This window comes from Gordonia sp. NPDC003424 (assembly GCF_053588655.1).
In genome coordinates this window covers 1-56904 of the sequence record NZ_JBSFQJ010000023.1, presented here as the reverse complement: position 1 = coordinate 56904, position 56904 = coordinate 1, and the positions used below count along the sequence as shown (strand labels likewise).

Genomic DNA, 56904 nt, shown 5'->3' with positions numbered 1-56904 from the left:
CATCCTCATCGACTGCGGGACGGTGACCAAGGCCGACAAAGGTCCCGGGCTCGGCGACGTCGCGGAAAAGGTGGCCGAGCACTGTGCCGGCAAACTCGATGTGGTGGTGGCGACCCACCGGCACAAGGACCACATCGGCGGCTTCGCCAATGCACGCGTGCAGAAGGCGCTCGACGCCCTCACTCCGTCCGTGGTGATTCGTCCGTGGACCGATGCACCCGAAGCGAAAAGGGGCTCGACCGGACTCGGGCTCGACGATGCCCACCTGCAGTTCCTGCGGGGTCTGGACACGTTGCCGCAGCAGGCGGCCGCGCTGGCGCGGTTGGCCTTCGACAGCGACGCGGTGGCACGGCGCGCCGCCGAGCTGGCGGACATCGGACTGGCGAACACCGAAGCGGTGGCACTGCTCGAGGAGTGGGGGTCGGCAGGGCGGGCCGAGTACGTCAAGGCCGGCGACACGGTCGATCTGGCGAACGTATTGCCGGGCGTGGGGGTGCAGGTGCTGGGGCCGCCGACGCTCGATCAGGTGCCGTCGCTGACGCGGTATGCCAAGGAATCCGAAGAATACTGGTTGGCGCTCGCCGCGGACGGGAACCTCACCACCCACATCGAGCCTCCCGGCGATCCGGCGCTCGCGCGCGATGCGGCTGCCGCACTGGCATCACCGGGCGGTGTGGGCGCCGCGGAATGGCTGGTGCGTCAGCTCGACAGTAGGCGCGTGACACAGGGTTTGGAAATCGTCGAGGCCATGGACGACGTCCTCAACAACACCAGCGTGATCCTGCTGATCACCGTCGGCGACCGTCGCCTGCTGTTGCCGGGGGACGCGCAGATCGAAAACTGGTCGTTCACGCTCGACCAGTCACTCAAGGAACCGGACCGAACCGCCGCCGGCACCCAACTCGCCACCGAACTGTCCAAGGTCGATCTGTACAAGGTGGGACATCACGGCAGTCGCAATGCAACGCCACGTCGACTCCTCCGTCACTGGACCGCGTCCGATGGTGCCAGACGCCGAGTCGTCTCGGTGCTGACGACCAAGAGTGGGGTGTTCGACAAGAGCGACGAGGGCGCAGTACCCAAACCGCAACTCATCGAAGGGCTCAGCGACTTCGGACCGGTCCACAGCACCGAAGACCTACCGGCCGACGTGTGGTGGATGGATCTCGAGGCCGCCGCGACCGGCGACGAAGGCTTCGATTTCGCAGCGGGGGAACCGATCTCGAAGAAGGCGAAGCGCGGACCCGCCACGTGACGGCGACACACGCGTCAAACGTCAATGCATGCCCAGCCCGCCCAACGAAGCGCAGGCCGCACCTGCCGCGATCCCGCCGACGAGAGCGAGAATCACCGACGTCATCAGGCGCCCCGGGTCATGGTGCGGGCGACGCCGACGTTCGTACCACGCCAGTGCGGTCAACGGCGCGACGACGTAGACGCTGTGTGCCGCAATCATCATGACCATCATCATCGGTGCACAGGAGATTCCGCATTCGTTGCCCAAACCGACCCCGTAGCGCAGACAGGTGATGCGAGCGCGGTGCCGTGCCAACGGTGGCGCCAACACGCGATGACAGCGCGCGAGGCTCAGGCGCTTACGCGGCGTCCACTGCCAGACCACCGCCGCAACCGTGAACACGATCAGCAGCAGCGCCTCGCCGAACGCCACCCGCTCGACAGCGAGACCCAGCACGGCGGTCACCACAGCGGTGGAGGCCAGCAGGGGCACCCAGCCCACTGCCCAACCCGTGAGCACCCATCCCGGCACCCGCCGGCGATAACCCGACGGCGCCCGCAACGCGGTATATCGGGCGTCCGACGCGACCAGCGGCGTCATGACCGCCAGCATGGCGAGCAGTCCCACGACGTGGGTCGACACACCGTGGCCGGGTGACCCGGACTCGGCCATGCCGGCAGACATGTCGTGGCCGGCGTGCACGGCGTGCTCGACATGCACGGGCGCCGTCGACCCGAGGCTTCGCAGCCGCACGATCTCGAGGGCGACAAGGACCGACCAACCCACGGCCGCAACGGCATAGGCAGGCCACTGCGGCTGACGACCCGAGCGCAGTTCACTCATCCACGAGCGCCCGCGAGCCGTCGCGACCGACATCTCGGCGGTGACGGCTCCGGTCATGCGAACTCCGGGGTCATGCGAACTCCAGTGACAACCGCTCGACGGTCAGGCCCATCGCCGCAAGGTCCCGGCCGCTGTCCATGGGAACGAGACGAACCCGAGTGTTCAACGGGCGCAGTGTGTCGGCCTGGGCGAGAACCTGATCGGTTACGTCCAGTATCCGGCGTTGACCGGTGCCGGACGACGTCCCGTCGTCCCGGCTGGCCTCGAATACGCCGAACAGTGTCAGCGGCCCGACGTAGTGTGAGGAGTCCGACGGATCGGCGTCGGCGCCGGGCGGCAGTCCGAGGAATACGTGGTATGACGTCGCCGCCGGCCGGACGGTGCGGATGCCGTCGAAGCGCAGCACCCAGCGGGCCTGGTCGGGAAATGCCGCTACCCGGATGTCGTCGCTGTCGGGTCCGCCGGCAACGACGGGAACGTCGGTCGTGTCGGCCACACCGACCTCGGTGGCTGCCGAAATCGGCTCGGGGACGGCCACGTCCAGACCGAACGGATCGATCTCCGCGCCCGGTGGCGACGGCGGGGCAGGGGGTAACGCGGGCGGAACCGTCCGGTCGTACTCGTACCCCAGGGTGTTGATGTCGATGACTGCGGTCGCGGTCCAGGTCGCGATCTGTCCGCCCGGGCGGAGAAACCGCATCTTGTGGTTGGTCCACGACTGCTGTGCGGCGGAGCCCACGCCGACGCCGTCGGCGAACGGATAACCGTGGCCGAGGTCGTGCGCGTAGGTCTCCCAGAGCCGGTCGATGTTGCAGTGATGGATCCAGAACACGGGGTCTAGCCCGACCGCCTCGAAGATCGACATCGCGGCACCGACGTGCACGTGGACCGACCCGTGCGGGGCGGCGTCGAGCAGTCCCATCTCCCGGGTGGCGCTGTGAAACAGGGCGCTGTTGTCGGGATTCTCCAGGACACCGCCTCCGAACGACACGAGTCCGGAGTCTTCTTGGTTCGCATAGTGTGGTCGGAGCAGCGCTCGGCGCGCATCCGCCCACGCGATGTCGTTGGGTTCCGGATCACCCTGGTTGTCCCGGATGGGGTTGAACAGCGGATTCGGGAAGCTCCCGTCGGCGCGGGGTGCGACGCCTGGGACGGTCACCCCGTCCGGAAGGGTCTCGCCGCGCATGGGCAATGGCAAACCGAGGTTGTGTCGGTCGGCGAACACGTCGTCCGAGTAGTTCCAGTACGGCAGGCCCCAGTCGTCGGCCGGTCCACCGAGATCGGCGATATGTTGTCGCGCAACGGATTCGAACTCCAGAAGGTAGGCACGGTGCCATGGCAGGAAGAACCAGTGGTTGTGGGCGCATTCCTGCCACAACGCACGGTTCCCGCTCACCATGGGCCAGTTCTGTTTCCGGACGAATGTTGCGTGGATCTGTGACTGGTAGCCGAGTCCGCGTGGGTCGTCCCAGTTTCGCGCGATCTGCGCCATGGCGTCGGCGAAGTCGGGTCCGCCGTTGGTCGCCAAGAAGTCCGGGATCTGCGCGAGATAGTCGTCGATGCCGGGGGTGCGGAGTTTCATCTGATGAATTGCCGCGGCATACCACACCAGATCGTCGTGCCAGCCGTTCGTGGCGCCGTCTCGCCACGTGGCATGCCGTATCGCCGTCACGATCCGGGCCCCTCACCGTCGTCGCGCCCGGTGTGTGAATGAATTGCCTTGTCGTGCACTACGACCTCCCGAGGAGGGTGGCGGATACCTGTGAAACCGTCGACGGAGCATGCGAAAATGCCTGCCGAGCAATCATAATCGCTGTGGCAGCGCGGGGTCATCGTTCCGTCGAATTATTCGAGGACTCGCCCGTTGTGCGCTCATCATCCAAGAGCGACAATGGTTTCGCCCGCTCGGCGACCATGACCCACCGACGACGGTCTGCCAGGCGTCAGCTCATCGTCTGTCCGCGGTCGGCGGCGAGCACCTGCTGCATTCGTTGTTCTGCGTCATCGATGAGTGCGATCTGGGAGATGATCTCGCTCGGCGAGGACTCTCCGACGACCTTCTGCAGGAAGGGCGTGTGGTCGAGGAAGAGGTCTCGGGGTGCGCGCAGCGGTGCGGGGCAGTGGTGGAACACCTTCCCGAGCACCCACGCCTGCTGCACCTGGCGTTGGGTGTGCGGTCGACGTGGTTCTTCGAACTCCTGCAACGCTTTCTGCACGGCGGCATGATCTTTGAGGTCGACCCCGGCGAGCTTACGTCCGAGGAAGAAGCCGTCCTCGGTGGCCATCCCCGCGCCGTATGCGGCATACGGTGAGGTGGGATGTGCGGCGTCGCCGACGATGGTGGCCCGGCCCTGCGACCACTGCTTGAGGGGCTTGCGATCCCGCAGCACCCACCGCTGCACGTTCGACGGGTCGGTGGCCGCGATCAATTCGGGCAGCGGGCTGGCGAAACCTCGACCCATCGCGGTTGCCGTGGCGTGCAGGTCGCCGGTGAACTCCGTGTCCGCGTCGTGCGCCCCGAGGACCCACCACTGGAATCCGTCGCGGCCGTTGCTTCGGATCGACGTCCACGAGCCCTGCACGGTGCGGTCATGGGAAACCACGCACAGACCCTTCTCGGCGACGACACTCTCATCGAACGTGAATCCCCCGAAGATGTGCAGGTTGTGTTCCCGTTTGGGCGCATCACCCCACAGCGTTCGCCGCACCAAAGAATCGATGCCGTCGGCGCCGACCACCACGTCGCACTCCAGCATCTCACCGTCGGCCATGTGCAGGCGGACACCCGTCTCATCCTGATCGAGCCGGCTGACCTCACGGTTGGTCTGCAGCACGCCGTCGGGCAGCGCCGCCACCAGGCGGCGGTACAGATCGGGCCGCAGCAGTCCGATGAATCCACCGCCGTAGTCGCGAACGATGTCGTCGGTCAATTCGATCCGCACCCGGGTGCGCCCGGCCGCGGACTTGAACTCCGAGTAGCACGGGGCACCGAGGTCGTCGACATCGACGCCCATCAGCCCGAGCGCCTTGATCGGTGGCGGCCACAAGTTCAGGATGTTGCCCGCCGGCCGGGCCTCCTTATAGCGCTCCAACAAGATGACGTCGTGACCTGCCTGATGGACCGAGAGTGCGGTGGCCATCCCGGCCGGGCCGGCCCCGATGACGACGACCCGCCCGCGAGGGCGTTCCGATGGATGGGTCATGGTGTGTGTCTCCTTCTCTGACAACAAGATCTCGGCCTGACCCGGGGGTCACGGCCGGCGGGTGGATCAGGTGTGGGAATCGACGCCGCCGGGCACCTGATCAGAGGTGTGATGGATGCTCATCACCGGTTCCCCGTCGATCAATTCGGCGACGCGGGTCAGGAATTCCGTGGTGTGTGAATGGTCCATGTGTGCGTCGAGGGCGTCCTGGTTCGCCCACACCTCGACGCTCATCACCAGGTCGGGGTCGGCGATATCGGCGTAGAACCCGTAGGTGTGCACGCCCGGCTCCTGTCGGGTCTCGCGGACGATCGACGCCGCTGCCGCCGCGAACACCGCGCGTTGTTCGGGGCGAATTCTGGCCTGCCCCAATACGATCACCATTCTCGATCTCCATTCACATGATCCGCCGATCGGCGGTGTCGACGATGTCGGTGCCGCACAAACCGGGAATCAAACCGTAGTGTGCGATACGTTTTGGAAGAGTATGTGCGCCGGATCACGCGCTGTCAACCCCCGGGCGTCTGCCGACACCGCGGACGAGTTCTGAGGTGCATGGGGGAGAATGCAGGCAACGCGTCGAGCAGGAGGTGCCAGACGATGGCGGCAGAGTCGGACCTGCCAGCGGATCTCACGATCCGACCCCCGCTGCAGCGACGCAGTCGGGAGGGGTGGGAGCGCATCCTCAATGCCGGCGTGGCACTGCTGGAGGATGAGGGGTACGACGGCTTCACCATCGCCGCCCTGTGCGAGCGGGCCGACGTCCCGCCGCGCGCGCTCTACGCGCGAGCCGACACCAAGGACGCACTGTTTCTTGCGGTCTACGATCACGGCATGGCGCGGCTGCGTGCCGACTACGATCTGCTCACCGGCGCCGCCGACTGGTCATCGATCTCGCCGGAAGATGCTGTGGCACAGATTGTTCAGGGTCTCGTACAGTTCTTCGACCAACATGCTCGGCTACTGCGATCGGTTGTGCTGATCTCGGGAATGCACCCCGAGGTCACCCGCCGGGGCTCGCTCTACAGTCAGGAGCTCAGCGGCATCGTTTGTTCGCTTCTCCGGCAGACGGGTGCCGGATCGAACCAACCCGATCCGGACTTGGCGGTGCGCGCCGCATTCAACGCGATCTTCTCCACCCTGGTCTTCCGCATCGCCTACGGGCCCGACTTCACCACTGTCGGCCTGACCCGTGACGCATTCGTCGACAGCTTGTCAGCGATGGTCGGTGGCTATCTGAAATAGCCGTGGACGCACCCGGCGACACCGGCGAGCGCGCCGCAGAGTCGGTGGCGGCGGACATCCGCTCGGCGGCACACGGTGATGACCGCGTCGGTGTCAGGTGTACTTGACCGTCGTCATCATGCCCACCTCGGCGTGATAGATGTTGTGGCAGTGGAAGGCCCAGTCGCCGGGGTTGTCGGCGTGAAAGTCGGCAACGATTGTCTGCATCGGACGAACCAGAACGGTGTCCTTGCGCAGACCGCCACTCGCGGGCAGCGCCCAGGTGTGCCCGTGGATGTGCATCGGATGCACCATCGCGGTCATGTTGGTCATGCGCATCCGCACCCGCTGGTCGGCGTGAACGGTCATCGGGGTGTCGTCGCCGTACTTCTTGCCGTTGATACCCCACGCGTACGGCGTCATCTGTCCGTTCAGTTGAACGATGAGGGTGCCGTCGGGATTCTTTGCGGGCAGCTGCGCCGCGTCGGCCGCGGCGAGATCAGTCGCCCCCAGCAGCGCCACCGAGTCGAGTTCGGTGGGGTGCATGGTCGCCGAGGGTGCGGTGCCGGCGGCGGTGCGCAGCAGCGCGAGCGCCTGACCGTTCTTGCCCTCGGCGCTGGCGACGAGCGGGAACACCCCGTCGCCGGCGGTGACGATCACGTCGTAGCGTTCGCCCATCGCGATGTAGAGCGATCGGGTCGTGCGCGGCACCACGGGGTAGCCGTCGGAGTGGGTCACCGTCATCTGATGCCCGCCCAGGGCGACCTTGAAGATCGTGTCCGCGCCGGCGTTGATCAGCCGAATCCGGATGCGGCGACCCGGTTTCGACGAGAACGACGTCGGTGCAGTCGGAACGCGACCGTTGATGAGGTAGTACGGGTAGTCGATGTCACCCGCGTCGCCGAGTGCCGAACGCGACGCACCCCCCATCCCGGGCATGGAGCCACCCCCCATGCCATGCATCGAGCCACCTCCCATGCCGCCCATCGAGCCCATACCGCCCATGCCGGAGAGCGTTCCGTTCTGAGCCTTGTAGCCGGTGAGGATGTCGTCGGGGTTCTGTCCGACCCCGTCGGTCCAGTCGTCGAGCACGACAATCCACTCGTCGTCGTAGTCGCCGCGTTCGTTCGGGTCGTCGATGATCAGCGGCGCATACAGACCCCGATCGATCTGCACCCCGACGTGCGGATGGAAGAAATGGGTACCCGCATTCGGTGCGGTGAACTCGTACACGAACGTGTCACCTGAGGCGATCGGATCCTGAGTGACACCGGGAACCCCATCGGCGGCATTGCGCAACTGCACCCCGTGCCAGTGGATCGAGGTGTCGGCCGGCAGCCGGTTGGTCACCGTCGCCCGGATGAAGTCACCCGCATTCGCACGCAGCACCGTACCCGGTACGACATCGCCGTAGGCCCAGGTCCGCGCGGTCACCCCGGAGCCGAGGTCGGCAGTCGTCTCGTGCGCGGTCAGCGATGCCTCGACCACGTGCTGCCCGGCTGCCGGCTTCACCGGGCTCGGCGCCCCAAACGACCCGGATGCGACCGGCGACGTCGAGGAACCACCCGACTTGATCCCGCACGACGCGAGCACCCCCGCTCCGAGCAGCCCGAGCCCACCCACCAGAAAATCCCTGCGGGAAGTCTTGTTCACGTTCACACGCCCTCTCTGCCGAGACGACCGACATATACAGTACCCCCCTAGGGTACTAACCAAACCTGAGCGAAACCCTAAGTGGCAGTGTCGATGACATCACCGATATCTCTCGCCGATCACAACCACCGCGGCGGCGATCCTCCGCCGACGCCACGCGTGTTCACCCCACATACTGCTCAGCGCTCATATGCGTTGACCCGGCTGTCCCATGAAGATCTGATGAAGAAGCCGTCCGGCGACTCGAAACGGACGCGGTTGCGAGACAGGCAGGGGAGCGCATCCGATCTCAGTGCCGGGTGCGGACCGGCTCCGGGGCGGGACGAGTCACCGGTTGCGGTTCGGGTGGCGACGGCAGATGCAGCCGCTTGAGCATCAATGCGTTCACCGCGACGATCAGGCTGGATCCGGACATCGACAGCGCGGCGATTTCGGGGCGCAGCGACAATCCGACGACGGGTGCGAACACGCCGGCGGCGATCGGTAACGCGATGATGTTGTAGCCGACGGCCCACCCGAGATTCTGCCGCACCTTGCGGAGCGTGCCCCGGCCGATGCGCAACGCTATCGGCACGTCGAGAGGATCCGAACGCATCAGCACGAGGTCGGCGGTTTCGATCGCGACGTCGGTGCCGGCACCGATCGCAATGCCCAGATCTGCTTGGGCGAGCGCGGGTGCGTCGTTGACGCCGTCACCGACCATCGCGACCTTCTTCCCGGCACGCTGGAGACCGGCGATCTTGTCGGCCTTCTCACCGGGTTGCACCTCGGCGATGACCGTGTCGATGCCCAACTGCTCGGCGACGCGTCGGGCGGTGGCCTCGTTGTCACCGGACAGCATGACCACCTCCACACCGAGTTCGTGTAGCGTGCGGACCGCGTCGGCGGACGTCTCGCGCACCGCGTCGGCAAGGGCGATGACCCCGACGCCGCGGCCGTCGACTGCCGCCAGGACCGCAGTGCGCCCACTCGAGGCCAACTCGGCGCGGCGATCCATCAACGCACCGAAATCGGCTCCCTCGGTGGTCATCAGCGCCCGATTACCGACGGCGATGTGACGCCCCCGTACCTCCGCGACCGCACCCTGACCCGGGACGGTACGGAAGTTCTTCAGCGGAACCGGGGCGATGTCGCGAACTGCCGAGTAGCGAACGATCGCGGCGGCGAGAGGATGTTCGGATTCAGCTTCGACCGCCGCCACGAGGGTCAGCAACTCGTCCTCTCCGATCCCGTCGAGAACCACATCGGTCACCTCGGGTTCGCCTTTGGTCAGGGTGCCGGTCTTGTCCATCACGACCGTGTCGACGTGGGCGGAGACCTCAAGTGCGTCTGCGTTTTTGAACAGAACCCCCCGTTTCGCGCCCAACCCGGTGCCGACCATGATCGCGGTCGGCGTGGCCAGGCCGAGCGCGTCGGGGCACGTGATGACGACGACGGTGATGGCGTACAACAGAGCCACCTGGACGTCGCCGGTGACCGCCCACCACACGACGAAGGTGCCCAACCCACCGATCAGTGCGACGAGCACCAGCCAGAACGCCGCCCTGTCGGCCAGACGCTGGCCGGGAGCCTTGGAGTTCTGGGCTTCCTGCACGAGCGCGACGATCTGGGCCAACGCGGTATCGGATCCGACCCGGGTCGCGCGCACCCGCAGCGTCCCGGTGGTGTTGATCGACGCCCCGATCACGTCGGACTCCTCGGACTTGGCCACCGGCAGGCTTTCCCCGGTGACCATCGATTCGTCGACCTCGGAGGTGCCGTCCTCGACGATTCCGTCGACCGGGATCTTTGCGCCAGGCCGGATCATCAACAGATCCCCGACCACGACGTCGGCGGTGGGTACCTCTACCGGTTCACCGTCACGTATCACCACCGCCATGGGCGGTGCGAGCTCGAGCAGCGTGCGGATGGCGTCGTTCGCCCCACCCCGGGCGCGCATCTCGAACCAGTGTCCGAGGAGCACGAACGTCGCCAGCATCGAGGCGGCTTCGTAGAACACGTCGCCACCGCCCGTCAGGGTCACCCCGACGCTGTAGAGCCAACCGGTGCCGATCGCCACGGCGACGAGCACCATCATGTCCAGGGTTCGAGCCTTCAGCGCCCGATAGGCACCGTCGAAGAAGATCCACGACGAGTAGAAGACGACCGGAAGACTGAGCAGCAGGGCGAACACGTCGTCGCGGAGCCCGAACGGCGCGGGCACCGTGAACCCCAGCATGTCGCGCCCCATCGGTGACCACAGCATGATCGGGATCGAGAGCGCGAGTGCGACCAGGAATCGGTTGCGCATGTCGCGGACCATCGCATCCATGGACATCCCGGCGTGCCCGCCGTGGCCCATCATCTCTTGCTGGGTGTGCCCGGTGTGCGCATCGGGGCCGGCGTGGTTACCGTGCTGATGGAGCCCATCCTGCTCGCCGTCGCGGGTGGTCGTCGGCACGCCAGTGCCCGGACTCGGTTCGCCCATCGGGTCGCACACATGCTCGGGGACGGAGCGGCCGGCGCAGTGGTAGCCGCACTCGCGCACCCATTCCGCGAGTTGCGATACCGAGGTCCGGTCGGGGTCGTAGGTGATCGTGGCGGTCTGATTCACCGCGTTCGCCGTCACCGCGACCACTCCCGGCCGGCGGCCCAGCACCGATTCGATCGCGGCCGTCGACGTTGCCCAGTGCAGTCCGCCGACCTCCACCACGGTCGTGTTGACCATCTCTGTGTTCCCTTCCTTGTCGACTCCGTGAAGCGCTATCCCCGGCATGGCGGTCACCGCGGCGGGCGAAGTCTCCGACGGCGGGCCCAGAACTCGTCGGCATCGATCTCACCCCGGGCGAAGCGGTCTTCCAGAATCCACAATTGGTCATCGGCCCTGTCCACACGAGAATCTTCGCGGCCGCGCCCCGGACGAAACAACGCTGCGATCCCGAACACCGCCACCACCCAGAACGTGGTCATGGCCAGTAAACATGCCCAGCCAGACACACCTGCCATCAAGCCCGATCCCCACATCGTTTCGGCTCCTCTCATCGATGTCCGTGTCCGAGTCTGGACGTCGGACCCGACGGGAGGGACAGAGTTTTGATGAAGGTTCGCTGAAGAACATGCCGACAGCCACGGTTCTCGCGACGATGGGGACATGCCGTCCGACGCCGATCAGTCCCTTCCCGCCCCGGCCCTTGTCGCCGCGACCGCGCCAACGGGGTTGCGTGCCATGGTGGTCGAAGACGAGGTGCCTCTCGCCACGTTGATGGGCAGCTATCTCGAGCGCAGCGGCTTCGATGTCACGATCGTGCACGACGGAATCGACGCTGTCGACGGCGCACGGCAAGTCGATCCCGACGTGGTCGTGCTGGATCTGGGCCTGCCCCGGCTCGATGGGATAGAGGTGTGTCGACGGCTGCGCACCTTCTCCGACGCCTACGTTGTCATGCTCACCGCCCGCGCGGAGGAGGTCGACACCCTGGTCGGGTTGTCGGTGGGAGCCGACGACTACATGACCAAACCGTTCAGTCCGCGCGAACTCATCGCCCGTATCCAGGCGATGCTGCGTCGACCCCGATCCTCGAGTGACCTCGCCGCATCGGCCGCAGCGCCGAAGCGCCGCGTATTCGGGTCCCTGTCGATCGACCCGGCGGGCCGCGAGGTGTGGGTCGACGAAACCCCGATCGCGTTGACCCGCACCGAATTCGATGTCCTCGCCACGCTGTCCGAGTCTCCGAATGTGGTGTTCAGCAGGGCCCAGTTGATAACGGCGGTGTGGGGACCGAACTGGATCGGCGACGAGCACCTGGTCGATGTGCACGTCGGGCATCTGCGGCGCAAACTCGGCGACGACGCCACTCGCGGAATCTTCGTGCGCACCGTGCGCGGCGTCGGATATCGGATGGGGACGGGGCAGTGACCGCGTCGCCTCCCGCACCGGCACGCATTCGCCGCGGGTCCGGGTTCGGTACCCGCCTGCTGGTGTCGCAGGCAATCGTTGTCGTCGGCGGTGCGGTGAGCGCCTGGCTGGTCGCGGCCGCGGTGGCCCCGAGGTTGTTCCACATGCACCTGCAGCAGGCCGGCATCGCACACACCCAGAGCGAGGCAGCCCACGTCGAGCGGGCGTTCACCTCGGCGATGATCATCTCTCTGGCCATCGCGCTGATCGTTTCGGTGTTGATTGCACTGGCGGTGAGTTGGTACTTCACCCGGCGCGTCCAACGGTCGATCACCGAGGTTGCCGCGTCTGCGTCCGAGATCGCCAGCGGTCAATACGCAGCGCGGCTGACCGGTGTCGGCCTCGGCCGCGAATTCGACCAACTCGCCGAGACCATCAACCAACTCGCCGAGCGACTGGACTCGGTGGAGATCACCCGCCGACGAATGCTTTCCGACCTGGCCCACGAGATGCGCACACCCCTGGCAATACTCGATGCGCACCTCGAAGCCCTCGAGGACGGTCTGCGTCTCCCCGATGCGGAGACCTTCGCGATCCTGCGGTCGAGCACCGCCCGACTCGGTCGGCTCGCCGAGGACATCACGGCCGTCTCACGAGCGCAGGAAGGCCGACTGGCGAACAACCCCGTGCACACCGACACCCGCGCCCTCGTCGAAGCCGCGGTCCGCATCCACGCCGATCGCTATGCGGCGTCTCACGTCGAACTGATCGATGACATCGCCGATGGAGCCCCCGTCACCGTTGACCCGGATCGGATCGGACAGGTCCTGGGGAACCTGCTCGACAATGCTCTTCGCCACACGCCCGCCGGGGGCATCGTCACCGTCGCCTCCACGTGCGGTTCAGATGGATGGGCCGAGATCAGCGTCACCGATACCGGCGAAGGTGTTCCCCCAGAGCATCTGGCGCATCTGTTCGACCGCTTCTACCGCGCCGACACCGCCCGCGGCCGCAGGGAAGGTGGCAGCGGGATCGGGCTGACCATCGCCCGCACGCTCGTCGAAGCCCACGGCGGCACCCTCACCGCGTACAGCGCAGGCCCCGGCGCCGGCGCTCGGTTCACCATGAAGCTGCCAACGACCACTGCGCCGTGAACTCCCGTCCATGCTGGACGACTCGAGTCCCGGCCGGGGTGCGGGATGCCCTGTGCGGCCCCCAACGCTGCGGGCATCATCTCCGAAACATGGGTATTTGACGGCATCCGAGGGCGAGATCCGAAGGCCCTCCTCGGCCGCGCATAGGTTCGATTATTGCTCGAAACCTTCGCGCCGCCAACGCTATTCGGATGCACCCGGCCTAGCGGTATTCCGGATTCTGGAAATCGTAGCGGCACCCCGCATCCCAGCCCGAGCGGATATTGCCGTACGCCGGGACGCCGCCGGCATCTTTCAGCACGCGCGCGAGGTGGATCAGGTTCCACGTCATGAATGTGGTGTTGCGATTGGTGAAATCGTTGTCCGGACCGCCGGAGCCGGGGTCGAGATAGGAGGGGCCGGGGCCGGCCTCACCGATCCAGCCCGCGTCCGCCTGCGGCGGGATCGTGTAGCCGATGTGCTGCAGCGTGTACAGGACGTTCTGCGCGCAGTGCTTGACGCCGTCCTCGTTGCCGGTGATGAGGCACCCACCGACCCGGCCGTAATACAGGTACTGTCCGGCGTCATTGAGTAGATGCGATCCGCCGTAGAGCCGTTCGTGCACCTTCTTCATCACGGAGCTGTTGTCGCCCAACCAGATCGGTCCCGCCAGGACAAGGATTTCCGACGCGAGCACCTTCTCGAAGATCTCCGGCCAGTCGTCGGTCGCTGCGCCGTGTTCGCGCATGTCGGGCCAGACTCCGGTGGCAATGTCGTGGTCGGCGGCCCGCACGACCTCCACGTCGACGCCATTGGCGGCCATGATCCGTGTGCTGATGTCGATCAGACCCTGAGTGTGGCTCAACTCGGGCGACGGCTTCAACGTGCAGTTGATGAACAGGGCCCGCAGATCGCTGTAGTCGGCGGGTGGCTTCGGCTCCGACATACTCCCCATTGTCGCGCTCCGGGGTGCGCGACATGCCGCTTTTGCGGAGACGACCTGCACAAATCGGCCGCCCCCTCGCCAACGGTGCGTCGCAGCGTCGCCGCATAAGCGCCGTCGTGCTCCCGCGCCGGCCAAGAGCCTCGATGGCGGCGGCCGCTTCGACAAATGATGCACTGCGTGAACGGGAACCAAGGTCGCGCTGCCGGTCTGATCGGTACGCTTGGCTGCGCCGCGATCTGCCGACGGCGCGGGGTGAAGGGGTTGTCGTGTCTTCGGAACTCGTCGCGCGCGGGTCGCTCCCATTGATGGCGAGGGTTGCCGGCGGGCTCTTCGTTCTGTACATGGCCGCGTCGGTCCTGGCCAACTGGCTTGCGAATATCGGCCTCGGCGATTCGCAACAGGTGCTCACCGCTTTGACATCCAACCCGTTGGCCTTCCGACTCGGCCTCCTGGTGGCTTTCGTCTCGGGATTCCTCTTCTTGATGACCGCCTGGGCGCTGTACGTGGTGCTCGCTAGGGTGAGCCGCCAGTGGTCGCTGCTGTTCCTGGTGCTCAACGCGGTCGGGGTGGCCGTCCAGTCCGCCAGCCTGCTCGCGCTGGTCGGCGCCCTCGAGTTGGTGGACCCGGTCGGCGGACCACCCGACCTGACCCCCGCGCAGGTGACTGCCCTCGCCCATTGGTCGATCACCGTATACGAGACCGGCTTCGTGGCGGCACAACTCTTCTTCGGTACATGGCTCTTCCCTCTGGGCTACGTGGTCTACCGTTCCGGATTCCTCCCGCGGGTCTTGGGCGTACTGCTGATCCTGGACGGGGTGGCCGAGATGGTGTGGTTCTTTCAGGCCCTTGTGGTCCCGACCCGGCCCGAACTGAGCGTTCCCGGGACCTTCGTCAGCCTGCTCGCCGAGGTCGGCCTCGCGTTGTGGCTCTTGATCATCGGCGCGAAGGTCCCCGACGGGGAAGCGGCCGAAGCCGGAACACCGCCCACCGGGGCGGGCCGCTCGTCGGGATGAACGCCGCCTCCGACTACGACCCGGCCTCCCGCAGACGAGTCCGATGGGCTACGACGGCCGTGCTCACGTTCTCGGGAGCAGCGGCGTTCTGGCTCGCCAACCTGGCGATCTCGCTGACCCCGATCGCCGCTGACTACCGTGCAGCACTGTCGATCTCGTACGTTCCGATGCTGGTGCAAGCCCTCCTGGGTGGCGTGATTCTGGGATCGGCGGTGAGCGTGGCCTTGGTCCGCTTCGCCGGGCGGATACCCGGCCACGGTCGGTTCCAGAAGTCGTTGGTGCTGAGCCTCGCTGCACTTGCCATGGTGACCGTCGTCATCGAGATCCCCGCCAAGTTCCTCGGCGACGTCCCTGACCCGATGCGCTACCTCCTGATCGCCACGGTGTTCAACGCCGTCCGGATCCTCGCTCTGGGGGCCGTCGTCGGCGCCGTGGCGTCCCATCGACCGGCGTGAGCATGGCACGGGGAATGCCGCGACATACGCCTCGACCCGGTCGAACACGGCCGGATGGACCTGCCGCCGAACACCATTCCCGATGTCCCAATCCGTTGGGGACCGTGCACAGCCGGGATCGGCGCGACGATGTCGGACTCCGTCATGGGCTGCGCAGGGCACTCGCCGCTACCGCCCGGAGTCAGCCACACCTCTACGACCGAGGACAGACCGATAGTGGCGTGCGAGGAAGTCGTAGATCACGAACTCTTGCCTGCTGATGGGCATTTGCATGACCCGGTTGATATGCATGTGCATCACGCTCGAGATCCAATCGGCGACGTGGTGGGTGCCCACCGTCCCGGCGAGTTCTTCGCCGACGGCCGTCAGTGCTTCGCCACGCCTGGCCAGAGGGGCCAGAACCGACTCGTCAGGGTCGGTGAGAAGTCCGTCGATGACCTTGCGCTGCTGCCGAAATCGGGTTCCGAGTTCGCGGCGCAGTGCACGGTCGACGCCGAGCAGTGCGGCCATCCGCGTCTGAGCGGCGGCAACGATCTCGTACCGGTGCGCCGTTGCCAATCCCAGATCTGCGAGAAGCCGGTCAACGCCGACGATCGCGAGTTGCCAGCGTGCCATTCCGTGCGACCTCTCCCGGGAGATGAGATCGACAACTGCGTCGCTGTCCGCATAGAACGCGGCCTCGGCAAGGCGCATCCCGGCCGCGCCACGATAGCGTTCGGTCTCACGTTGATACGTGTCGGTCTGAACGCGCCAGATCAACTGATTCTGTTGGTACCGACCGAGTTCGGTGGTCAGCGCGGGCAACACCTCACCGAGTAGGCGAGCACCCTCGCCGTGCATCCGGACTCGCAGATGCCAATCCGGATCGCCATACCTGACATAGAACCACTCATCAACCCGACCGTTCCGCAACTCGTCGGTCACGAATGGTGCAATGGCCTCGCGCAGCACGATGTCAGCGCCTGCCGGCCCGGTATAGAGCTTGAGATAGAGCCACTCGGAGCCGGGGAACATATCTCGCTGAAACGATCGATCCTCGGGTGGCAGATCCGGCTCGCGATGTCGCGGCGTTGCTCGAACCGGCGCCTGAACCGGCGTCCGGTGGAACGGCACGACGATTTCGTGAAGGTAGCGGCCCTCGGGCCCGACGACCGGCGTGCAGGCCGAATCGAGGAACGTCTCGACGAACTGTAGGTGCCCGTGTTTGCGCGCCAGGTGCGCGACGACGTCGATGAAAACGGGGTTGGCCAAGTCAACGGTCAACGCTCTGTCGGCGCCATCGCCCACCGCGACCCAGCGGGGGAGACATCGGGTGCTCCGCAAGGTCTGCATCGCGGAAATCCTTTTCACACCACAGGTTTGATGCACGGCCGCGAGCTCTGCGGCGCTCAGGTTCCACCGGGCGCGGGACAAGATGTAGCGCTCGTAGATCACCCGCGGCACAAACGGCGCGTCATCGAGGGCTCCGAGCGTGAACGACAGATGCGGTCTGACACCACGATATTGGAGTGCACACAGGAACCGGTACATTGCGATATTGCCGGGTCCGTTGAAGTTGTGCGCGGTACTCAGCCGCGGGATGACCTCGCGGCCCAACCGCTCCGAGCGCAGCGTGATCTCGCCCGACCGAACCGACACCCGGAGATCTGACAGCGCGATCTGCCGGTCGGGTGGCGCGCCCGATCGGGCCAGAATCGGTATTTCGTAATCACGCAAGACCGGCCGTGTCAGCACGTTGCCCGTGCGGGGTGTGGGAAGGTGGACGATCTCGGCGAAGATCGCATCGGGCCGGGCACTCTCTTCTTGCCGGAGGTGCTCACGCACCTCCTCGAGAAGGTCGTCGCCGTCGCGGCAGAAGCGCCCCAATAGATTTGCGCCAGAGGGGCCCTCGGCGCCGAACAGACACAGCTGATAGTCACCGCGATTCATTGCCGCGGAGTCCGCGGCCAGCACCGTGATCAACGCGGCACACGAAACGGGGCCGGCAAGGGACTTCGGTGTGGCTCGGTCCAACGCCTCGATCTCGGCGTCGCCGAGTACCATCGTGTGCCGGCCCTCGCGCGCCGCGTCCAGGATCCAGCCCGCCAACAGCCGATCTCGTTGGCCGAAGCCGGTATTGGCGGATTCTCCGGAGGAGCCAAACCGAAGCCCGTTGACGATGGATTCCACGCCGGCGACTTCTCGGGCCAACGGTGAGCCGGGGAATCCGATGCCGCAGTCGGAATCCAGTGCGTCGCAGAGCGGAACCTCACGGTCGCCATAGCGACGAGTGAACTCTGCCGAGAAGAACGCCAATGGGTCATACCTGGCGGCATCACCGACGCGCTCCAGCACGTCGACGCCTCGACGGATGGCTGCGAGAACCTCGCCACTGAGCCGCGCATTCGCCGGTTTGTGAAGGTCACAACGGATCAGCGGATCATCCGAGGTCGGCGTGAACGGCAACGATGACAATTCGTCCGTGATGGCCCTGATGTGATCGGCACAGCGGCCCGGCGGCGCATGATCGAGGTCCAGCAGGTGGCGCTGTACCGAGCGTAGCGGCGACAGGATTTCGGTGGGCGCGCCCGCGTCGGTCAACGTGTCCACAAGCGAATCAACCGGATTCGGTCCGGTGACGGACGGCGCCACCGACCGCACCAGGACCTCCTCCGCAATCAGCTCCGTCACGTACTCCTGTATCTCGGCGTCGTCGTACGTGTTGTCGAGCTCCCGCAGTCGTGAGGCCAAGTCGGACAGGGTGACACCGCCGCGCGAGTATGTCAGAACCTCCGACAGTGCAACATCCGGTACAAGTGTCACCCGGTCGATTGCGCCTCTCCGTGTCCGCAGATACCGCCATCGCCCTCGAGCGAAGTACAACGAATCATTGGGAGCGACAGTCAGCTTCGGCGCGCTGGATGGATCTGATGCCAGAGCAGCACCCAGTTCCCCGAGGTATCCGCAGTCCAGACTCGACCTGCGCCGATAGGACTCCGCCGGTGAGAGCTGTAGGTCGTTGTCGGTCATGATCGAGCCGAGTGACCAACCGGCAAAGAGCCCGAACGGGGTTGCCCGCGTGGTCATCCGCGAGGCATACGACAGCAAGGACACATCCACCCGCTCGGTCGGTGCGCTGAGCCATCTGTCAAACGCGCGGGAAAGCGATGGGGAAGCGAGATGCAGTGCTTCCGCGACGTCGCTGCGACGAAAGAGGGCAGCGAGGAATTGCCGCGTTCGCGCGCGGTCGCGCTCGACCGCGTGCTCGTCGATGTGGTCGTCGTTGCACTCGATTGCGCACCCGAGGGACAGCAGGGTCTGCACCGGCAGCAGGGGCGTGCGCAGGACGAAGAAGTCGTTCATCGTCGACGCGAGAAGTTTTGGACTGCCGTGGCTTTCGCCAATCGCAGCAGATGTGGCCACAAGGCGGCGACGGCGAGTCCGTGCTGCCATGGCCGCTGCCAGAACACGTTGACATTGACCGCCCATCCAGACGCCACGGTCACCTGGTGATACCAACCCGCCGGAATGTAGAGGCACTCTCCGGGCGCCAACGTGCATTCCCATCTCGTGGCCCGACGTGCGCGGGGATAGGCGGCGAAATCTGGTGCGCTCGGGTCGAAATGACAATGTGTACGGCCATCGATCCGGTACAACAGACTCGTTTGGTCGGGCGGGTACAGCGAAAAGTGTTTGCGACCGATGACCTGGAAGTTCCCGTTCGGCGCAAGATCGCAGTGCAGCCCCGACGACGTGCCGATCACCCCGCACCAGAGGTTCACGGACCGAACTGCGGTATGCAGCCACTGAGGAACTCGCACGTCGTCCGCCAGCGCCGGGGAAACCGCGGGCAGCTGGCCGTTGAGGTAATACGACGATTGCAGTGCCAGTTGACGCACGACGTCGTTGACCTGCTTGATGTCGGCGTCGCCGGGTCGGCCGATCTCGGGAAACCGACCGGACACCTCGGCGTCGATCTCCAGGACCCATTGGAGGTACTCGGCGAACGTGATCCAACCACTCGCGCTCGGCCTCTGGAACATGTTGACCGGCGGGCCGGTGGCCTCACGCACCAGCACATCGCGATCGCCGGCCACGTCGGTGAGATATCGCGGATCCCAGCGCGTCGTGGCCGGCCAGTCACGGCCCGCGTCGGTGATCACGCATGGCTCGCCATGCCACGCATGCACTCGAAAGTTGTCCGCGTGCCGACGCGGCACCCCAATCGCGACCGACGGCGGATCAGCCGAGATCGCTTGTGCCATCATGTATGTCGATGTGAACCTGAATGCGCACGTCGTCGATCTCGATGAACGCGGGATCGGGCTCCGACGTGGGCGTTCGATCCCCGGCGCACGTCCACAGGCTTACGTCCTGCAGGTTGAACAGATCGTCGCGAAGGTGGTCGATGGTCTCGCGGCGAAGCTTCAACGTTCTCCGAACGGGCCTCGGGTCCGTCGGATCAGCGGGGTGGTTGCCGTCGCTCATATGATCACTCCTCTTGTCGGTTCATCAGGGCGACGCCGATGTGGAGTCGGTTCTGCGGACGATCCCGACATGTCCGCAGCGCCTTCAGATCGGCCAGGTCTCATGGTGATCCGACGCCGGACCCTGATCACGCGTAGCTCACTACCCGACTCAGCATGATGTTCGCGAAGGTCCCGCAGGTAGGCGACCTCATGTCCGTCGGCTTCGGCGCTGCTGACAGTGATCCGACTCGCCGCCGATCAATACGACGGGTTGGCCAGCATCTCGACCAAATCACGATAGGTGTTCGCGCCGAACACCATTCGCTGCGGTCCGCCGTACAGAGACCGTCGATACTCGAGAAACTCCGGACCTTCCTTGCCCCAATACCCACCCCAGTGGCCGTTTTCGTCGAAGGAGCCGAAGCCGTCGAGGCTCGCGAAGATGTCGAATGTATACGTGGCAGTCACGGTGCCTCTCTCATCGCAGCCATCTCCGTTGCACAGAGACAGACCAAGGACTCCCCGAGAACCGATCGCGTAATCCGGAACGGATGTCCCGGAGGGCACCGACGTCCGACTGAAGACCATGGCAAGGTGGAGTCCGACCCACCGGATGCTCAGACGGGAGACTTCAATGACCCATAGCGACGGATGGCCCGCCGAATGGTCCCCCAGAGCACGCACCATCGCATCGGCAACCGACCGAGGCATCCGGGCCGCGGGTGCTCAAGACCTCGACGGATTCACCGAGTCTGTCGAACAACTCGAGAAGGACAGCGATACTGCTCGTGACGTTCACGCTCACCTGATCCGTGAACTCCTCGAAATGTCGTACCAGGACGGGTTGAGCAGTGACGATGTGTCCGAGGTGCTGACCCGCACCGTTGCCGGCGCACGATTCTGGCAGGCGCCGGTCACTGCCTCGGCTGTGGCGGCGGTACTCACCGGAGCACTGGGTGTTGGTCTCGAAAACCAGGATTCGGTCCAGGGCCCGACTGAGTACGAGATCATCGGTGCCGCAATACTTATCGCCGCTGATCTGACGACCAGCATAAGCGTCGAGCCTGCGCCGCATGTGCTGCACGCCGTCGACGAGATCCGTCGCGCGCAAACAGTGGAGATGCCTTGACGGGTTCTCGCTGCTGCCCACCTCGACCGCGTGATCGACACACAACAGTGAGGTTGTGCCCTGTGGAGGGTGATCACGCCTGCGGCTCGGTTGTTGCGCGGGTCGCCGTCGGCCATCGCGGGTCGTGCGGGTGCGCCATTTCTCTTAACCACGCAAACCTTGCGTGACTTTCTTCCGGAGGCGGAGGAAACTCGTCAACGTCATGGACCGACGCGCGCAGGTCCCATCCGAATGTCGTGCCGCGTATTCCCATCAGTGACATCGAGGCGATTACAGTGACGTTTCGTCAATTCCTGACCGGCGCTTTGATCGGTATCATGTTGCCCGCCATGGTTTTCGCATCGGCGGGTGCCGCCAACGCCGCACCGGTACCCGATCCGCGCAATGACCCGTTCTACGCCCAACCGACATCGTTCGCCGGGCGCACTCATGGGCAGATCTTGAGCAGTCGCGCGGTCGAAATCGGTGTCGCCGGCATCGGATTGCCGATCACGGCCTACCAGATCAAGTACGTCAGCACCGACACCACGGGTAAACCTCAAGCCAACGTTGCCACGGTGTTCAAACCGCTGTCCTCGAACGGGTCGCCGAAACTGGTGTCCTACCAACCGGCGATCGACAGCCTGTCGTATCGGTGTGATCCGTCGTATCAGTTGCGCGCCGGGACCAATCTCGAGCTACCACTGATCGCGGTCCTGCTCAATCGAGGATGGACGGTCGTGGTACCTGACTTCCTCGGGCCCGACCACCAATGGGGCGCAGGGTCCGTCGAGGGCCACGGCGTCCTGGACGGGATCCGCGCAGCAGAGAGTTTCGCCCCGGCCGGACTCGACGGTCCGACAACACCGGTGGCGCTGACCGGTTACTCCGGCGGCGCCCATGGCACCGAGTTTGCCAACGAACTCGCTCCGACCTACACACCGGAGCTCAACATCGTCGGCGCCTCCATCGGCGGGTTGCCCGCCGACATGTACCGTGTCATGCGCGGCGCCGACGGAGGAGTCTTCTCCGGGGTCGTATTCGCCGGCCTGCTCGGACTCAACCGCGCCTACCCGACGATGGGCATCGACAAGATGCTCAACGCCCAAGGCCAAGAGCTCCGCAAGAATATCGCCGATATGTGCATTCTCGAATACACCGCCGCCTACCCTTTCAGGACGATCCGGTCCCAGACCATCAACGGCATCGACCCCCTCACGACGCCGGCCGTTCGAACCGTCCTGGCCGAGAACAGGGCCGGCGCCCTGGGTACCCCCAGAGCTCCGAGTTACTACTACAACGCCGGCTCCGACGAGCTCGCGGTGCCGTCCGACGTCGACAAACTCGTGGCACGATACTGCGCCAAAGGTCTGAAGGTGCAATCATCACCGAACCAGGGGAGCACGCCTCAGTGGCTTTCACTGCCTATCCGGGTGCCGTCAACTGGATCGCCGACCGCTTCGCGGGCGTTCCCGCCCCGAGCACCTGCTAGCGGTGTCCTCGCGGACGACTCGCCCGCGATGAATACTCGAACTGTGCACCGAGCGGACCGTGTGGTCGGCGGACCCGGAAGATCGCCCGGATCGAGGCTCTGATTGCTCGCGCCGATGAGGGACGCGTGGGCACCGCGTTCGTCGTCGGCGTTGCCGGAATCGGCAAGTCGGCGGTGGTGTCGGCCGCGCTGCCGAGGCCGGTCAACTTCGGCAGGGGCATTCCCGAGCCGGTGCCGGGTGTCGGGATTCTGGTGGAGATCGCACGGGACCTGGTGCGCCGGGAAGCGGATCCGCAGCGGCGGTCGCTGCGGCTGCATCGACACGCGCTTGCGGCGCTGCGCAATATACCATGAGTGGTATATTGCCTGCTGTGGATGGCGCCGAGCTCAGCAGACGACGACAACAGGCCGGCATGACGCAGTCGCAGTTGGCTGATGCGTGTGGGATCGCGCAGCCTCATATCTCCGCCTACGAAAGCGGCAAACGCACGATCACCCCAGAAGTTGCCATTCGCGTCGAGGCGGCCACCAGGCTGCAGCCCTCTGTTCTCCTCGACCTGTATCGCGGAGAAATTCGCGAACTGGTAGCCGCCCACCGAGGATCGAACATAAGGGTGTTCGGTAGCGCCGCAACGGGTCTCGACACGGTCGGCAGTGACCTCGATCTGCTGATCACATTCCTCCCGGACACACACCTGGGTGAGGTGGGCGTCTTGATCTCCGAACTCCGGGACCTGCTCGGCATCGAGGTTGATGTCGTCAGCGAGGGGGCGCTCACCGATGATCGCTTCTCCCGGCGCGTGCTCACCACCGCAGTCCCGCTGTGATGTCCGAGGACAGCCGTGCTGCGCTCCGCCGACAGTATGGGGACCGGGTGCTCGATCGCCTCGACGACCTCGTCGAGTACTGCGGTGAGGCCCAGCAATTGGTCGACGACGGAAAGCCGGTTCTGCTCACGCAATGGCGCCAGCAGCGTGCTGCCGAGGCTGTAGTCGGGCGTATCGGCGAAGCGGCCAGCCACCTCCCGGCGGAGTTCCGGACCGCCTACCCCGGACAACCTTGGGATCTCGTCATCGGAATCCGCATAGTCGTCGACGACAGATACCGAAGCCTCGACTACCACCAGGTCTGGACGGCGCTGGAAGCGGCCACCCCTCTGCGCCGCTATATCGAAGTCGACATCCTCGGAACTCGTCACGGGGTTTGAGAGCAGCGAGTGTCATGCTGCCAGGGGATTGGCGAGATCGGGGCGGAAATGTCCAGTGCGTCGGGCGCCTCACTCCTAGGCCTTGTGTGCCGATCACCGTACGTTCGACAAAGCAGGGTGCGAGTGTCCGCGAAGGGCACGAGTGTCTACGCCGCGCGGTGGCCGGTCAACTCCTGCAGACGTTTTCATGAAGGGCATCGAACATGGATCAGCTCGCGACCCTGACCGTACACACCGGAAAGGCGATGCACTGATGACCACAGAAACAACGACACCTCCGCAAGCCCTGGGCGACGTCCTGATCGCCGATTTCGCTCGAGTTCTCGCGGGTCCGTACGCGACGATGCTGTTGGCGGACTTCGGCGCCGACGTCGTCAAGGTCGAGCGTGCCGGCACCGGAGACGACACCCGGCAGTGGGGTCCGCCGTGGTCAGGGGATGAGGCAACGTACTTCCAGGCGGTGAATCGCAACAAGCGCTCCGTCGCATGGGATCTGCGCAACCCTGACCACCTCGAGCAGGCCCGGGACCTGGTCGCGCGCGCGGATATCGTCATCGAAAACTTCGTACCGGGCGCGATGTCGCGACTCGGCCTCGGCCACGACCAAGTGCGCGAACTCAATCCGGACGTCATCTACTGCTCGGTCACCGGATTCTGCGGCGACAGCACCCTGCCCGGCTACGACATGGTCATTCAGGCCGCAGGCGGATTGATGAGCATCACCGGACCGGGCCCGGGCGAACCCGTCAAGGTGGGCGTCGCCCTGGTCGACGTCATCACCGGTCTGCACGCGACCGTCGGCATACTCGCCGCACTGCGACATCGCGATCGAACGGGCGAAGGTCAGCGCGTCGAGGTGAATCTGCTCTCCTCGTTGTTGTCGGCGCTGGCGAACCAGGCGTCGGCATATGTCGGTGCCGGTGTGGTCTCGCAAGCACTCGGCAACCAGCATCCGAGCATCGCGCCGTACGAGGTTCTCGAGACCGGTGATCGTCCACTGGCTCTCGCGGTGGGCAACGATCGGCAGTTCGCGGCGTTGGTCACCGAACTCGGCCTCGCCGAACTCGCGACCGACGAGCGTTTCACGAATAACGCACGGCGAGTAGCCAATCGCACGGAACTCGCCGCACGGCTGACCGGGGCGCTGAAGACCAACAGCGCGGACGTCTGGTTCAAGACCCTGTCCTCGGCCGGGGTGCCGTGCGGGCCCATCAACAACATCGAAGAGGCGATGGACCTGGCGACGAGTCTCGGACTCGAGCCCATCGTCGAGATCGACGATCCGCGGCGGCCGACCCCAAACAGACAGGTGGCCAACCCGATTCGACTGAGTGCGACACCCGCCACGTATCGCACGGCACCGCCGAGACTGGGTGAGCGCTGACCCGCCCCAGCGCGCGCCGTTCCGACGACCGTATGCCTCGCCCCCGAACAGAAAGTCACATCTGACATGAATACCCACCCGGCCTTGCCCAACGACCTCCCGACCGGACTGTGGATCGACGGAGTGTCGACCCCTGCCGCGAACGGCCGCACCTTCGAGGTGCGCGACCCGTCGACCGGTGACGTCCTGACGCAGATCTCCGACGCCGGGCCCGACGATGCGAAACGGGCGCTCGAGTCGGTCACGAAGGCGCAGACCGAATGGGGGAAGACCTCGCCGCGTCAACGCTCGGACATCCTGCGCAACGCCTGGCAGGGCATCCTCGACCGGTCCGACGACTTCGCCGATCTGATGACGCTGGAAATGGGCAAGACCCTCGTCGAGTCGCGCGGGGAGGTCGCCAATGGTGCGGAGTTCTTCCGCTGGTTCAGTGAGGAGGCGGTACGCGTCCAGGGTCGGTACACGACCGCACCCGCTGGGAACGGCCGGATTCTCGTCAGCAAGGCGCCCGTCGGTCCCACCCTGGCGATCACACCGTGGAACTTTCCGCTCGCCATGGGAACCCGCAAGATCGGTCCCGCTCTCGCCGCCGGATGCACCGTCATCTCCAAACCCGCCGAGGACACCCCGCTCACCATGCTGCTGCTCGCCCAGGTCCTTGCCGACGCGGGACTGCCGGCGGGAGTGTTCTCGGTGCTACCCGCGCTGGATGCGGCCGCGGTGACCCGACCGCTCTTCGACGACACCCGGTTGCGCAAGGTCACCTTCACCGGGTCCACCGGCGTGGGCAAGCTGCTGATCGAACAATCCGCCAAGAATGTGCTCCGGACCTCGATGGAACTCGGCGGGAACGCGCCGTTCGTGGTGTTCGACGACGCCGACATCGACCTGGCCGTCGACGGTGCGCTCGCCTCGAAGATGCGCAATGCGGGCCAAACCTGCATCTGCGCCAATCGGATCTACGTGGCCAACTCGATCCGCGACGAGTTCACCACCAAACTCACCGAGCGCATAGCGGCGCTGAAGGTCGGTCCGGCGGATGAGCAGGGCGTCGAGATCGGCCCCCTGGTCAACGAGAAGCAACGTCGACGCGTCGTGGAGCTCGTGGACGATGCGGTCAAGGCGGGCGCGCAGGTCCGTACGGGGGGAGCGGCGATCGACGGGCCCGGTCACTTCTTCCAGCCCACACTGCTTGAAGACGTTCCGACAGACGCGCGAATCACTCGCGAGGAGATCTTCGGTCCGGTCGCCGTCGTCGTCGGATTCGACACCGACGACGAAGCCGTCGACGTTGCCAACAGTACCGAATACGGTCTCGCCGCATACATTTACACGACCAGTGTGGAGCGCGCCTTCGCCGTCTCCGAGCGACTCGAGAGCGGCATGGTCGGCGTGAACCGTGCGATGATCTCCGACGTCGCAGCGCCGTTCGGCGGTGTCAAACAATCCGGACTCGGGCGTGAAGGCGGAGTCGAGGGCATCGAGGAGTACCTCGAGACCAAGTACCTCGCGTTTCCGTGATCACGCTGCCACCACAGCGGTATTCGGATCCGGTCCACTCAGCCGTCGTCGACTGAGCTCAACGCGCCCGGGTCGGAAACGCTACGGCGTCCCGTATTCGCGCGGCGTGACACCCGTTTCCTGCCGAAACACGCGACTGAAATAGGCCGAGTCGGCGAACCCGCAGGAGCCGGCGATGGATGCCACCGACCGGCCGGTGCTCGATCGCCGTGTGAGTTGCTTGCGCGCCTCGGCGATCCGTCGAGATCGGATGATCCCGGACAGTGTTTCGCCGTGGTCGGCGAACACCTTCTGCAGGTACCGCTCCGAGACGCTGACGGCCTGCGCAACCTGATGCGCGTTGAACTCAGGATCGCGAAATCTCTCCTCCACCACCATGATTGCGCGCTGACGATGAGCCGACCGCACGGAGCTGTCGGTGGACGTCAGGTCGGCGTTCGTCATCATCAGGGCCAGCAGATCCAGCAGCTGATCTTGAACCGACTGCGCGACGGCCGGCGCAAACCGATCACCGGTTGTCGACAACGTGCGGGCGAACGCCAGCACCAACCGGGTGATGGGACTCGTGGAGTCGTCGAACCGGACCGCGGACATGCTGTCGGCCGACGAGACACGTTCCCGGACAAGGGCAGCCGGGATCCGCAGGGTTTGCAGGTCGGTGTGCTCGGGCTGATCGTACGAGTAGGGGGTGGCCGTGCCGATGAAGGCGATCGAGTTCGTGTCGGTGTGTGCGTCCCGTCCGTGCTGACTGAGCACGATCGGATTGGCTGACGCGTCGGCGAGCAGCATGAAGGTCATGTACTCGTCGCCGTCGAATCCGGTATGTGTCGCTTCCCGGTGTATGTGCATCGGGTCCGCGCGCAGCGAGCCAACTCGGATGTCTCCCAGTTCGTAAGTCTCCAGCCGAGCGCGCCCGAATCCGTCGGGAATGTCTGCTTGCAAGGCGTAGTAGTGCGTACTGAGAACATCGGTCCACACCGCGGCCCGGCGGTGCGACTCAACGGTCTGAAGGTCGATGTCCACCGCGGTCGCACGCTGGTCCGTGTCGACGTCCATGAGTACCTCCTGTGCTCGCGGGATCGTCGGGGGACGCATGTGCGACGACGCGTTGAATGGCGGCGAGCAGTCATTCCAGTCCTCCAGGATACGACGACGGTGCGCGCGTGCAGGCTGAGTTCTGGTTTTTTACCTCGCCGAAATGCGGCTGCGACCAGCAGTGAACATGTCCGCCGCGGGTGACGGACGGGGCGGATTTGTCCAAGGTTTGGGGCGCCAGGAGCCTACGCCGTGGGCGCTGAGGCTCGTAGCGTTCCATGCACCAGATCACATCGGAGTGTGGCACAGACCACAGGGTCTGTTCTGGATCTCACCGCGGTCGCCGCGCCGGCTACCCCCAGGTAGCACCGGTTCCGGCGGCTGTTCCGACCAATACGCAACATGGAGTAAGGCATGACGTATCGCATCTCAGTAGATACCGGCGGCACATTCACCGACGTCATCGTGCGCGGCGACGATGGCAGCCTGACCATCGGTAAGGCGCTGACCGCGCATCAGCGCACCTTCATCGGCATCAGGGAGGCGATCGAGTCGGCGGCTGTGCAGCTCGGCCTGTCGTTCGACGAGCTTCTGGATGACACGACGATGTTCATCTACGGCACCACCCGCGCCACCAACGCGATCGTGACCAAGCGGATCGCCAAGACGGCGTTCGTCACCACCGCGGGCTTCCCCGACACCCTGCTCCTCCGTGAGGGCGGCAAGTTCGATCCCCACGACTTCACGCAGGACTACCCCGATCCGTACATCCCTCGCCGGGACACCTTCGAGATCGACGAGCGCATCCTCGCCGACGGTTCGGTCAGCGTGGCGTTCGACGAGGCGCAGGCGCGCCGCGTGATCGAGCAGATCGGCGAGCGTGGCTTCGAGGCGGTTTCGGTCTGCTTCCTGTGGTCGGTGGCCAACCCGGACCACGAGGCGCGGTTCGGCGCGCTCCTCGGCGAGCTGCTCCCCGATGTCCCATTCACCCTTTCCCACAAGCTCATCCCGGTGGTACGTGAGTATCGACGCGCTTCTGCGACGTCCATCGACGCATCGCTCAAACCGCTCATGCAGGAACACCTGCTGGGCCTGCAAGAAGACCTGCGGGAGGCCGGATTCACCGGCCGCATTCTCATCAGCACCTCCGAGGGCGGCTGCAACGAGGTCGAGGCGCTCGTCGACAAACCGATCTACACCGTGGGATCGGGGCCGGCGATGGCACCCATCGCCGCCCGTACGTTCTCCAACCTGGAAGGTCTCGGCGACGACGTCATCATCTGCGACACCGGCGGCACCACCTTCGACGTCGGGCTGGTTCGCGGCGGGCGCCTGGTCTACTCCCGCGACACCTGGTTGGGCCAGAAGTATCTCGGTGACCTCCTGGGGATCTCGGCGGTGGACATGCGGTCGATCGGCGCCGGTGGCGGTTCCATCGCGTGGATCGACGACGGCGGGTTGCTCCACGTCGGGCCGCAATCGGCAGGCTCCGAGCCGGGCCCGGCGTGCTACGGCCGGGGCGGAGACCACGCGACCGTGTCCGATGCCGCCGTCGTGCTCGGTTATTTCAATCCGGACAACTTCCTCGGCGGGCGCATGCAGCTCGATGTCGCCGCCGCCCGACGCGTCGTCGGCGCGATCGCCGACCGGATCGGGCTGACGAACGAGGAGACCGCGTTCCGGATCATGAGCCTCGCTTCGGATCTCATGATGCGTGCCGTCGCCGACATCACCATCAAGGAAGGCTTCAACCCGCGCGAGAGCACGCTGGTCGCCGGTGGCGGTGCAGCCGGCATCAACATCATGACCATCGCGAAAGAGCTGGGCTGTGAACGCGTCATCCTGCCGAAGGTCGCCTCCGCACTGTCGGCGGCCGGTATGCAGTACGCGAACATCGTCGCCGAGAAGGCGGCCAGCCTCGTCGTCGACACCAAGTCGTTCGACGCCGCGGGCGTCAATGCGCTGCTGGAACGCCTGGAAACCGAGCTGATGGAGTTCCAGTCTCAACTCCATGGCGAGCACAGTGGTTGGGTCATCGAGCTCGTCGCCGAAGCCCGCTACGAAGGGCAGGTGTGGGAGCTCGACACACCGTTGCCGGTGCGGCGCTTCGACTCCGACAGCGATCGGCTGGCACTCGTCGAGGCCTTCCATCAGGTTCACGACCGCGTGTTCGCGGTTCGGGACGAGGGTGGCACCGTCGAGATCGTCAATTGGAAGGCACGGTTGGTCGTCGATCTCGCCGAGCAGCCCAAGCCGTCCGATCAGACCGTCAAGCCCAAGACCGGAATCGCGAGTGTCGAGCGCGACTGCTACTTCGGCGCGGCGACACCGGTCACGACCGCGGTCTTCCGATCCGACGACATCGAACCCGGACTCATCGTCGCGGGCCCGGCAATCATCGAGGAACCCACGACGACCGTGGTCGTCTATCCCGGCATGTCCGCCGAGGTCAGTGCCGAGGGCAACTACCTCCTCCGCCTCTCCTGACGCACAAAGGAATTCACTCATGACCATCACAACAGAGCCCAAGGCCGACTTCGATCCGTACGTCACCGCGATCATCGCCAACCGCATCGACGGCATCGTCCGCGAGATGACCTACACCCTCCTGCGCGCAGCCCGTTCCGCGGTGATCAGCAGTGCCCGCGACTTCTCCTGCTCGATCGTCACTGCGGACAACGAATTGCTCGCATCCGCTGAGGGTTTGCCGATCCACATCTTCGGCAGCCACATGCAGTCCAAGGCGATGACCGACTTCCACGGCGACGACATCCGGGAAGGTGACGCGTATCTGCACAACGACCCGTATACGGGTGGCACGCACGCCGCCGACCACACCGTCCTCGTGCCGGTGTTCTTCGAGGGCGAGCACCTGTTCACCACCGTCGCCAAGGCGCACCAGGCCGACACCGGGAACTCGGTGCCGAGCACGTACGTGCCCGGTGCGCGCGACCAGTACGAGGAAGGGGCCCTGATCTTTCCGGCCGTGCGCCTACAGCGCGACTACGAGATCTCCGACGACATCGTGCGCATGTGCCGGGCACGAATCCGCGTACCGGGTCAGTTCTACGGCGACCTGCTGGCCGGAATCGGCAGCGCCCGGGTGGGGGAGCGGCGTCTCAAGGAACTGTGCGACAAATACGGCAAGGATCAGATCAAGGCATTCATCCGAGGATGGCTCGACTACTCCGAAGAACGCATGATCCAGACGATCAAGCGACTGCCGAAGGCCACCCTGACCAGCTCGGGTGCGCACGATCCGGTGGAGGGTCTGCCCGACGGCATCCCGGTGACCGCGACCATCCGGATCGATCCCGACGAAGCGATGATCGAACTGGACATGACCGAGAACGTCGACAACGTGCCGTGCGGACTGAACCAGAGCGAATCCACTGCGACCGCATCGAGTTTGGCCGGCGTCTTCAACTCCATCGACGCCTCGGTGCCCTGCAACTCCGGATCGTTCCGGCGGGTGCACGTGAAGTTGCGCGACGGTGCCGTGGTGGGCCGACCGAAGTTCCCGCACAGCTGCTCGGTATCCACGACCAACGTGTCCGACCGCGTCGTCAACGTCGTGCAGTCCGCATTCGCCGGACTCGGTGACGGCTGGGGTCTCGCCGAGGGTGGCCTCGGGATGGGTGCCGGCATGGCGGTCTGTTCCGGCGACGACGAGAACAACTCCGAGGGCGCCTACGTCAACCAGCTCATCATCGGCACGGCCGGTGGACCCGGAGGTCCGGTCGCCGACGGATGGCCGACCTACGCCCTGCCGGTGGTCGCCGGACTCATGTATCGGGATTCGGTGGAGATCGACGAACTCAAGCACCCGATGGAATTCCGTTATCTCCGAATGGTTCCCGGAACGGCCGGGGCAGGCGAGTACCGAAGTGCGCCCGCGATGGAACTGTCCTACGGCCCGCTGGGCTCGCCAATGGAGGTTCTCTGGCCGTGCGACGGAACCATCAACGCCCCCAAGGGGGTTCGCGGCGGGCACGACGGGTCGCTCGCGAATCACCACAAGGTGGCCGCCGACGGTTCGACATCCCCGCTTCCGGGTATCGCCGCGGTGACCCTCACCAAGGGTGAGTTCGTACATGGTGTTTCGGCGACCGGTGGCGGTTACGGCGACCCGCTCGAGCGGGATCCGCGGCGGACGCTGAACGACGTGGTCGAGGGCTACGAAACACTCGAACGTGCTCGTGATGTGTACGGCGTCATCCTGACCGGAAACGCCGTCGACGGCACCCTGGCAGTCGACGTCGACGCAACGGCCACACAGCGTGTCACATTGCGTGCCAACACAGTTCAATAACGCAGCAGAGCAACCCATTCCACAGAAAGCATCACTCATGTCGCAACATGATGGGGTCGACGTCTCGATCGACCCGACGGGAAAGACCCACCCTGGTGGACACATTCGAGTCGGCCGACTGTCGCTGACGATGGCGTTCTGGGCCCTGACATCCGCAATGTTCTGGTTGTACATCGCGGTCGCCTCGAACGCCGCGGTCGGCACGGTGAACACTCTCATCGGTATGGTGCTGAGCATCGCCACGTACGGCGCGTTGAGTACGGTGTTGTCCCGCCACGCAATTCGGACCGGACACACCATAAGCTTCTTCTCCGGGCGCATCTTCGGCTCGGCCGGCGCCGGTCTGGCCACCCTCCTGCTGGCGGCGACCGCGATCTACTATGCAGTCTTCGAAGGATCGATCATCGCGGTTGCGTTGCAGCAGTACTTCGGCGGCACCATCAAACTCTGGTATCTCGCAGTGGCGCTGTACATCCTGCCGCTGGTGATCGGTGGAGTGCAGAACTGGATGGATCGCCTCAACGGATTCCTGCTCCCGCTCTACGTGGTCGGCCTCGTCGCGCTCGTCGCGGCGGCCACCGTCAAGCAGGGATACCCGACCGACTGGCTCGCGCACAGCGTTCCCTCCGCCACATTGCCGGGCTGGGTCAGTTCGTATCTGATCTACATGGGCGTGTGGGTGATGATGATGTACGTGTTCGAGTTCGCACGGCTCGGCAAGGTCCGCGACGCAAAGTTCCTCTCGAACACCACCTTCGGTTGGCCGTTCTTCGCCATCACGATCGGCATCAACGGCCTGGTCGGGATCTACCTCGTGTCCGCCTGGGGCCTGGGTGAGGCGACCGAGACCGGGGTGGTCTCCGCCGTCATCAAGTCGTTGGGATTCGTCGGCGTTCTCCTGGTCATCATCTCGCAAACCCGCATCAACAGCGCGAATTACTATGTGGCGTCGATGAATATCCAAGACCTGGCGACGACGGTGCTTCGGCGTCCCACGCCGCGACTGATCTGGGTGCTGGTCACCGGTGCGATCATCTACCTCCTGATGCTGACCAACGTGCTGAGCTACCTGCTCACCGCACTCGCGTGGCAGGGTGTGTTCATCTGCTCGTGGGTGACCATCGCCGTGCTCTATGTTCTCCTCTCCGCGAGGAGGGACTTGGCTGCGGCCGGTGGTGCGGGAAGCAAGGTGCAGGCGCGCGGCCTGGCAATCCTGGCATGGGCGATCTCGTCGGGTGTCGGCATCCTGCTCACCGAACAGAGTTGGTCGCCGACGGTGGCGGCGCTCGCACCCGCCATCACGGTCGCGCTCGCGGCGGCGCTCTACATTCCCTCGCAACTGATGTCGGCGAAATCGACATCCGACGACGTCCGAGAGGCGGCGCAGCCCGCCTGACGTCCACTGGGACAGAGAGTCATCGCCGAGGATAGGAGTAAGAAATGTCGACCACTGCCTCGCAGGACACCGCGTCCTCGCCCGCTGTCGCGTCCGACGCAGAGCGGCCCGACGCAGGGCAGACGGTGCTGGTGACGGATGTCGGCGACGGAGTTCGTCTCATCACCATCAATCGTCCAAGCCGGCTGAATGCACTCAGCCATCCGACGTATCTGGTCCTGGCGGAATGGATCCGGGCGTCCGAGGCGGACTCCGAGGTCACGGTCACGGTCATCACCGGCGCCGGCGGCAATTTCACCAGCGGTAACGACATCGAGAATCTGCGGCGAGTGCCGCAGATCAAGCCACGGGGCGGTCGACTCCTGTATGGCGCACTGGTGGAGTCGACCAAACCCGTCGTCGCCGCGATTGAGGGATATGCGGTCGGAATCGGCGCGGCGATGCTGTTGCACTGCGACCTCGCCTTCGCGGGGGAGGGGGCACAGTTCAGATTCCCGTTCGCCACACTCGGCCTCACGCCGGAGGGCTCGCTGTCCTACCTCTTGCCGCGGCTCGCCGGCGACAAGAGGGCTGCGGAACTCCTCATGCTCGCCGAGATGTTCGGGGCCGAGCAAGCCGAGTCGATCGGTCTGGTGAATCGTGTGGTGCCCGAGGGTGCGGCGCTGGAAGTCGCGCTCAATCGGGCACGCGCACTGTCCCGGTTCGACCAGTCGTCGATTCGTGCGACGAAGGCCGCGCTGCGGCGACGTGAAGTGGCCGAAACGCTCGCGACGATCGATGCCGAATACCGGGTGTTCGACGAACACCTTTCCGGTACCTACACCCAGAACGCCTTGGCGGAGTTCGCGAACCGGCGGCGATGAGCGAGATCGCCACCACACACGAGTCCTACTGTCTGACAACACAACGAGGAGAGATCATGAGTGACATGACGAGCGGGAGTGCCCTGTGGCATCCGTTCAGTGACATGGCCGTGGTGAATGGACACGAGTTCATCGTCGACCGCGCCGAGGGTGTCTGGGTATACGACAGCGCCGGCCGACAGTATCTGGACGCGACGGCGAGCCTGTGGTGTGTCAATGTCGGGCACGGTCGTGACGAGATCCGGTCGGCCATCGGCGCGCAGATGCAGAAGCTGGACAGCTTCTCCATCTTCGGTGACTACTCCAACGGTCCCGCAATGGAACTCGCCGACCGGATTGCCGCCATGGCGCCGTTGGACAACCCGAAGGTGCTGTTCGGCAGCGGCGGCGGCGATGGCATCGACACCGCCGCCCGGCTGGCGCGGCAGTACTTCAGCGCCACCGGGTCGCCGGCCAAGACACACATCATCAGTCGGCACAACGCGTATCACGGGACCCACGGTTGGGGTGTCAGCCTGGCCGGCATCGACGCCAACCGCGCGGGCAACGGGCCGATGGTCGCCGACGCCAGCCGGGTGCCCTACGACGATGCGGCAGCGCTGGAAGCTGAGATCACTCGGATCGGAGCCGACCGAGTGGCTGCGTTCTTCTGCGAACCGGTGATCGGTGCCGGAGGTGTACTCCCACCTCCGGATGGGTACCTGGAGGAGGTCGCGGCGATCTGCCGCCGGCACGACGTGTTATTCGTGGTGGATGCGGTCATCTGTGCGTTCGGCCGACTGGGCACCATGTTCGGGATCGATCGCTGGAATGTACGGCCGGACATGCTCGTCTTCGCCAAAGGCGTGTCGAACGGCACGGTTCCGCTTGGCGGCGTGGTGATCTCCGATCGCGTGGCCTGGCCGTTCTGGGATCAGCCCGGTCACGCATTCCGGCATGGCGCAACGTATTCCGGACATCCGGTCAGTTGTGCAGCCGGTCTCGCGACGCTGGACGTCCTGGAGACAGACAACCTGTTCGAGCAAGGCCGCATTCTCGAGAAGCCGCTGGCGGACCGGCTCAACGGCCTGGCCGGGCATCCGGCGGTCGCGGAGGTACGAGCCGGTATCGGCCTTCTCGGCGCAGTCGAGATCGCGCCCGAGTTGCTGTCGGCGAACCCGGGAGCGGTGGGCAAGGCGTTCCGCGTCGCTCGTGACACTGGTGTGCTTCTTCGCCCACTCGGTAGCTCACTAGCGGTGTCTCCGCCGTTGACCTTCACCGAGGCCGACCTCGATGCGATGGTTGTCGGGATCACGGCCGGACTCGACGCGATCAGCTGAGTCGCAGCACCGTGAACCCGGCACCAGGGTGAGGTCTGATCGGCGATGACGACCAGCTGAAATCGTCGAACAGATCCTGGCGGGTGCGGTGGCCGATTTGCGCGGCTGGCCGGGCGGTCGGTTTGCACACCACTGGATGCTCGATCGCGTCTGGATTTGAGAGACTCGGTCTGCGGTCGGGACGCGTTCTACGTCACGCCGGCTCAAGCGCCCGACTGGCCTTCTCCAAAGCGGCGAGCGTGCGCAGCACGAACTCGCGTTTGGCGGTCAGGTCCGAGACCTTGGCCTTGCTGCTCAGACCGGAGTCCTTCTGCGCGGCCGCCAGGCGTTCCTCGATCTCGGTGAGCTGCGCCAACAGACCCTCGGCCCGGCTCGCGAGCTCGGCGCGGTCGGGTCGGGAGATATCCGAGCGTCGAGCCTCTCCCGACACAACGATCTCCGCCTTGCCGGTCGCCGACTTTCCAACCGCCTTCGTGGCGGCACTCGTCGATCGGGCGGCGCCCGAGGACTGCCCGGACCGCGACGCGCGGCGCGGCGGAGTGTGCGTGCGGGTCCGAGTCAGCTCCGCCGACGCCTCGCGAGCTGCGACCCGATGCTCGCGCTCTTCCTCGTCGTCGGACTCGACAGACCCGCCCAGAGGTCGCAGACCATAGAAGCTGACGAATGCGCGGGCCTCGGCAATGGTCTGTTCCGCCGTGCGGCAGCGAACGCAGCGCGGTTCATTGAGAAGGTCTGCGACGTCGTCGGTGGACGAGCACCACACACATATACGGCGAGTGACGTCGGTCATGGAATCATCGGCAGCGTGGAGGATCACGGGTGAACAGACTACGACACAAAGCTTTTCACTTCATAAGAGGGTTGCATGTCACAACCGCGAGTTGCCTCTGACACACGATCCGTCGGACCAACGCAGCTGCGACGCGGGGGAGTCGTCGTCGAGACAGTGCGGCGTGATCCGACCGAGTAGCGCGACGGCGTCCGCGAAATGGTGGCCACCCCTGCTCGGCCGAGCGACTGTGCCTTGCACCCTCGACGGCGGCAACTGTCCACCAGATCGGCAGCGAACCGCATGACCGGTCTGGGGAGTCAGCCAGGGCGCCCACCTCTGACCCGTAGCGATATGAAACTCGTGTATCAGTCTGCAACGGGGTTGTGGCGACGTGCCCAATTCCCGACCCCAACGCCGCACCCCTCGACACGGAACGTTCAGCCCAACGAATGCGCACGGGGAGGGCTCCGCGTTGCGACCGAGATCCACGACCCCGCGATCGAACAGGTTGAAGTGTTGGAGTGTCTCGAAGAACGCGTACAACGATCCCGAGTAGCGATACGCGTCGCTGATCATCACGTTCAGTGCGGCGGCGAGTTCCGGATCGCGGCACGTTCTGGGCCTGGTGCTGATCGAAGATCTGGCGCCCGAACGTCGCCGCGATCTCGTTCGCGGCGTCTTCGTCGGCCAGCAGTTGCCGTTCCTGTGGCGCCGCACCGAGACCGGCGGGCCCGACGAGAGCGGGCGGCGCAGCTCGACGGGAATCCGGCTGTGCCCCTTGCACACTCGACATCGCCACGAGAGCGCCGATCGACGCGCCACCAGGTGATAGTCCGCCGAGACCTGCGCCGCGTCGAGGCGTTCGGCGAGTTGATCGACGAAGAGCGCCTCGTCGTAGGTTGTCTGGACGCGGTCGGAATACCCGCGTCCGTACGCGCTGCAGGCCTGAGTGCGCAGACCATGCTTGTGCAGGGCATCGGCGGTGGCGTCCCAATAGAACAGCGCTACCGTCAGCCCGGGTGTTAGCACCACCAGCGCACCGTCATCGGGTCCACGCAATTCGTAGTGCGTGACCCCGCGGGAGAGTCGAACGAAGCTGCCGCGCAACGGGACGCGAGTGGTGTCATCGAGGATCAGGTCCTCGCCGGGATCGATGAAGTACTTCACCGGTCACCGCCATCTGATTGCGACGCGCAGAAGTGTCGTATGGCGACCACCACGATCAAGGTGCCCGTCGAACTTCGGGATCGCATCAACCGCGATGCCGAGGCAAACGGTGTCACCGCAGCAGGACTCATCGAGAAGCTGCTCGACGGATACGAACGCCGACAGCGCATGGAAGCGTTCGGTCAGGCACTGCGTGAGGCCGACGCAAGCTACTGGGACGAGTTCCGAGACTGGGACACAGCCCTGAGTTCGAGCGACGAATGTGGCCTGAACTCCGCAGAGGGATGGTTGTCTCGGCTGCGTTGGATCCCACTCGTGGACGTGAGCAGGCCGGGAGACGTCCCGCGCTCATCATTGCCAGTGACCTCTACCTGGAGCACGCCGACACACTCGCAATCATCCTGCCCGCCACGACAATTGAGCGAGGATGGCCAAATCACGTCCGCTTACGCGGACCCACCTACACGCCGACCCGACCCACATTCGCGATGACCGAGCAACCTCGCACAGTCACACGCGAACGACTGCACGACGTCGTCGGCGTCGTCGACTCGGAGACCATGGACGAGGTCGACGGGTGGCTACGGGACTTTCTTTCCCTGCCGAGCGGATGACTCAGCTCAGGTCGTCGGCCATCGCGTCGTCAGCTCGTCCGGCGCCCAGGTGGGCCAATCGGACGTGCCGACGATGAAACCACCGGCAAGTTGCGCAACGATGCGCGGACCCCGGATACCACTGTTGTCATAGAACGTGGCCTCCTCGGCCCGAAGTGCGGCACCGGCCACCAACGCCCACAATCGTCGGTAGCGTTCCCGAATCTTGGCTTCGGGCACGGAATGTCCGCCCGACTCAACACGGTGACGCACCCGCAGTACGGCCAGATCCTCGGGGATCAGCACAGCGTGCACCACCACCGAGTATCCGGCAGCGTGCGCAGCATCAAGGAGGTCGAGCTTGGACGGATGTGAGAAGACCGTTTCGGCGATGAACGACTCACCGTGCTCGATCAGGTACGCCCGCGTCTGCGCCGCGATCCGCGCCGCCTCGTAGGAGTGGTCGGCCGGATTATCGGGCCAGCGGCGCTTGGCGATCTCGTCGGCATTGACCACAGCGCTGCCGGGCAGCAGGGGCGACAGTGTCAACTCGATGAACGTGGACTTCCCGGCACCGTTGGACCCGACGACCAGGTCGAGCCGTTTCACGATGCGCTGTCCGGTGGTAAGCGATCACCGACTCTCACGGGTTGGCCAGCACCGACGTGGTGCCATCCGGACGGTACTGCACGAGTTCGCCCGCCTCGTTGATCGCGACGGTGGTGACACCGCGACCTGCCAGCACACGTCCGTAGTCGGTCCGCGCGAGACTCTCCTGAACAGCTGCGGAGATCTCGGCATTGAAGACGACACCTTCATCGTCGCTGAGCTCGCGGAGGGGTGTGTCGCCGGCCAGTGCAGCCTCGACCCGCCGTCGAGCTGCACTCTGCTGATTGGACACCGCCCGGCCCACCCGCGCCCAGTGATCGAGCTGTTGCTTGGCCGAGCGACTCTGCCGCGCACCCTCGATGGCGGCACTGTCCATCAGGTCGGCAGCGAATCGCGTGACCCGATCTGCGCTGTCAGCCATCGCACCAACCTCTCACGTGTAGCAATGTGAAACACAGCGTATCAGTCTGCGACGACCTCGGCTCCAGGAACGGGAACCGGCGGTTCTACGAGAAGTGTCCACCGCAAGTCGGTGCCTCTAGCGTCGGCGCTCGCCTGTCGGGCCCGGTCGGTGCGGCCTGCACTCACAGGCGACTCGGCACCATGAGTTCGCGTGCCTGTCGGAGGGGTGCGATGTCGGAGACCGTCGTGACTGCGGCGATGTAGCCGTCCGGGCGTACGAGTATGAGGCGGTCGTCGGCGCCATACGATCGGGCGAAGTCGCCGCCCGAGTCTGCAAGGGCCACAACGTTGTCGTCGACCGTAGTCGTGGCGGCATTGATCGCGACTCGAACCAGCGGGTCACCCGAGGTGGGCCAGCTGATCTGAGCCAGTCGCGTGGCGGATGACGCTCCGTAGCTCATGAGAGTGAAGTGAGGACCGTGGAAGAGATCGAACAACCGTTGACGACCGCCCCGCCCGCGTACCAGGACTGCGTCCGGCGCACGGTCACCCGCTCTGAGGCCGGTCGTGGTCTCGATGGCTGAGGTCGCGAGTGGCCCTCCGCGGTAGGTGAGGGTGAGCTGATGCTCATCGTCGCCACGTTTGAGTGCGGATGGGTCGAGCTTGGCGATGCCCTCGTATTTCTGGGTGGATAGTCCGAGGACCCGTGCGGCGATGGGTTGCCGTTCTTGCTGATAGGTGTCCAGCAGACCTTCCGGAGCGCCCGCCAGAACTTGGGACAGTTTCCATCCCAGGTTGTAGGCGTCCTGCAGTCCGGTATTCATGCCTTGGGCGCCGGCAGGGGTGTGCACGTGAGCGGCATCTCCGGCGATGAACACACGCCCGTGACGGTAGTCATCGGCGAGGCGAATATTGGGGCGGAACAACGACTTCCATGAGATGTCACCGATGGTGATCGCCTTGTTGCGTGTGCGGCCATGGATCAGTTCGACGATGTCGTCGTTGTCGAGACTGATCTGGGCGTCGGGGTCGACACGGATCATCCACTGGAATTGGTCACCGTGAGGCAGTGGGCAGGCGCCGATGAACTTGCCTCCGCGGCGCGGCCAGATGTGCCAGCGATCACGACTCAGACCGGCGGTGGCGGCGTCGACGATGATCATTCGGTCGGCGTCGTCGGTGGTTCCCTCGAACCCGATGCCCTGCGACTTACGCACTGCGCTGGCTCCGCCGTCGGCACCGATCAGGTAGCGGGCGGTGATGGTCTCGGTTCCTCGCGACTTCTCGACCGATGCCTCGACCCGGTCGTCGTGCCGGTCGACGGCGGTCACTGTGGTGCCGAACTCGATCGTCACGCCGAGTTCTGCCAGGCGCGCATGCAGCGTTGACACGGTGCGATTCTGTGGAATCAGCCATGTGTTGGGGTACGGGACGGCACTGGTCGGCTCCTTCACCGCGAACATGCGCCACGGAATGGTCAACGGGCCCAGATGCAATCCCATCAGCGGGTAGGTGGTTCCGCCATCGAGGATCGCGTCGACGGCGCCGAGATCGTCGAGGATCTCGAGGCTGCGCGGTTGGACGCCTTTGGCGCGTGACCCGGGGAAGCTTCCGTTGTCTTTGTCGATGACTCGGACCGAGTGGCCGCGTCGTTTCAGGTCGATGGCCAGCGCGGTCCCGGTAGGTCCGGCACCGACGACCAGCGCGTCAACGCGTGGTGTGTGCATAGCGAATTCCTTTAGGTGGATGTGGTCACGAAGGTGTGGAAGCGGTCGGCAACTCGATCAGGCGCTTCAAACGGCGCCATGTGCCCGCAGTCGTCGATGACGTGTACTGCGCTGGGTTTCACCAGGGATCGAACCTCGTCGAGTTTGTCGATCGGTGTCACGGCATCGTCGGATCCCCAGACCACCATCGTCGGCACACCGGTCGCTTGATGCTCGGCGTAGGTGTCGGCGCGGTTGGTCAGTGGGTAGTCGGCGATTGTCGAGCAGAGAGCGTAGACGGAGCCTTCGACGCGATAGCAAGTGCGGACCATCGTCGCAAGCTCCTGTGCCAGTTGAGGATTGCGCACATTGTGACCGAGGTGTGCGTCGAGCATGCGACGACCGAAACACTTTGCGAGCATCACGCCGACGGTGCCGTGACGTGGGAGTGCGGCACCGCGCGGCAGTCCGTCACTCAGACCGGCCGGGCCTATGAGGCTCGTCGTCGTGATGTCGCGGTTGCATTCGCGGATGTAATCCATGGCGATCAGAGCGCCCATCGACGTACCGACCACATGCTGTGGCCGGACACCGAGTGCACGGCAGAGGTCGTCGACCTGATCGACGAACAGCTTTCGGTCGTAGCTCGCGTGGACGCGTTCAGAATAGCCACGCCCGTAGGCACTGTAGGCCAGCGTTCGATATCCGCGGCGGTGTATTTCGGAGGCGAAGCGATCCCAGTTATACAGCGGAATCGTGAGCCCTCCGACGAGGAGCACCAGCTCACCGGAGTCGGGTCCGGCCACCTCGTAGTGCGTGATGCCCGCGGTGCAGCCGACGAAGTCGCCGCGGACTGCAGACCGGGTCGCGTCGTCGAGCCTGATGTCCTCGCCGGCGACGGTGAAATAGCGCATGTGGTCTCCGTTACCGATCCTCGAGCTGAATAATGAACTCGCGCAGACAGTCTGCGAGCCAGGTTGGGTCTTCATCGGGAATGAGGTGACCGGTGGCGGTATTCACCTTGTCGCGTGCTCCGACAATCCGTTCGGTGAAATGCTGTCCGTCGATATTCGCGCTGCGCAGCACCAGCGTGGGCGCGGTGATCTCCGACAGCTGCCCGGTACGGTCGGGCTGCCCGGTGTTCGCGAAGTCGATGAAGGCCTGCTGATTGCCGGGACGAGTCATCATTGCGTACACCCGGTCGACCAGTTGGTCGTCGACGATGTTTTTCGATCCAGGCCCGACGATGGTCCGCAGGTTACGCGCGGTCGCCATCGGCGAGAGCAGTCCGGGCATCAGTCTCCTCCCGATCGGATTGCGCGCCAACCGAAATGACAGCGGCAACGACTTGTCCGGAAACCCGGTGGCGTTGACCAGAACGAGGCCCCGGACTCGCTCGGGATGATCAAGCGCCAGATTCCATGCGATGTTGCCTCCCAGCGAATTACCGCACACCACCGCAGACGTCACACCGATCGCATCCAGAAACCGGGCAACCGTGTCGACAAACGCTCGTAGGGAGTAGTCGCGATCGGCGCGGGGTCCGGTCAGCCCGAATCCCGGTAGGTCGGGACGAATGACATCGACATCGGCACCCAACTCGGCGGCAACGCGATCAAACGTCTGCAACGACGAGCCGCTGCCATGCAGGAGAAGCAACGCGGGTCCGTGCCCGCTGCGCTTGTAGTGGACGTTCAAATCGTCGACCGGTACGAACTGGGAGTCCGTGTCGATGTAATCAGCGGGGGAGCGTCGAGTATTCATATCGGTTACAACGTTACCTTAAATGCCTGACGTAGGCCAAAACTTTAGGTCACGGCGTTCCCTGAATTGTGTTCAGCAACGTCGTTGGCCGATACTCGAGCAATGGACAGAGGCAGTGAGCCGAGCCGAGCGACACGACGCCCGCGCGGTCGGCCGAGGGTGCCCATGCAGCGCATCATCAGTACCGCGCGCGACATCGTGGATTCCAGCGGCCTGGAAGCACTCACCATGCGCACCCTGGCGAATGCGCTGAACACCAGTCCGACGGTGCTCTACCGCGCGGTGAACGATCGTGACGAACTCCTCGACCATGTCGTCGACCAGACGCTCGCCGAGATCACCTTCGACTTCTCGGATGACGACGCCGAATGGCGCCACGACTGTCAATCGGCTGCCGAGGCCATGTTTGCGGTGCTCTCGACGCATCGCGAGATTGCCCCACTGCTGATCGAACGTGTTCCGGTCGGTCCCAACGCACTGATGATGCGCGAGCAGATGCTGGCCATGCTTCTCGCGCATGGGTTCTCGGTCTCAGAGGCGGCGCTGACCTTCGCCACGGTTGCCCGATACGTAATCGGATTTGCCGCCCAACTGAGCGCTGAGGCACGCGGCCGCGCAATCGAGCCCGACGCACTTTCCGAGCTGTACAAGAGCTTCGATCCGCAGATTTATCCGGCCACAGTGGCGGTGGCCGACGCGCTTCCGCGACAGACACTGAAGGACGAGTTCGCGAATGGACTCGACCTGATGTTGGAGACGCTCGACACGCGCCGCCAACGGACGGACATTGGGCGCCCTCACGCGGACACGTGATGTCATCTGTCACCGATGCACCGTCCTCGTGGGCCGTGCACGAACTGTAGGTCGATGACACGAGATCTGCGCGCTATCGGTGAGTGGCAAAGAACTTCTGCGTGATGGTCAGGAACTGGTCGGGCTTGTCGAGGTGCGTGACGTGTTCGGCATCGATGCGCCGGTAGGTTCCGTTGCGCAGCAACGACATCGCTTTGTCGGCGTCGTTCTGGTCCATGGCGCCGAAGAGAATGTTCCCCGTCGGTCCAGGAGTAGTTGGCATGCAGGAGCAGCGACGGTGCCTCGATCGTGGCCAGCGCGGTCGCATGGGTCGAAATCGGCGTTCCAGGTTCCACGGTAGAACGCGGCACCAAAACGGGGATCGTACTGATGGTCCATGCCGCGCAAGAACAGTCGGATCATGTCGTTGCCGACGATGTCGAGTTCGATGGGTTGGCCGGGCCGGATGAGCCGCTGCGCCTTGACCGCTTCGGTGAGGACCACGGTCGATCCCGGAAATACATTCTGATCGAAGAACTCTCGGCTGTCGTTGATCCAGAACAGCAGGAAGTCGTCAACCGGATGCAGAACGGCCTTGTTGCTGGAGGTGAAATCTCGGTAGGCGATGGTCTTCTTGATCCGTGGATACTCGGATGAAAACAGGGGAGGATCCTCGAGCACTCTCGCCCGGACCAGGTCCGGTCGGTTCGCGGCCAACCACACGGTGAGCAGACCGCCAGAGGAGTTGCCGGTGACATAGGCCGGTCCACCGACCACCGATTCCAGCAGCGCCGCCAGGTCCGCGCCGATCCGGTTGGCGGACATCGGATACCCGGCCGGCGTGCGGGTGGTGCCGTGGCCCTGGTAGTCGATGTCGAAGACATGGAAGTGCTGAGCCAACGTCGGTAGCACGCGACTGTAGGAGAACCAGTCCATCTGTTGTGCATGGAGCAGTACGAGCGCCGGGCCGTGTCTCGGACCTTCCCGGTAGCTGAACTGCACGCCGTTGACCGTCGCCACCTTCTCGCGGTATCCGGCGCGGGCGACGGCGGCATGCCACGGTGCATCGACGTTGAACCCGGTGGGCAACGCTTTGTCGATGGGTGGTGCCGCATGCCCGAGCCCGGCACCCCGGAATGTGGCGCCCGCGCCGAGCACTGCTGCGCCGGCCATCACAAACGCACGACGACTCAGTCCGCGGTGTCCACCTGATTCACCGTGATTGTCGTGACGCGTAACCCTCATAATCCCAACATAACAGCCGATTTCGCCACTAATGACGATTTCGGCAGTTTCTGGTGATACTCTCAGCCAGGGCACAGCGCGCATGACTGTAGGCGCTCACTCGACCGACCACGGAGACGGTGATGACGAATGATCAGCAGCTGCCCGCCGACCACGTGGGAGATTCTCGTCTGGTCGACGTGCACAGCCACTTCGCACCCGACTGGTACATGGAAGAGGCTGTGGCAGCCGGTCATTCGAAACCCGACGGGATGCCCGGTTGGCCGACGTGGAATATCGTCGACCATCTGCGGCTGATGGATGACCTCGGGATCACTCGGTCGATCCTGTCGTTGTCGAGTCCCGGCGTGAGCATTGCGGAGCCGGATGCCACACCCGGGCTCGCGTCGCGGGTCAACGACTTCGCCGCCGGCGTGGTGGCAGACTTCCCGGATCGTTTCGGGTTTCTGGCCACGCTGCCGTTGCCTGATGTGGGGGCGTCGCTGCGCGAGGCGCAACGCGCTCTCGACGTGCTTGGCGCGTCGGGCATGATCCTCCAAACACACACGCGGGGTGTCTATCTCACGGATCACGGCCATCATGAGCTCTGGGCGATGCTGGCCGAACGTCAAGTTCCGGTTTTGGTGCATCCGACGTCGCCGCCCGGGTGGCAGACGACCTCCCTCGGCTACCCGCGCCCGATGATCGAGTTCTTCTTCGACACCGCGCGGGTCATGTGCGGTCTGCTCATGGGCGGTGTTCTCGACCGTCACCCGGGAGTGCGGCTGATCATCCCGCACTGCGGAGGCGTGCTCCCGCTGCTCGTCGAGCGTGCAGGTGTCTTCCAGCAAGGACTGCGGTTCCTCGCGCCGCCTGGAGATCCCTCCGCGGATGCGTCCGATCTACGGGACGGTCTCGGGTCGCTGTGGTGGGATCTGGCCGGGTCGCCCGACGAGGTTGCCCTCAAAGCCCTCGCCGCCCACGCCGGCCCGGGACATGTCGTGTACGGCAGCGACTATTGCTTCACACCCGAGTTCGCGGTGCGGGGGCAGCACTCGTTGCTCGACCGGTCCTGGCGCGCATTCTGCGACGAGGGTTCCTGGCGGGATGTGACAGAGGCGAACGTCACCCAGCTGTTGATGCGATAGATGCCCTGGCGGGCCGCGCGACCGACATCGCCGGTAGATGCGTGTACACACCGGCAACGCTGCCTGCGGCCATCATCACCGTCCGGTCGGGACGCACCATCGCCGCACGCGCACCGTTGTCGATCATCCACCGCCCCAACGGGCTGTCCTCGGTGACCACCAGGAGCGCTGCGCCGCGGCGTTCGATCTCGGCGCTTTGACAGGCCGTGGGCTCGTCGGCGGTCACCACCAGGAACCCACGCACCTGGACATCGTCGAGCCGCATGGACTCTGCGCCGACCTCGGCGTTCGGACACAAGGTCCCGGCCAGGTGCGCACCACCGGGCACCCGTCCGCGCAGGGTGGCGGGAAGCCGTCGGCCGATCTCGCCGGGCCGAACAAAGAACGACGGCTCGAGAGCAGGTGTCGCACTGTCGGTGACCAAGTCGACGAAGCCGCCGATTCTGCCCAACCGCGGGGCGAGCACCGATCGCAGCCGGTCGCCGGCGACACCCCCGCGAGTCATCACCGTCCCCATGGTGACCGCGAGCCGGATCAGTGCTACCACATGCGGTTTGCGTTCAGCCTCGTAGCTGTCGAGGATGTCGGGCGCGAGGTCTGTGCGTAGCGCCGCGGCCACCTTCCAGGCCAGGTTCGCCGCGTCACGCAGACCGGATCCCATACCCTGGCCGATGAACGGTGGTGTGAGATGTGCGGCGTCGCCGAGGAGGAACACCCGTCGATCGCGCCAGCGGTCGGCGACGCAGGCCCGAAAGGTGTACTCGGCGGCCCGGACGAGGTCCAGTCGATCCAGCGCGGTGTCGCCGAGCCACGGACGGATCTGCGGTTCGAGCGCGTCGATCGTCTGGAAGTCGGCGCTGCTCTCGCCGTCGCGAAGCTGGAACTCCCACCGGTAGCGGGTGTCGCCGATGCGCATGAAGGTGGCGGCCCGGTGCGAGTCGCACACCTGATGGACACCTTCCCACTGATCGAGCGTGGCGGTGGTCTCGATGTCGACCACCATCCACCGTTAAGTGAAACCCATTTCCTCCCAACGACTTCCCATCCCGGCGCGGACGATGCTGTTGGCACCGTCGGCACCGAGCACGAACTCTGTCCGGACCACGTCCACCTCGCCGGTGCGCCGGTCGGTCATGCTGATCCGCACACCGTCGCGTTCGTGCATGACAGCGGTCACCTCGGCACCGGACCGCAGGGTGACGAGGTCACGGCGCGCGACGGCCTCGCGGAGTACCGCCTCCAGCGCCGGCTGGTCGAACATCGACGCCGCCGGATACCCGTGTTTGCCGGCGGTGGTCGAGCGGGAGAACTCGGTCAGCACCCGGTGCTCTGGGTCTAGCAACCGCAATCCGCGCCCGGCCCGCGAGATCCGCGCGAAGTCGTCGGCAACCCCGATACGGTCCAGGATGCGGTAGACCTCGTCGTCGAGGTGAACCGCCCGAGGTTGGGGGTACACCCCGTCCCAGCGTTCCAGTACCAGCACCTCGACGTCGAGATCGGCCAGCAGTGCGGCAGCGGTCAGACCGGTGGGACCGGCACCGACGATCACCACCGGCCACCGGCTCACTGTGCGTACCTGACCGTGGTGCGCTGGATGCCGAGGTCGAGGTGTGCGTCGTCGGTGGTGATCGAGGCCTCGATGATGTCGCCGTCCTGCAGGTAGCGAGGATTGGTCTCTTGGCGCCGAAAGAAGCTCTTCCACTTGATATGTGGCGGCAGCAGGGAGCCGATGATCTCCACCGGTTTCGGCGGGTCGACCAGGGCCGTCCCGCCGGGGGTGCCGGTGAGCAGCAGATCACCGGGGTCGACTCGTTGGAATCGGGACAGCGCCTGCAGGGCAACCAGCGGGGTGTAGATCATGTCGTCGACGCCCGCGTCCTGACGGATTTGTCCGTTGACCCGGAGGGTGAGGCGGAGGTCGGTGAATCGGTCGAGGTCGCCGTCCTCCAACACCACGAGCACCGGGCCGGTGGGAGTGAAGGTCGGGTACGACTTCGCCTCGTAGAACTGGGTTTTGGGGAGTTGGACGTCGCGTGCGGAGATGTCGTCGGTGACGACGAGCGCGGCGATGATCCGTGGCAGGTCGGCCTGACCGATGCTGGTTCCGACCTCGACCGTCTCGCCGATGACCAGACCGATCTCCACTTCGTAGTAGAGCAAACTCACGTGCTCGGGCCGGATCACGTCGTCGTAGGGGCCGCTGATCGACCCCGATGACTTCCGGAAGAAGGTCAGCGGAACGGTGTCGGGGTTCATCCCGGAATCGCGTACGTGGGACACGTAATTGGTCATCTGGGCGATCACCCGGCACGGCGTGGTGACGGTGAGATCAGCGACAGCATCGCGGGATCGGTGAGGGGACCGTCGCTGCCGGCGGCGGCCTCGATCGCGTCGCGGGCGGCCAGTAGGCCGGCAGTGGTCGTGGCATCGGTGTCGATGCGGCGCGCTCCGCCGGACACCTGCACCCACCACGAATCGGTGGTCCGTAGCACGGAAAAGCTCATGATTTGGCAACTTTCAGCAGACCGAGAAGGCGCTGGACATCGAATTCGTTGTCGGGGGAGCGCAGTGACGACACCATGGCCCGCAGCTCCCGCAACGACTCCTTGCCGGGGGCGGTGCCGAGGAAGTCCGCGGTCGCCGGCGGACCCCATTGCGCCAGACCGGACGCACTCATCGCGGCCCACCCGGGTTCGATCGAACAGTCGAAACGGTCGCCGTCGGTGAAGTGCTCGACGAGGAAACCGTCCGGATCCCGCCAGTAGTCGAAGATCTGACTGCCCTGGATGTGGCGGCCGATGCCCCAGGACCGGTAGCGGCCCTTCTCGCGGAGGTATTCGCCGCCGGCGGCCAGGATGTCCAGATCGCGAACCTGATACGCCGAGTGCACATACTATTGGCCGGCCCGAGCATCATCGCGAGCGTGTGGTGGTCGGCCGGTTCCCCGCCACGATCGCACCGGATGAAGCTCATCACCGGTCCACGCTCGCGTTGACCCGGGTAGAACATGAAGTCGCTGACGATCAGTCCCAGATGCTCGAGGTACCAATTGAGTGTTTCCAGATAGCGATTCGACTGCAACACCACATGGCCGAGGCGCTCGACCAAGGCAGGCGTCCGGGGTGCGCGCTGAGTGTGGTTGACCCGTGGATGGTCACGGCCCATGTTGTAGTCGGTCCATTCCGGTTGAGCCGGCAGTGCGGGGTGTTCGGTGAACCCCGAGACGACCCGCACGAGCGCCCCACCCGGGTCTCGCGTCGTCGCCGCCACACCGCCCAGAGTGTCCGGGAGTCGTTCCACGCCGACCCCGGTGGCCTCGGCGAAGCGATGCACGTCCGCGTCGGCCCCCGCACGAAACGCCGGACCGACGAAGGCCGAACGGTCAGATCGACGCACGATGACGCATGGGGGACCGGGTTCGGTGCCGCGTAGGTGTAATTCGTCCGGGGTGTGCAGGGTGGGTGTGAACCCGAAATCGGCAGCGAATCCGGCAGTTTGGACCAAATCGGGCTTCTCGAACTCAAGCCACGCGAGATCGTCAACCTTGATCACCGGATCACGGTGTCGGCCGGGATGCTCGCCCCGCAGCGCCCCGTCCTCCGCATGCAACCCGTCGTGCACGTCGTGTGATGTGGTCATCGACACCTCCTTGCGTCCTGACCAAATCGTCACACTCGGCCGTATCGTCAGTCAAGGATTTCTGACGAATTCGTCAGAGCTGACCATCGGATAGTCTCAGGGACGTGCGCCAGGAAGTTACGAGTGACGTGAGCGTGGCCGACAACCGCGGTGCGGCAAGCCTCAGCCGGTCCGAGCGCCGCAAGGCGAACACCCGTGCGGCGTTGATCCGGGCCGGCCAGAAGTTCCTCGCCGAAGGCCGGACGAACGTGTCAGTCCTCGACATCACGTCGGCCGCGGACGTCGGAAACGGGTCGTTCTACAACCACTTCAGCGCCAAGGAGGAACTCTTCGACGCGGCCGTCGATGCGGCACTGGAGGCCCACGGCGCCCTCATGGACAAGCTGACCGCCGACCTCGACGACCCGGCCGAAGCCTTCGCCCAGAGCTTTCGGTTGACCGGCCGAATCCATCGGCGCCAATCGGAACTCAGTCTGATCATCCTCGCGCGGGGAAGCCGGGCGTTCGCATCCGACCACGGTCTCGTCCCGCGCGCCACCCGCGACATCAAGGCCGGCGTCGACGCCGGTCGATTCGCCGTCGACGATCTCGATGCCGCCGTCGCCGTGGTGGCCGGTGCGGCAATAGGTTTGGCGCAGCTTCTCCTGGTGCAGCCGGATCGCGATGATGCGCAGGCCGCAGACTCGGTGACACGGCAGGTGCTGCGCGGGCTGGGCCTGTCGGCTCGAGATGCCGCTGAACTGTGCGCACGCCCGCTTCCGACGATCGACCGCGTGCGTGGGCTCTGATCACCTCGTCAGAGTTGGCGAGGAGGTTATCGGCCCGATGCACGCCATGATCGATGTCACGGCTGGTTTGAATAGGTAACAGCCTGCGCAGACCGGAGGTCCACGAAGTAGTGTCCGGTCGATCGGTGGCGAAGGTGTCGATCGGTGGCGAAGGTTCGGTAGGCCGTTTACGGAACGGTCAATGGCGCTGAACCGTCGCCGAGGCGAAGCACAGCAGCGCACTCGTGTCGACGATCACTCGCCAATACCCTCGAGCAGCGCGTCGACACGCTCTGCAATGGGTTCAGTGCCTGAAAACAGCGCACCCCGGGGCCGAGGTGTGTTACCACTCAGAGCTTTTCGCAATGCTTGCCGCACAATCTCTGCCTCCGGAAGCGATTGCCGGCGTGCTTCGAGTTCGATGGCACGCTTCAAATCGTCCGGGAGGTACAGGGTGGTCTTGGCCATGCCATACATGGTACGACCGGTGGTATGCCCCCCGCCGTTGCACGGACAGCAATCTCCCGGTACTCGTCGAATTGCGGGACGGCGGCGAACGATACGCCGGTCGCGGCGTGAGCATTGCCGTCGCCAATGTCGTCGGACCATTCGCGGATACCGTGCGGGGCCGAGATGCGACCGACCAAGCCGATATCGATGCGGCACTGCGCCGCGCCGATGGCACGCCCGGACTCTCTGCGCTCGGTGCCAATGCGGCACTCGCGATTTCCGTCGCAAACGTGAAGGCCGCCACCTGCGATCGACGACTATCGGCCGGGCGCGGGAGGCCATCGCGTCATCAGCTCCGCCGACGCCCGGATGGGGCAGTCGGAAGCGACGATGAACCTACCGGTGAGTTGCCGGGATCACGCACCTCACGCTTGCGTGGACGTCAACTTCCATCCGGCAACCTTGCCCTGACGTTCCCAGAACCCGGCGAAATAGCCACCGACGCGCAATAGTTCAGCGGGCGTGCCGGATTCGACGACCTTGCCGCCGTCGAGCACCACCACGCGGTCGGCGTGTCGGATGCCGGCCTGGCGGTGGGCCACGATGACACGCGTGCGGTCGACGTCGTCTGCCGAGAGCGCATCCACGACAGCCCGCTCGTTCTCGTTGTCCAGCGCGCTGGTCGCCTCGTGGATCAGCAGTATCGGCGCCGCCTTGAGGAGCGCCCGGGCGATGGAGATGCGTTGCCGCTCACCGCCGGAGAGGACCGAACCGCCCTCACCGACAGCGGCGTCCCAGCCGTCGGGGAGCCGGTCGGTGATCTCGTCGACCCGCGCCAGTCGCGCGGCTGCGTCAACGCGGGCCGGACAGGAAGAGGGGTCGCCGGCGAGGATGTTCTCGGCGATGCTGCCCGCCATCAGGTATGGCTCCTGGAACACCATGCTCGCCACGGCACGCCGTGCGTCGTGGTCGAGGGTGGCGGCATCGATGTCGTCGAACAGGATGCGCCCGGTGGTGGGCGAGTAGAGTCCGGCGATCAGCCCCAGGATCGTGCTCTTGCCCGATCCGGACGGACCGATGATCGCAGTGGTGGCACCGGCGTCGAGCACCAGGTCCAGACCGTCGAGGACCGGATGACGCGCGTCGCCGTAGTCGAATCCGACGTTGCGGAACTCGATGCGCGGTGCGGGTGCCGTCGTCGACGACTCGAGTCCGGTGGGGTCGAGCGGCGCGTCGAGGACGGTGCAGATCCGGGCGAGGGTCGCTCGGGAGATCTCGAGTCCCGATGCCAATTCGCCTATGGCAGAGAATGGTTCGAGATAGCGCACGGCCACCACGATGAGCGCCACCGCGGCGGCGGTGGTGATCTCGCCGCGGACCGTGAGCCACGCGGTGACCCCGGCGAGAGCGAACAGCGCGATCTGTGCAGCGATGCTGAACAGCAGTTGTCCTGGCACCTGCATGAGCAGCAAACGGGCCGTCGCACCGTGCTGGCGCGTGATCGCGGCGCCGGCCAGGCTGCGTTCGGGCTCCACCCGCCGCGATACGCGCAACGCCTGCTGGGTGCGGGCGAACTCGACAACCCGCTCGGTGAGAGCCGAATTCGCCGCGTCGGCGGCACGATCGGCCCGACGGCTGATGGTGCTGGTCGCCCACAGCGTACCGAGCAGCAGCGGCACACCGGCGAGCGCCACCAGGGCCAACTGCCACGCCACCCCGACCAGCGCCAGCCCGATCGCCAGCGGCAACAACACGGCACTGACCAGCGGGGCCAGCAGATACACCACGACGCCGACCAGGTCGGGTCCGGTGGCGGCGATGGCCTGGCGCGCGTCGGCGGAGTTTGCGGCGGTGAACCAGGTCAGCCGGACGCGCGAGAGCCGTTCGGCCACCGTGTGTTGCGCGTTGTCCAGCAGTGAGAAGCCCAGGACGAAGCCGAGTTTCGACGCCGCCGAGTCCACGAACCAGCCGAGGAGGGTGACCACGGTGAGCCCGGCCAGCCACAGTAGGGCTGAGTTGTGCTGCCCGTCCACCAGATTGGAGATCAACGGCACCAGCATCACCACGCCGGCGGCGCGCAGGATCACCGAGACGATCGAGAGAAGAAAGAATCGGTTGAGGCGCGGACGGGTCTCGGCCGGCAGGAGTGCGAGGAGGGTAGGGATCATCGGAGTGCTCCTGCCTGTGTCGCATCGGTATTCGCGGAGTCCCACAGACCCCGGTATCGGCCGCGGGCAGCCATCAACTCCTCGTGCGTGCCGTGTTCGACGATGCGACCGCCGTCGAGGACGACGATCGCGTCGACGTCGGTCACGGTGTGCAACCGATGCGCGATGACCAGCACCGTGCGTCCCTGCGCGAGTCGACTCAGGCTCTGCTGCACCAGGAACTCCGATTCCGGGTCGGCGAAGGCGGTGGCCTCGTCGAGGATGATCACCGGGGTGTCGGCCAGGATCGCCCGGGCAATGGTGAGGCGTTGCCGCTCACCGCCGGACAACGCCGCGTCGGGACCGAGTTCGGTGTCATATCCGTCGGGCATGCGCTCGATGCGGTCGTGGATGTTGACCGCCCGAGCCGCGGCGACGATCTGGTCGCGGTCGGCATCGGGCACGGCCAGGGCGATGTTCTCGGCCACCGTGCCGCGCACCAATTGTGTCTGCTGGAGCACGAACCCCACGCTGCGGCAGAGGTCATCGACGCTGCACGCGCGAATGTCGCGGCCGGACACCCGAATACTGCCGTCGGTGACGTCGTGGAACCGGGCGAGGAGCGCGGCCAGCGTCGACTTGCCCGAACCCGATGGCCCGACCAGGGCGGTTACCGTACCGGGTGCGAGTCGTAGCGAAATGTCCTGGAGTACCGGCACTCCCGGGCGGTAGCCGAATGAGACGTGGTCGAAGACCACCTCACCGGGAGTCGCGTGGGTGTCCGGCGACGAGGACTGTTGCGTCAGCTCGGGCTCGTCGAGCGTCTCCTGGATGTCGCGCGCGGCGACCATTCCGGTTCGCAGACCCGAGAGCCCGTACCCAATGCCAGCAGCCGAGCCCCGAAGGTGGTGCCCAGCAACAGGAACGGCAGCAGATCGACCGGCTGTGTCCACCCCCAGACCACGAACAGCGTGCCGACAGTCGCGACCAGCCACAGGAAGGTGGTGGGGCGGGTGATGAGGTCCATCACCGTTTTCGCGGTGATGAACGGACGCTGCCAGGTGTTCAGGAACGTCAGATAGCCCTCCAGGTTGCGGCGGAACCGCGACGCCATGACCCCGCCGAACGTTCGGATCACCGGCTGCGCTTCGAGATAGGCCGTCGCCTCGCCGGTCATCCGCTCGGCCCAGGTCTGTGCCAGCGGTACCTTGGGGCCCGATACCACCATCATGCGGGCCATCGTGATCACGTACGCCAGTACCGGAATCAACAGGAACAGCGCGATCCGCCAGTCCGCGATGAACAGATACACCAGCACCGCGATCGGCGCGACGACGGCACTGACCGCGTCGATGACCGCATGGGTGACCAGATAGTGCAGGGAAAGTGTGTTGTCCTGGATCAGGGTCTTGACGCTACCCGCATTGCGATCGGTGAACCAGCCCAACGGAAGTCGGGCCAGCTTGGCCAGAAGTCGTTGCCGCACATCGCGGGAGAAGTTGGCGTCGACGGCATGCAGCCACACCAGCATCGCCGATTCCAGCAGCGCGCCGACACCCAGCAGGATTACGGCGAGGATGCCGACCGACCACAGTTCTCGGGCGTCCGCTCCGGCCAGCAGCCGCCGCCCCAGCTCCACCAGCAACACATACGGCGCGAGTTGGATCACCGTCACGAGCGCCTGCTGCACACCGGCGGAAATCAGCGTGCGCTTCAGCGGCGCCAGTAAACGGCCCGCACCGGCCGCTCGCCAGGTGCCCTGGGTGGGAGACTCTGCCGCGGCGGTGGCCACGGAAACCGGCTCGACCGCGGTGATATCGGCGTCGTCGGCGGCCCACCGGTTCGACGGTGTCGACGACCGGCGCCGCGTCGGGATCGCGGTCCTTGCCCATCGCCTTGCCCTGCGACCAGTAGGCCTGCACATGGGTCTCGGTTTTGGGGAATCCGAAGTCCTTGATGCGCTTGCGGATCTCCTTGAGGGAGTTACCCTCGGGTCCCGCCCACAGATACCAATCCGACCAGTCCCGCGTCTCCAGCGCCGCCGCCACCGACCCGGCGTCGTCGCGCCGGACCCAGTGGGTCCGCAGCCGCGGGTGCGACACCATCGGCAGCTCACGGTCGAGCGCGTCGTGCTCCTCGAGATAAAGCTCGATGGGCACGTCGGATGGGACGGTCGCCAGCATGGTGCGGATGGCTGGCAGCGACGCCGAGTCACCGATCGGGAGGTAGCCCGACGGGGGAGTGTCGGGCACCTCGAACGGCACCGAACTCGCCGACATCATGTCGATCACGTCGCCGGGCACCGCGGCGCGCCCACTGCGCGGCCGGTCCGGAGGGTTCGTGCAGCACGAAGTCGATGGAGAAGTCGCCGGTGGACGGGTCGGCGTCGACGAAGGTGTAACCGCGTTGATGCTCCTTGCCGTTGCCGTCGGGGAACCAGCCGCGAATCCAGCTGGTTGCGCCGAACACCACGTCGTCGAACACGGTGTCGGAGTGGAACCGGATCCGGACGCAGTGCGCCGTCACATCCGACCGCTCGATCACCGTTGCCGCATGGTCACGAATGCCGTAGGCACGCAAGACTGCGCCGCCAAATCCGCGAGACGCCATCAAGTCCTCCCCGAATCACGCTCGGCAGTGTCGCCGAGGCGGTACCGTGCACGCGTCTCTGAGGTTAGTACTACCTAACAAGTGGCGAAAGCGGGACGGCGGGCGGCCCGCCGCTTCGCCGGCGTTCCGCCCCGACCACCTGCCGGGTGGTACGACCCATCGAGATGCCGCCGGTTATCAGTCCGGGATGGCAGAAATGTAGAGCCAGGTGCTTCGATCGCCGGCCTCGGGGTCGAATCGCACCGTGAGATCACCAACGCGCTCGCGCGCTGGCGCCACCCCGCCGTAGTCATCTGGCGCGCGAACGCAGGTCATCAAAGTCGTCGTCGGTGGCGGGCCGTGACGAGAAGGCCGAGGCAGCGTGGCCAGGGTCTTCGGATCCGTAACGGCACAGTGCAACCGAGATTCCCTGATGATCCTGTCCCGCACCGCGACACTGCCCGCGTTAGCGACCACGTAGGCCATCAGCCACCCCTGGAACTGCGACGTCACCCGGCCGTACTCGATGTCGCTGCCGTTCAGCCGCACGCCCATCTGTTCGGCGATACGAGCGGCCTCGTCGGCGTCCTCGGTGACATGAACGCTGGACATGCCGGCGTCGAACCATCGATACGCGAACCAGCCAGCGCAACCGACGACCACGGTGACGACGGCGAGGATCGCCGCAGACACCTACAGCACCCTGGCACGCATGCCACCAACTGTCGCACACTCCCCAGCGGGTGGCTGGTGACGAGACGCCGGTGGAGGACACGTCATTGGCCGTATGTGTAGCGCAGGTTCGCGTTGATCAGGGTACCGATTCGCTGGCACAGATGGCGGAACTGCCGATCATCGGGAACCGGAGGTTCGACGATAAGCGTCCACCGCAGGGCGGTGCCTACACCATCGGCGCTCAGGTCGAAAGCAATCCGCGCGTCGGCACGTTTGGTCCACAGCGACGACCACACGACGCGATTCGGCCGGACGGATTCGATTACGGCAGGTGCAATCTCGTCGTCGAGCAAATGCAACCACGGTCGGCCGGGCTGCCGATCGGGTGAAACGAGATCGTCGAATACCACAGCGGGCGGCGCAGGCTGGTTGCGTTTCTTCGAAGCGATCGCGTCCATGGGCTTGGACCGTACCCGTCGGCGCGGCGGTGTCAGTCCATGTGACGATTCCGCAAGATCATGACCGTTGAGCTCAGGCGGTGTCTGCCGCCGAGGATTGACGGTGCCAGATTCTGTGTGTCACCTCACGACAATGACATCAGCAACGAGCCGCCCACGGCGAGCAACCACCACGCCAGGCCACCGACAGCCAGGATTATTCCAACGATTATTTCGGTCACAAGAATCACCTCCCATCAGGCCGGACTTCCGCAGATGTTGGGCACACGATTCCCCGGAAATGGGTGTTGACGTGCGGTGATGATGAATCGACGCGATTTGGTCGTGTTACTACAC

50 protein-coding genes and 3 pseudogenes (1 of these 53 only partly in view) are annotated in these 56904 nt (G+C 65.3%); 23 read left to right on the top strand and 30 right to left on the bottom strand.

Annotation, left to right across the window (positions count from 1 at the left end; translation table 11 throughout):
- Positions 1 to 1255, top strand: partial view of a hypothetical protein gene (locus ACWDTI_RS24170; RefSeq protein WP_449740673.1) — the 3' portion only. 116 nt of this gene lie to the left of the window's left edge; only the last 1255 of its 1371 coding nucleotides appear in the window; its start codon lies off the left edge, out of view; the stop codon is at positions 1253 to 1255.
- 21 nt (positions 1256 to 1276) lie between these two features.
- Here the strand turns inward: ACWDTI_RS24170 and ACWDTI_RS24165 are convergent, their stop codons facing one another.
- The 4 genes from ACWDTI_RS24165 to ACWDTI_RS24150 all read right to left on the bottom strand — a co-directional run bounded on the left by ACWDTI_RS24165 (position 1277) and on the right by ACWDTI_RS24150 (position 5667).
- Complete coding sequence (locus ACWDTI_RS24165) at positions 1277 to 2137, bottom strand: copper chaperone (RefSeq protein WP_449740672.1); 861 nt, start codon at positions 2135 to 2137, stop codon at positions 1277 to 1279.
- Between the two features lie 13 nt (positions 2138 to 2150).
- Positions 2151 to 3752 (bottom strand): tyrosinase family protein, encoded by a 1602-nt coding sequence (locus ACWDTI_RS24160; protein ID WP_449740671.1) that lies wholly within the window; start codon positions 3750 to 3752, stop codon positions 2151 to 2153.
- A gap of 271 nt (positions 3753 to 4023) precedes the next feature.
- Positions 4024 to 5283 (bottom strand): FAD-dependent oxidoreductase, encoded by a 1260-nt coding sequence (locus tag ACWDTI_RS24155; protein ID WP_449740670.1) that lies wholly within the window; start codon positions 5281 to 5283, stop codon positions 4024 to 4026.
- 66 nt (positions 5284 to 5349) lie between these two features.
- Complete coding sequence (locus tag ACWDTI_RS24150) at positions 5350 to 5667, bottom strand: putative quinol monooxygenase (protein ID WP_449740669.1); 318 nt, start codon at positions 5665 to 5667, stop codon at positions 5350 to 5352.
- Positions 5668 to 5883: 216 nt separating this feature from the next.
- Between ACWDTI_RS24150 and ACWDTI_RS24145 the strand changes: the two genes are divergently transcribed.
- Positions 5884 to 6528 (top strand): TetR/AcrR family transcriptional regulator, encoded by a 645-nt coding sequence (locus tag ACWDTI_RS24145; protein WP_449740668.1) that lies wholly within the window; start codon positions 5884 to 5886, stop codon positions 6526 to 6528.
- Between the two features lie 93 nt (positions 6529 to 6621).
- On the opposite strand, the gene ACWDTI_RS24140 is transcribed toward ACWDTI_RS24145, so the two are convergent.
- The 3 genes from ACWDTI_RS24140 to ACWDTI_RS24130 form a co-directional block, all read right to left on the bottom strand.
- Complete coding sequence (locus tag ACWDTI_RS24140) at positions 6622 to 8160, bottom strand: multicopper oxidase family protein (RefSeq protein ID WP_449740667.1); 1539 nt, start codon at positions 8158 to 8160, stop codon at positions 6622 to 6624.
- 289 nt (positions 8161 to 8449) lie between these two features.
- Positions 8450 to 10867, bottom strand: coding sequence for a heavy metal translocating P-type ATPase (locus ACWDTI_RS24135; protein WP_449740666.1), 2418 nt, complete (start codon positions 10865 to 10867; stop codon positions 8450 to 8452).
- A gap of 53 nt (positions 10868 to 10920) precedes the next feature.
- A complete protein-coding gene (locus ACWDTI_RS24130) occupies positions 10921 to 11109 on the bottom strand; it encodes an SHOCT domain-containing protein (RefSeq protein ID WP_449740665.1) in 189 nt (62 codons plus the stop codon).
- 256 nt (positions 11110 to 11365) lie between these two features.
- Here ACWDTI_RS24130 and ACWDTI_RS24125 point away from each other — a divergent pair, with 256 nt between their 5' ends.
- Positions 11366 to 12055 carry a response regulator gene (locus ACWDTI_RS24125; protein ID WP_449740693.1) on the top strand — a complete coding sequence of 230 codons (690 nt, stop codon included), beginning with the start codon at positions 11366 to 11368 and terminating at the stop codon, positions 12053 to 12055.
- On the top strand, positions 12052 to 13188 hold the full coding sequence (locus ACWDTI_RS24120) for a sensor histidine kinase (RefSeq protein WP_449740664.1): 1137 nt from the start codon (positions 12052 to 12054) through the stop codon (positions 13186 to 13188). Before ACWDTI_RS24125 ends, ACWDTI_RS24120 begins: the two co-directional genes overlap by 4 nt.
- A gap of 202 nt (positions 13189 to 13390) precedes the next feature.
- Here the strand turns inward: ACWDTI_RS24120 and ACWDTI_RS24115 are convergent, their stop codons facing one another.
- Positions 13391 to 14122: a flavodoxin family protein gene (locus tag ACWDTI_RS24115; protein ID WP_449740663.1), complete on the bottom strand. Its 732-nt coding sequence runs from the start codon at positions 14120 to 14122 to the stop codon at positions 13391 to 13393.
- Between the two features lie 257 nt (positions 14123 to 14379).
- Here ACWDTI_RS24115 and ACWDTI_RS24110 point away from each other — a divergent pair, with 257 nt between their 5' ends.
- Together ACWDTI_RS24110 and ACWDTI_RS24105 are read left to right on the top strand one after the other, a co-directional pair.
- Positions 14380 to 15126 carry a DUF4386 domain-containing protein gene (locus tag ACWDTI_RS24110; RefSeq protein ID WP_449740662.1) on the top strand — a complete coding sequence of 249 codons (747 nt, stop codon included), beginning with the start codon at positions 14380 to 14382 and terminating at the stop codon, positions 15124 to 15126.
- The gene (locus ACWDTI_RS24105) at positions 15123 to 15581 is read left to right on the top strand and encodes a hypothetical protein (protein WP_449740661.1); all 459 of its coding nucleotides are present in this window, start codon (positions 15123 to 15125) and stop codon (positions 15579 to 15581) included. Before ACWDTI_RS24110 ends, ACWDTI_RS24105 begins: the two co-directional genes overlap by 4 nt.
- 168 nt (positions 15582 to 15749) lie before the next feature.
- On the opposite strand, the gene ACWDTI_RS24100 is transcribed toward ACWDTI_RS24105, so the two are convergent.
- The 4 genes from ACWDTI_RS24100 to ACWDTI_RS24085 all read right to left on the bottom strand — a co-directional run bounded on the left by ACWDTI_RS24100 (position 15750) and on the right by ACWDTI_RS24085 (position 20497).
- Positions 15750 to 18923 (bottom strand): lantibiotic dehydratase, encoded by a 3174-nt coding sequence (locus tag ACWDTI_RS24100; protein WP_449740660.1) that lies wholly within the window; start codon positions 18921 to 18923, stop codon positions 15750 to 15752.
- Positions 18920 to 19825, bottom strand: a complete 906-nt coding sequence (locus tag ACWDTI_RS24095) for a cupin-like domain-containing protein (RefSeq protein WP_449740692.1) — start codon at positions 19823 to 19825, stop codon at positions 18920 to 18922. Before ACWDTI_RS24095 ends, ACWDTI_RS24100 begins: the two co-directional genes overlap by 4 nt.
- Entirely contained in the window at positions 19803 to 20048 is a 246-nt protein-coding gene (locus ACWDTI_RS24090; RefSeq protein WP_449740659.1) for a hypothetical protein, read from the bottom strand. The genes ACWDTI_RS24095 and ACWDTI_RS24090 overlap by 23 nt, the downstream gene beginning before the upstream one ends.
- A gap of 239 nt (positions 20049 to 20287) precedes the next feature.
- A complete protein-coding gene (locus tag ACWDTI_RS24085; protein WP_449740658.1) occupies positions 20288 to 20497 on the bottom strand; it encodes a hypothetical protein in 210 nt (69 codons plus the stop codon).
- A gap of 145 nt (positions 20498 to 20642) precedes the next feature.
- Here ACWDTI_RS24085 and ACWDTI_RS24080 point away from each other — a divergent pair, with 145 nt between their 5' ends.
- The 7 genes from ACWDTI_RS24080 (at position 20643) to ACWDTI_RS24050 (ending at position 26741) form a co-directional block, all read left to right on the top strand.
- On the top strand, positions 20643 to 21158 hold the full coding sequence (locus ACWDTI_RS24080) for a hypothetical protein (protein WP_449740657.1): 516 nt from the start codon (positions 20643 to 20645) through the stop codon (positions 21156 to 21158).
- A 329-nt stretch (positions 21159 to 21487) separates the two neighbouring features.
- Complete coding sequence (locus tag ACWDTI_RS24075) at positions 21488 to 22732, top strand: lipase family protein (protein WP_449740656.1); 1245 nt, start codon at positions 21488 to 21490, stop codon at positions 22730 to 22732.
- A gap of 23 nt (positions 22733 to 22755) precedes the next feature.
- Positions 22756 to 22983, top strand: a complete 228-nt coding sequence (locus ACWDTI_RS24070; protein ID WP_449740655.1) for a hypothetical protein — start codon at positions 22756 to 22758, stop codon at positions 22981 to 22983.
- Positions 22984 to 23000: 17 nt separating this feature from the next.
- Positions 23001 to 23456, top strand: a complete 456-nt coding sequence (locus tag ACWDTI_RS24065) for a helix-turn-helix domain-containing protein (protein ID WP_449740654.1) — start codon at positions 23001 to 23003, stop codon at positions 23454 to 23456.
- 47 nt (positions 23457 to 23503) lie between these two features.
- On the top strand, positions 23504 to 23836 hold the full coding sequence (locus ACWDTI_RS24060) for a HepT-like ribonuclease domain-containing protein (RefSeq protein WP_449740653.1): 333 nt from the start codon (positions 23504 to 23506) through the stop codon (positions 23834 to 23836).
- Positions 23837 to 24089: 253 nt separating this feature from the next.
- Positions 24090 to 25220, top strand: a complete 1131-nt coding sequence (locus ACWDTI_RS24055) for a CaiB/BaiF CoA transferase family protein (RefSeq protein WP_449740652.1) — start codon at positions 24090 to 24092, stop codon at positions 25218 to 25220.
- Positions 25221 to 25286: 66 nt separating this feature from the next.
- Positions 25287 to 26741 (top strand): NAD-dependent succinate-semialdehyde dehydrogenase, encoded by a 1455-nt coding sequence (locus ACWDTI_RS24050; RefSeq protein WP_449740651.1) that lies wholly within the window; start codon positions 25287 to 25289, stop codon positions 26739 to 26741.
- 81 nt (positions 26742 to 26822) lie between these two features.
- Here ACWDTI_RS24050 and ACWDTI_RS24045 read toward each other — a convergent pair whose 3' ends face one another.
- Positions 26823 to 27797: an AraC family transcriptional regulator gene (locus ACWDTI_RS24045; RefSeq protein WP_449740650.1), complete on the bottom strand. Its 975-nt coding sequence runs from the start codon at positions 27795 to 27797 to the stop codon at positions 26823 to 26825.
- 393 nt (positions 27798 to 28190) lie between these two features.
- Between ACWDTI_RS24045 and ACWDTI_RS24040 the strand changes: the two genes are divergently transcribed.
- Genes ACWDTI_RS24040 through ACWDTI_RS24020 form a run of 5 tightly spaced genes read left to right on the top strand, consistent with a single transcriptional unit; the run spans position 28191 to position 35666 of the window.
- Positions 28191 to 30263 carry a hydantoinase/oxoprolinase family protein gene (locus ACWDTI_RS24040; protein WP_449740649.1) on the top strand — a complete coding sequence of 691 codons (2073 nt, stop codon included), beginning with the start codon at positions 28191 to 28193 and terminating at the stop codon, positions 30261 to 30263.
- Positions 30264 to 30282: 19 nt separating this feature from the next.
- Entirely contained in the window at positions 30283 to 32088 is a 1806-nt protein-coding gene (locus ACWDTI_RS24035) for a hydantoinase B/oxoprolinase family protein (protein ID WP_449740648.1), read from the top strand.
- A 37-nt stretch (positions 32089 to 32125) separates the two neighbouring features.
- Positions 32126 to 33484 carry a purine-cytosine permease family protein gene (locus tag ACWDTI_RS24030; RefSeq protein ID WP_449740647.1) on the top strand — a complete coding sequence of 453 codons (1359 nt, stop codon included), beginning with the start codon at positions 32126 to 32128 and terminating at the stop codon, positions 33482 to 33484.
- Between the two features lie 44 nt (positions 33485 to 33528).
- The gene (locus ACWDTI_RS24025; protein ID WP_449740646.1) at positions 33529 to 34347 is read left to right on the top strand and encodes an enoyl-CoA hydratase/isomerase family protein; all 819 of its coding nucleotides are present in this window, start codon (positions 33529 to 33531) and stop codon (positions 34345 to 34347) included.
- A 56-nt stretch (positions 34348 to 34403) separates the two neighbouring features.
- A complete protein-coding gene (locus tag ACWDTI_RS24020; RefSeq protein ID WP_449740645.1) occupies positions 34404 to 35666 on the top strand; it encodes an aminotransferase family protein in 1263 nt (420 codons plus the stop codon).
- Positions 35667 to 35859: 193 nt separating this feature from the next.
- On the opposite strand, the gene ACWDTI_RS24015 is transcribed toward ACWDTI_RS24020, so the two are convergent.
- Together ACWDTI_RS24015 and ACWDTI_RS24010 are read right to left on the bottom strand one after the other, a co-directional pair.
- Positions 35860 to 36456, bottom strand: coding sequence for a hypothetical protein (locus ACWDTI_RS24015; RefSeq protein ID WP_449740644.1), 597 nt, complete (start codon positions 36454 to 36456; stop codon positions 35860 to 35862).
- A 78-nt stretch (positions 36457 to 36534) separates the two neighbouring features.
- Complete coding sequence (locus ACWDTI_RS24010) at positions 36535 to 37605, bottom strand: alpha/beta fold hydrolase (protein ID WP_449740643.1); 1071 nt, start codon at positions 37603 to 37605, stop codon at positions 36535 to 36537.
- Positions 37606 to 37865: 260 nt separating this feature from the next.
- Here ACWDTI_RS24010 and ACWDTI_RS24005 point away from each other — a divergent pair, with 260 nt between their 5' ends.
- Positions 37866 to 38219 carry a type II toxin-antitoxin system PemK/MazF family toxin gene (locus ACWDTI_RS24005; RefSeq protein WP_449740642.1) on the top strand — a complete coding sequence of 118 codons (354 nt, stop codon included), beginning with the start codon at positions 37866 to 37868 and terminating at the stop codon, positions 38217 to 38219.
- Between the two features lie 6 nt (positions 38220 to 38225).
- Here ACWDTI_RS24005 and ACWDTI_RS24000 read toward each other — a convergent pair whose 3' ends face one another.
- The 5 genes from ACWDTI_RS24000 to ACWDTI_RS23980 form a co-directional block, all read right to left on the bottom strand.
- Complete coding sequence (locus ACWDTI_RS24000) at positions 38226 to 38807, bottom strand: zeta toxin family protein (RefSeq protein ID WP_449740641.1); 582 nt, start codon at positions 38805 to 38807, stop codon at positions 38226 to 38228.
- Positions 38808 to 38841: 34 nt separating this feature from the next.
- Complete coding sequence (locus ACWDTI_RS23995; RefSeq protein WP_449740640.1) at positions 38842 to 39228, bottom strand: TA system antitoxin ParD family protein; 387 nt, start codon at positions 39226 to 39228, stop codon at positions 38842 to 38844.
- 163 nt (positions 39229 to 39391) lie between these two features.
- Positions 39392 to 40936, bottom strand: coding sequence for an FAD-dependent monooxygenase (locus tag ACWDTI_RS23990; RefSeq protein WP_449740639.1), 1545 nt, complete (start codon positions 40934 to 40936; stop codon positions 39392 to 39394).
- An 11-nt stretch (positions 40937 to 40947) separates the two neighbouring features.
- Positions 40948 to 41829 (bottom strand): alpha/beta fold hydrolase, encoded by an 882-nt coding sequence (locus ACWDTI_RS23985; RefSeq protein ID WP_449740638.1) that lies wholly within the window; start codon positions 41827 to 41829, stop codon positions 40948 to 40950.
- A gap of 10 nt (positions 41830 to 41839) precedes the next feature.
- Positions 41840 to 42679, bottom strand: a complete 840-nt coding sequence (locus ACWDTI_RS23980) for an alpha/beta fold hydrolase (RefSeq protein ID WP_449740637.1) — start codon at positions 42677 to 42679, stop codon at positions 41840 to 41842.
- Between the two features lie 165 nt (positions 42680 to 42844).
- Here ACWDTI_RS23980 and ACWDTI_RS23975 point away from each other — a divergent pair, with 165 nt between their 5' ends.
- A complete protein-coding gene (locus ACWDTI_RS23975) occupies positions 42845 to 43492 on the top strand; it encodes a TetR/AcrR family transcriptional regulator C-terminal domain-containing protein (RefSeq protein WP_449740636.1) in 648 nt (215 codons plus the stop codon).
- Between the two features lie 108 nt (positions 43493 to 43600).
- Here ACWDTI_RS23975 and ACWDTI_RS23970 read toward each other — a convergent pair whose 3' ends face one another.
- Positions 43601 to 44800 (bottom strand): alpha/beta fold hydrolase, encoded by a 1200-nt coding sequence (locus ACWDTI_RS23970; RefSeq protein WP_449740635.1) that lies wholly within the window; start codon positions 44798 to 44800, stop codon positions 43601 to 43603.
- A 38-nt stretch (positions 44801 to 44838) separates the two neighbouring features.
- On the opposite strand from ACWDTI_RS23970, the gene ACWDTI_RS23965 reads away from it, so the two are divergent.
- Positions 44839 to 45843: an amidohydrolase family protein gene (locus tag ACWDTI_RS23965; protein ID WP_449740634.1), complete on the top strand. Its 1005-nt coding sequence runs from the start codon at positions 44839 to 44841 to the stop codon at positions 45841 to 45843.
- Here ACWDTI_RS23965 and ACWDTI_RS23960 read toward each other — a convergent pair.
- From ACWDTI_RS23960 to ACWDTI_RS23945, 4 genes and pseudogenes are all read right to left on the bottom strand, one after another.
- The gene (locus ACWDTI_RS23960; protein ID WP_449740633.1) at positions 45821 to 46846 is read right to left on the bottom strand and encodes an FAD-dependent monooxygenase; all 1026 of its coding nucleotides are present in this window, start codon (positions 46844 to 46846) and stop codon (positions 45821 to 45823) included. The two genes, ACWDTI_RS23965 and ACWDTI_RS23960, sit on opposite strands and share 23 nt — an antisense overlap.
- Positions 46847 to 46852: 6 nt before the next feature.
- Positions 46853 to 47410 carry an FAD-dependent monooxygenase gene (locus ACWDTI_RS23955; RefSeq protein WP_449740632.1) on the bottom strand — a complete coding sequence of 186 codons (558 nt, stop codon included), beginning with the start codon at positions 47408 to 47410 and terminating at the stop codon, positions 46853 to 46855.
- A pseudogene (locus ACWDTI_RS23950) lies at positions 47407 to 48347 on the bottom strand (fumarylacetoacetate hydrolase family protein). Before ACWDTI_RS23950 ends, ACWDTI_RS23955 begins: the two are co-directional and overlap by 4 nt.
- A pseudogene (locus ACWDTI_RS23945) lies at positions 48344 to 49482 on the bottom strand (VOC family protein). The pseudogenes ACWDTI_RS23950 and ACWDTI_RS23945 overlap by 4 nt, the downstream one beginning before the upstream one ends.
- A gap of 104 nt (positions 49483 to 49586) precedes the next feature.
- On the opposite strand from ACWDTI_RS23945, the gene ACWDTI_RS23940 reads away from it, so the two are divergent.
- Positions 49587 to 50270: a TetR/AcrR family transcriptional regulator gene (locus tag ACWDTI_RS23940; protein WP_449740631.1), complete on the top strand. Its 684-nt coding sequence runs from the start codon at positions 49587 to 49589 to the stop codon at positions 50268 to 50270.
- Positions 50271 to 50504: 234 nt separating this feature from the next.
- Here ACWDTI_RS23940 and ACWDTI_RS23935 read toward each other — a convergent pair whose 3' ends face one another.
- Positions 50505 to 50717 (bottom strand): ribbon-helix-helix domain-containing protein, encoded by a 213-nt coding sequence (locus ACWDTI_RS23935; protein WP_449740630.1) that lies wholly within the window; start codon positions 50715 to 50717, stop codon positions 50505 to 50507.
- Here ACWDTI_RS23935 and ACWDTI_RS23930 point away from each other — a divergent pair.
- Complete coding sequence (locus tag ACWDTI_RS23930; protein WP_449740629.1) at positions 50615 to 51211, top strand: hypothetical protein; 597 nt, start codon at positions 50615 to 50617, stop codon at positions 51209 to 51211. The genes ACWDTI_RS23935 and ACWDTI_RS23930 overlap by 103 nt on opposite strands.
- Here the strand turns inward: ACWDTI_RS23930 and ACWDTI_RS23925 are convergent.
- The 4 genes and pseudogenes from ACWDTI_RS23925 to ACWDTI_RS23910 form a co-directional block, all read right to left on the bottom strand.
- The gene (locus ACWDTI_RS23925; RefSeq protein WP_449740628.1) at positions 51125 to 52867 is read right to left on the bottom strand and encodes an ABC transporter ATP-binding protein; all 1743 of its coding nucleotides are present in this window, start codon (positions 52865 to 52867) and stop codon (positions 51125 to 51127) included. The two genes, ACWDTI_RS23930 and ACWDTI_RS23925, sit on opposite strands and share 87 nt — an antisense overlap.
- A pseudogene (locus ACWDTI_RS23920) lies at positions 52864 to 55456 on the bottom strand (ATP-binding cassette domain-containing protein). The gene ACWDTI_RS23925 and the pseudogene ACWDTI_RS23920 overlap by 4 nt, the downstream one beginning before the upstream one ends.
- Positions 55457 to 55633: 177 nt before the next feature.
- Positions 55634 to 56128 carry a hypothetical protein gene (locus ACWDTI_RS23915; protein ID WP_449740627.1) on the bottom strand — a complete coding sequence of 165 codons (495 nt, stop codon included), beginning with the start codon at positions 56126 to 56128 and terminating at the stop codon, positions 55634 to 55636.
- An 83-nt stretch (positions 56129 to 56211) separates the two neighbouring features.
- Complete coding sequence (locus ACWDTI_RS23910; RefSeq protein ID WP_449740626.1) at positions 56212 to 56568, bottom strand: hypothetical protein; 357 nt, start codon at positions 56566 to 56568, stop codon at positions 56212 to 56214.
- Positions 56569 to 56904: the final 336 nt, after the last annotated feature.

What these genes read in the sequence shown, in the direction of transcription:
- ACWDTI_RS24165 (WP_449740672.1), bottom strand. Translation starts at nt 2,137, where the DNA reads ATGACCGGAGCCGTCACCGCCGAGATGTCGGTCGCGACGGCTCGCGGG.
- ACWDTI_RS24155 (WP_449740670.1), bottom strand. Translation starts at nt 5,283, where the DNA reads ATGACCCATCCATCGGAACGCCCTCGCGGGCGGGTCGTCGTCATCGGG.
- ACWDTI_RS24150 (WP_449740669.1), bottom strand. Translation starts at nt 5,667, where the DNA reads ATGGTGATCGTATTGGGGCAGGCCAGAATTCGCCCCGAACAACGCGCG.
- ACWDTI_RS24145 (WP_449740668.1), top strand. Translation starts at nt 5,884, where the DNA reads ATGGCGGCAGAGTCGGACCTGCCAGCGGATCTCACGATCCGACCCCCG.
- ACWDTI_RS24135 (WP_449740666.1), bottom strand. Translation starts at nt 10,867, where the DNA reads ATGGTCAACACGACCGTGGTGGAGGTCGGCGGACTGCACTGGGCAACG.
- ACWDTI_RS24130 (WP_449740665.1), bottom strand. Translation starts at nt 11,109, where the DNA reads ATGACCACGTTCTGGGTGGTGGCGGTGTTCGGGATCGCAGCGTTGTTT.
- ACWDTI_RS24125 (WP_449740693.1), top strand. Translation starts at nt 11,366, where the DNA reads ATGGTGGTCGAAGACGAGGTGCCTCTCGCCACGTTGATGGGCAGCTAT.
- ACWDTI_RS24115 (WP_449740663.1), bottom strand. Translation starts at nt 14,122, where the DNA reads ATGGGGAGTATGTCGGAGCCGAAGCCACCCGCCGACTACAGCGATCTG.
- ACWDTI_RS24105 (WP_449740661.1), top strand. Translation starts at nt 15,123, where the DNA reads ATGAACGCCGCCTCCGACTACGACCCGGCCTCCCGCAGACGAGTCCGA.
- ACWDTI_RS24100 (WP_449740660.1), bottom strand. Translation starts at nt 18,923, where the DNA reads ATGAACGACTTCTTCGTCCTGCGCACGCCCCTGCTGCCGGTGCAGACC.
- ACWDTI_RS24095 (WP_449740692.1), bottom strand. Translation starts at nt 19,825, where the DNA reads ATGGCACAAGCGATCTCGGCTGATCCGCCGTCGGTCGCGATTGGGGTG.
- ACWDTI_RS24090 (WP_449740659.1), bottom strand. Translation starts at nt 20,048, where the DNA reads ATGAGCGACGGCAACCACCCCGCTGATCCGACGGACCCGAGGCCCGTT.
- ACWDTI_RS24080 (WP_449740657.1), top strand. Translation starts at nt 20,643, where the DNA reads ATGCTCAGACGGGAGACTTCAATGACCCATAGCGACGGATGGCCCGCC.
- ACWDTI_RS24075 (WP_449740656.1), top strand. Translation starts at nt 21,488, where the DNA reads ATGGTTTTCGCATCGGCGGGTGCCGCCAACGCCGCACCGGTACCCGAT.
- ACWDTI_RS24055 (WP_449740652.1), top strand. Translation starts at nt 24,090, where the DNA reads ATGACCACAGAAACAACGACACCTCCGCAAGCCCTGGGCGACGTCCTG.
- ACWDTI_RS24050 (WP_449740651.1), top strand. Translation starts at nt 25,287, where the DNA reads ATGAATACCCACCCGGCCTTGCCCAACGACCTCCCGACCGGACTGTGG.
- ACWDTI_RS24045 (WP_449740650.1), bottom strand. Translation starts at nt 27,797, where the DNA reads ATGGACGTCGACACGGACCAGCGTGCGACCGCGGTGGACATCGACCTT.
- ACWDTI_RS24040 (WP_449740649.1), top strand. Translation starts at nt 28,191, where the DNA reads ATGACGTATCGCATCTCAGTAGATACCGGCGGCACATTCACCGACGTC.
- ACWDTI_RS24035 (WP_449740648.1), top strand. Translation starts at nt 30,283, where the DNA reads ATGACCATCACAACAGAGCCCAAGGCCGACTTCGATCCGTACGTCACC.
- ACWDTI_RS24030 (WP_449740647.1), top strand. Translation starts at nt 32,126, where the DNA reads ATGTCGCAACATGATGGGGTCGACGTCTCGATCGACCCGACGGGAAAG.
- ACWDTI_RS24025 (WP_449740646.1), top strand. Translation starts at nt 33,529, where the DNA reads ATGTCGACCACTGCCTCGCAGGACACCGCGTCCTCGCCCGCTGTCGCG.
- ACWDTI_RS24020 (WP_449740645.1), top strand. Translation starts at nt 34,404, where the DNA reads ATGAGTGACATGACGAGCGGGAGTGCCCTGTGGCATCCGTTCAGTGAC.
- ACWDTI_RS24015 (WP_449740644.1), bottom strand. Translation starts at nt 36,456, where the DNA reads ATGACCGACGTCACTCGCCGTATATGTGTGTGGTGCTCGTCCACCGAC.
- ACWDTI_RS24005 (WP_449740642.1), top strand. Translation starts at nt 37,866, where the DNA reads ATGTGGCCTGAACTCCGCAGAGGGATGGTTGTCTCGGCTGCGTTGGAT.
- ACWDTI_RS23995 (WP_449740640.1), bottom strand. Translation starts at nt 39,228, where the DNA reads ATGGCTGACAGCGCAGATCGGGTCACGCGATTCGCTGCCGACCTGATG.
- ACWDTI_RS23990 (WP_449740639.1), bottom strand. Translation starts at nt 40,936, where the DNA reads ATGCACACACCACGCGTTGACGCGCTGGTCGTCGGTGCCGGACCTACC.
- ACWDTI_RS23985 (WP_449740638.1), bottom strand. Translation starts at nt 41,829, where the DNA reads ATGCGCTATTTCACCGTCGCCGGCGAGGACATCAGGCTCGACGACGCG.
- ACWDTI_RS23980 (WP_449740637.1), bottom strand. Translation starts at nt 42,679, where the DNA reads ATGAATACTCGACGCTCCCCCGCTGATTACATCGACACGGACTCCCAG.
- ACWDTI_RS23975 (WP_449740636.1), top strand. Translation starts at nt 42,845, where the DNA reads ATGCAGCGCATCATCAGTACCGCGCGCGACATCGTGGATTCCAGCGGC.
- ACWDTI_RS23970 (WP_449740635.1), bottom strand. Translation starts at nt 44,800, where the DNA reads ATGCGCGCTGTGCCCTGGCTGAGAGTATCACCAGAAACTGCCGAAATC.
- ACWDTI_RS23965 (WP_449740634.1), top strand. Translation starts at nt 44,839, where the DNA reads ATGACGAATGATCAGCAGCTGCCCGCCGACCACGTGGGAGATTCTCGT.
- ACWDTI_RS23960 (WP_449740633.1), bottom strand. Translation starts at nt 46,846, where the DNA reads ATGGTGGTCGACATCGAGACCACCGCCACGCTCGATCAGTGGGAAGGT.
- ACWDTI_RS23930 (WP_449740629.1), top strand. Translation starts at nt 50,615, where the DNA reads ATGCTTGCCGCACAATCTCTGCCTCCGGAAGCGATTGCCGGCGTGCTT.
- ACWDTI_RS23935 (WP_449740630.1), bottom strand. Translation starts at nt 50,717, where the DNA reads ATGGCCAAGACCACCCTGTACCTCCCGGACGATTTGAAGCGTGCCATC.
- ACWDTI_RS23925 (WP_449740628.1), bottom strand. Translation starts at nt 52,867, where the DNA reads ATGATCCCTACCCTCCTCGCACTCCTGCCGGCCGAGACCCGTCCGCGC.
- ACWDTI_RS23910 (WP_449740626.1), bottom strand. Translation starts at nt 56,568, where the DNA reads ATGGACGCGATCGCTTCGAAGAAACGCAACCAGCCTGCGCCGCCCGCT.